General features: G+C 73.2%; 54 protein-coding genes, 3 pseudogenes and 1 riboswitch. Of the genes and pseudogenes, 24 read left to right on the plus strand and 33 right to left on the minus strand.

Annotated features, from left to right (window positions below; genetic code table 11):
• Positions 1–256 (minus strand): annotated as a pseudogene (locus tag ABD946_RS02795) (hypothetical protein); the annotation flags it as partial.
• 453 nt (positions 257–709) lie between these two features.
• Here ABD946_RS02795 and ABD946_RS02800 point away from each other — a divergent pair.
• The 5 genes from ABD946_RS02800 (at position 710) to ABD946_RS02820 (ending at position 4,919) form a co-directional block, all read left to right on the plus strand.
• A complete protein-coding gene (locus ABD946_RS02800; RefSeq protein ID WP_345279708.1) occupies positions 710–2,221 on the plus strand; it encodes an amino acid adenylation domain-containing protein in 1,512 nt (503 codons plus the stop codon).
• Positions 2,218–2,487 carry an acyl carrier protein gene (locus ABD946_RS02805; protein ID WP_345279710.1) on the plus strand — a complete coding sequence of 90 codons (270 nt, stop codon included), beginning with the start codon at positions 2,218–2,220 and terminating at the stop codon, positions 2,485–2,487. Before ABD946_RS02800 ends, ABD946_RS02805 begins: the two co-directional genes overlap by 4 nt.
• Before the next feature lie 5 nt (positions 2,488–2,492).
• A complete protein-coding gene (locus ABD946_RS02810) occupies positions 2,493–3,449 on the plus strand; it encodes a chlorinating enzyme (protein WP_345279712.1) in 957 nt (318 codons plus the stop codon).
• A gap of 97 nt (positions 3,450–3,546) precedes the next feature.
• On the plus strand, positions 3,547–4,269 hold the full coding sequence (locus tag ABD946_RS02815) for a thioesterase II family protein (protein WP_345279714.1): 723 nt from the start codon (positions 3,547–3,549) through the stop codon (positions 4,267–4,269).
• Positions 4,266–4,919: a hypothetical protein gene (locus ABD946_RS02820; protein ID WP_345279716.1), complete on the plus strand. Its 654-nt coding sequence runs from the start codon at positions 4,266–4,268 to the stop codon at positions 4,917–4,919. Before ABD946_RS02815 ends, ABD946_RS02820 begins: the two co-directional genes overlap by 4 nt.
• A 321-nt stretch (positions 4,920–5,240) precedes the next feature.
• Here ABD946_RS02820 and ABD946_RS02825 read toward each other — a convergent pair whose 3' ends face one another.
• From ABD946_RS02825 to rsmH, 15 genes are all read right to left on the minus strand, one after another.
• A complete protein-coding gene (locus tag ABD946_RS02825) occupies positions 5,241–6,512 on the minus strand; it encodes a DivIVA domain-containing protein (protein ID WP_345279718.1) in 1,272 nt (423 codons plus the stop codon).
• A 50-nt stretch (positions 6,513–6,562) separates the two neighbouring features.
• Positions 6,563–6,853 carry a YggT family protein gene (locus tag ABD946_RS02830; RefSeq protein WP_345279720.1) on the minus strand — a complete coding sequence of 97 codons (291 nt, stop codon included), beginning with the start codon at positions 6,851–6,853 and terminating at the stop codon, positions 6,563–6,565.
• Positions 6,854–6,952: 99 nt separating this feature from the next.
• Positions 6,953–7,561 (minus strand): cell division protein SepF, encoded by a 609-nt coding sequence (locus tag ABD946_RS02835; RefSeq protein WP_345279722.1) that lies wholly within the window; start codon positions 7,559–7,561, stop codon positions 6,953–6,955.
• Between the two features lie 188 nt (positions 7,562–7,749).
• Entirely contained in the window at positions 7,750–8,535 is a 786-nt protein-coding gene (locus ABD946_RS02840; RefSeq protein WP_380150213.1) for a YggS family pyridoxal phosphate-dependent enzyme, read from the minus strand.
• A gap of 118 nt (positions 8,536–8,653) precedes the next feature.
• Positions 8,654–9,847 carry a cell division protein FtsZ gene (gene ftsZ / locus ABD946_RS02845; protein ID WP_345279723.1) on the minus strand — a complete coding sequence of 398 codons (1,194 nt, stop codon included), beginning with the start codon at positions 9,845–9,847 and terminating at the stop codon, positions 8,654–8,656.
• A 387-nt stretch (positions 9,848–10,234) separates the two neighbouring features.
• Positions 10,235–11,014: a cell division protein FtsQ/DivIB gene (locus ABD946_RS02850; RefSeq protein WP_345279725.1), complete on the minus strand. Its 780-nt coding sequence runs from the start codon at positions 11,012–11,014 to the stop codon at positions 10,235–10,237.
• On the minus strand, positions 11,007–12,110 hold the full coding sequence (gene murG, locus ABD946_RS02855) for an undecaprenyldiphospho-muramoylpentapeptide beta-N-acetylglucosaminyltransferase (RefSeq protein ID WP_345279727.1): 1,104 nt from the start codon (positions 12,108–12,110) through the stop codon (positions 11,007–11,009). Before murG ends, ABD946_RS02850 begins: the two co-directional genes overlap by 8 nt.
• A 6-nt stretch (positions 12,111–12,116) precedes the next feature.
• Positions 12,117–13,463, minus strand: a complete 1,347-nt coding sequence (ftsW, locus tag ABD946_RS02860) for a putative lipid II flippase FtsW (protein WP_345279729.1) — start codon at positions 13,461–13,463, stop codon at positions 12,117–12,119.
• Between the two features lie 32 nt (positions 13,464–13,495).
• Positions 13,496–14,926: a UDP-N-acetylmuramoyl-L-alanine--D-glutamate ligase gene (gene murD, locus ABD946_RS02865; RefSeq protein WP_345279731.1), complete on the minus strand. Its 1,431-nt coding sequence runs from the start codon at positions 14,924–14,926 to the stop codon at positions 13,496–13,498.
• Positions 14,923–15,984 (minus strand): phospho-N-acetylmuramoyl-pentapeptide-transferase, encoded by a 1,062-nt coding sequence (mraY, locus tag ABD946_RS02870; protein WP_345279733.1) that lies wholly within the window; start codon positions 15,982–15,984, stop codon positions 14,923–14,925. The genes murD and mraY overlap by 4 nt, the downstream gene beginning before the upstream one ends.
• Positions 15,981–17,381, minus strand: a complete 1,401-nt coding sequence (locus tag ABD946_RS02875; protein WP_345279735.1) for a UDP-N-acetylmuramoyl-tripeptide--D-alanyl-D-alanine ligase — start codon at positions 17,379–17,381, stop codon at positions 15,981–15,983. Before ABD946_RS02875 ends, mraY begins: the two co-directional genes overlap by 4 nt.
• Complete coding sequence (locus tag ABD946_RS02880; RefSeq protein WP_345279737.1) at positions 17,378–18,931, minus strand: UDP-N-acetylmuramoyl-L-alanyl-D-glutamate--2,6-diaminopimelate ligase; 1,554 nt, start codon at positions 18,929–18,931, stop codon at positions 17,378–17,380. The genes ABD946_RS02875 and ABD946_RS02880 overlap by 4 nt, the downstream gene beginning before the upstream one ends.
• A gap of 113 nt (positions 18,932–19,044) precedes the next feature.
• A complete protein-coding gene (locus ABD946_RS02885) occupies positions 19,045–21,165 on the minus strand; it encodes a peptidoglycan D,D-transpeptidase FtsI family protein (RefSeq protein WP_345279739.1) in 2,121 nt (706 codons plus the stop codon).
• Complete coding sequence (ftsL, locus tag ABD946_RS02890; protein WP_345279741.1) at positions 21,162–21,659, minus strand: cell division protein FtsL; 498 nt, start codon at positions 21,657–21,659, stop codon at positions 21,162–21,164. The genes ABD946_RS02885 and ftsL overlap by 4 nt, the downstream gene beginning before the upstream one ends.
• Before the next feature lie 123 nt (positions 21,660–21,782).
• Positions 21,783–22,751 (minus strand): 16S rRNA (cytosine(1402)-N(4))-methyltransferase RsmH, encoded by a 969-nt coding sequence (gene rsmH / locus ABD946_RS02895; RefSeq protein WP_345279743.1) that lies wholly within the window; start codon positions 22,749–22,751, stop codon positions 21,783–21,785.
• Positions 22,752–23,409: 658 nt separating this feature from the next.
• Between rsmH and ABD946_RS02900 the strand changes: the two genes are divergently transcribed.
• The 4 genes from ABD946_RS02900 (at position 23,410) to ABD946_RS02915 (ending at position 29,030) form a co-directional block, all read left to right on the plus strand.
• The gene (locus tag ABD946_RS02900) at positions 23,410–23,949 is read left to right on the plus strand and encodes a beta-class carbonic anhydrase (protein ID WP_345279745.1); all 540 of its coding nucleotides are present in this window, start codon (positions 23,410–23,412) and stop codon (positions 23,947–23,949) included.
• Positions 23,950–24,183: 234 nt separating this feature from the next.
• The gene (locus ABD946_RS02905; protein WP_380150212.1) at positions 24,184–25,176 is read left to right on the plus strand and encodes an AAA family ATPase; all 993 of its coding nucleotides are present in this window, start codon (positions 24,184–24,186) and stop codon (positions 25,174–25,176) included.
• A gap of 1 nt (position 25,177) precedes the next feature.
• Positions 25,178–26,497, plus strand: coding sequence for a DUF58 domain-containing protein (locus ABD946_RS02910; RefSeq protein ID WP_345279748.1), 1,320 nt, complete (start codon positions 25,178–25,180; stop codon positions 26,495–26,497).
• A 118-nt stretch (positions 26,498–26,615) separates the two neighbouring features.
• Entirely contained in the window at positions 26,616–29,030 is a 2,415-nt protein-coding gene (locus ABD946_RS02915; RefSeq protein ID WP_345279750.1) for a transglutaminase TgpA family protein, read from the plus strand.
• A 142-nt stretch (positions 29,031–29,172) separates the two neighbouring features.
• Here ABD946_RS02915 and ABD946_RS02920 read toward each other — a convergent pair whose 3' ends face one another.
• From ABD946_RS02920 to ABD946_RS02930, 3 genes are all read right to left on the minus strand, one after another.
• Positions 29,173–29,556, minus strand: coding sequence for a DUF3040 domain-containing protein (locus ABD946_RS02920; RefSeq protein WP_345279751.1), 384 nt, complete (start codon positions 29,554–29,556; stop codon positions 29,173–29,175).
• Between the two features lie 297 nt (positions 29,557–29,853).
• Positions 29,854–30,606 carry a methyltransferase domain-containing protein gene (locus ABD946_RS02925; RefSeq protein ID WP_345279753.1) on the minus strand — a complete coding sequence of 251 codons (753 nt, stop codon included), beginning with the start codon at positions 30,604–30,606 and terminating at the stop codon, positions 29,854–29,856.
• A 251-nt stretch (positions 30,607–30,857) separates the two neighbouring features.
• Positions 30,858–31,397 (minus strand): SAV_6107 family HEPN domain-containing protein, encoded by a 540-nt coding sequence (locus tag ABD946_RS02930; RefSeq protein WP_345279755.1) that lies wholly within the window; start codon positions 31,395–31,397, stop codon positions 30,858–30,860.
• Positions 31,398–31,892: 495 nt separating this feature from the next.
• On the opposite strand from ABD946_RS02930, the gene ABD946_RS02935 reads away from it, so the two are divergent.
• Complete coding sequence (locus tag ABD946_RS02935; RefSeq protein WP_345279757.1) at positions 31,893–32,531, plus strand: DUF4126 domain-containing protein; 639 nt, start codon at positions 31,893–31,895, stop codon at positions 32,529–32,531.
• A gap of 7 nt (positions 32,532–32,538) precedes the next feature.
• Here ABD946_RS02935 and ABD946_RS02940 read toward each other — a convergent pair whose 3' ends face one another.
• Positions 32,539–33,411 (minus strand): sigma-70 family RNA polymerase sigma factor, encoded by an 873-nt coding sequence (locus ABD946_RS02940; RefSeq protein WP_345279759.1) that lies wholly within the window; start codon positions 33,409–33,411, stop codon positions 32,539–32,541.
• Positions 33,412–33,498: 87 nt separating this feature from the next.
• Between ABD946_RS02940 and ABD946_RS02945 the strand changes: the two genes are divergently transcribed.
• Positions 33,499–34,878 (plus strand): phytoene desaturase family protein, encoded by a 1,380-nt coding sequence (locus ABD946_RS02945; protein ID WP_345279761.1) that lies wholly within the window; start codon positions 33,499–33,501, stop codon positions 34,876–34,878.
• A 66-nt stretch (positions 34,879–34,944) separates the two neighbouring features.
• On the opposite strand, the gene ABD946_RS02950 is transcribed toward ABD946_RS02945, so the two are convergent.
• Positions 34,945–35,301: a tetratricopeptide repeat protein gene (locus tag ABD946_RS02950; protein WP_345279763.1), complete on the minus strand. Its 357-nt coding sequence runs from the start codon at positions 35,299–35,301 to the stop codon at positions 34,945–34,947.
• A gap of 142 nt (positions 35,302–35,443) precedes the next feature.
• Here ABD946_RS02950 and ABD946_RS02955 point away from each other — a divergent pair, with 142 nt between their 5' ends.
• Positions 35,444–35,698: a DUF2630 family protein gene (locus ABD946_RS02955; protein ID WP_345279765.1), complete on the plus strand. Its 255-nt coding sequence runs from the start codon at positions 35,444–35,446 to the stop codon at positions 35,696–35,698.
• 15 nt (positions 35,699–35,713) lie between these two features.
• Here ABD946_RS02955 and ABD946_RS02960 read toward each other — a convergent pair whose 3' ends face one another.
• Together ABD946_RS02960 and metF are read right to left on the minus strand one after the other, a co-directional pair.
• Positions 35,714–36,505, minus strand: coding sequence for a hypothetical protein (locus ABD946_RS02960; RefSeq protein ID WP_345279767.1), 792 nt, complete (start codon positions 36,503–36,505; stop codon positions 35,714–35,716).
• 291 nt (positions 36,506–36,796) lie between these two features.
• Complete coding sequence (gene metF / locus ABD946_RS02965; protein WP_345279769.1) at positions 36,797–37,711, minus strand: methylenetetrahydrofolate reductase [NAD(P)H]; 915 nt, start codon at positions 37,709–37,711, stop codon at positions 36,797–36,799.
• Positions 37,712–37,930: 219 nt separating this feature from the next.
• On the opposite strand from metF, the gene ABD946_RS02970 reads away from it, so the two are divergent.
• Positions 37,931–39,037 (plus strand): polyprenyl synthetase family protein, encoded by a 1,107-nt coding sequence (locus tag ABD946_RS02970; RefSeq protein ID WP_345279771.1) that lies wholly within the window; start codon positions 37,931–37,933, stop codon positions 39,035–39,037.
• 14 nt (positions 39,038–39,051) lie between these two features.
• Here the strand turns inward: ABD946_RS02970 and ABD946_RS02975 are convergent, their stop codons facing one another.
• The 5 genes from ABD946_RS02975 to ABD946_RS02995 form a co-directional block, all read right to left on the minus strand.
• On the minus strand, positions 39,052–39,819 hold the full coding sequence (locus ABD946_RS02975) for a polysaccharide deacetylase family protein (protein ID WP_345279773.1): 768 nt from the start codon (positions 39,817–39,819) through the stop codon (positions 39,052–39,054).
• A 167-nt stretch (positions 39,820–39,986) separates the two neighbouring features.
• Complete coding sequence (gene thiE, locus ABD946_RS02980) at positions 39,987–40,625, minus strand: thiamine phosphate synthase (RefSeq protein ID WP_345279774.1); 639 nt, start codon at positions 40,623–40,625, stop codon at positions 39,987–39,989.
• Positions 40,625–40,990 carry an Rv2175c family DNA-binding protein gene (locus ABD946_RS02985; protein ID WP_345279775.1) on the minus strand — a complete coding sequence of 122 codons (366 nt, stop codon included), beginning with the start codon at positions 40,988–40,990 and terminating at the stop codon, positions 40,625–40,627. Before ABD946_RS02985 ends, thiE begins: the two co-directional genes overlap by 1 nt.
• A gap of 33 nt (positions 40,991–41,023) precedes the next feature.
• A complete protein-coding gene (locus tag ABD946_RS02990) occupies positions 41,024–42,205 on the minus strand; it encodes an NAD(P)/FAD-dependent oxidoreductase (protein ID WP_380150211.1) in 1,182 nt (393 codons plus the stop codon).
• A 141-nt stretch (positions 42,206–42,346) separates the two neighbouring features.
• The gene (locus ABD946_RS02995; RefSeq protein ID WP_345279777.1) at positions 42,347–43,339 is read right to left on the minus strand and encodes a zinc-dependent alcohol dehydrogenase family protein; all 993 of its coding nucleotides are present in this window, start codon (positions 43,337–43,339) and stop codon (positions 42,347–42,349) included.
• 143 nt (positions 43,340–43,482) lie between these two features.
• Between ABD946_RS02995 and ABD946_RS03000 the strand changes: the two genes are divergently transcribed.
• From ABD946_RS03000 to ABD946_RS03025, 6 genes are all read left to right on the plus strand, one after another.
• Entirely contained in the window at positions 43,483–43,791 is a 309-nt protein-coding gene (locus tag ABD946_RS03000; protein WP_345279778.1) for an ArsR/SmtB family transcription factor, read from the plus strand.
• Positions 43,792–43,860: 69 nt separating this feature from the next.
• Positions 43,861–43,973, plus strand: a riboswitch (TPP riboswitch).
• Positions 43,967–45,118 (plus strand): glycine oxidase ThiO, encoded by a 1,152-nt coding sequence (thiO, locus tag ABD946_RS03005; RefSeq protein WP_345279779.1) that lies wholly within the window; start codon positions 43,967–43,969, stop codon positions 45,116–45,118. Its footprint overlaps the riboswitch before it by 7 nt.
• The gene (thiS, locus tag ABD946_RS03010) at positions 45,115–45,333 is read left to right on the plus strand and encodes a sulfur carrier protein ThiS (RefSeq protein ID WP_345279780.1); all 219 of its coding nucleotides are present in this window, start codon (positions 45,115–45,117) and stop codon (positions 45,331–45,333) included. The genes thiO and thiS overlap by 4 nt, the downstream gene beginning before the upstream one ends.
• 2 nt (positions 45,334–45,335) lie before the next feature.
• Positions 45,336–46,133, plus strand: a complete 798-nt coding sequence (locus ABD946_RS03015) for a thiazole synthase (RefSeq protein WP_345279781.1) — start codon at positions 45,336–45,338, stop codon at positions 46,131–46,133.
• A 79-nt stretch (positions 46,134–46,212) separates the two neighbouring features.
• The gene (locus tag ABD946_RS03020; protein WP_345279782.1) at positions 46,213–46,668 is read left to right on the plus strand and encodes a hypothetical protein; all 456 of its coding nucleotides are present in this window, start codon (positions 46,213–46,215) and stop codon (positions 46,666–46,668) included.
• Positions 46,669–46,678: 10 nt separating this feature from the next.
• Positions 46,679–47,449 (plus strand): endonuclease/exonuclease/phosphatase family protein, encoded by a 771-nt coding sequence (locus tag ABD946_RS03025; protein ID WP_345279783.1) that lies wholly within the window; start codon positions 46,679–46,681, stop codon positions 47,447–47,449.
• On the opposite strand, the gene ABD946_RS03030 is transcribed toward ABD946_RS03025, so the two are convergent.
• From ABD946_RS03030 to ABD946_RS03040, 3 genes are all read right to left on the minus strand, one after another.
• Positions 47,439–47,666: a hypothetical protein gene (locus ABD946_RS03030; protein ID WP_345279784.1), complete on the minus strand. Its 228-nt coding sequence runs from the start codon at positions 47,664–47,666 to the stop codon at positions 47,439–47,441. The two genes, ABD946_RS03025 and ABD946_RS03030, sit on opposite strands and share 11 nt — an antisense overlap.
• Before the next feature lie 65 nt (positions 47,667–47,731).
• A complete protein-coding gene (locus ABD946_RS03035; protein ID WP_345279785.1) occupies positions 47,732–48,328 on the minus strand; it encodes a hypothetical protein in 597 nt (198 codons plus the stop codon).
• A 16-nt stretch (positions 48,329–48,344) separates the two neighbouring features.
• Positions 48,345–49,145, minus strand: coding sequence for an alpha/beta hydrolase (locus tag ABD946_RS03040; protein WP_345279786.1), 801 nt, complete (start codon positions 49,143–49,145; stop codon positions 48,345–48,347).
• Positions 49,146–49,314: 169 nt separating this feature from the next.
• On the opposite strand from ABD946_RS03040, the gene ABD946_RS03045 reads away from it, so the two are divergent.
• Positions 49,315–50,130 carry a lysophospholipid acyltransferase family protein gene (locus ABD946_RS03045; protein ID WP_345279787.1) on the plus strand — a complete coding sequence of 272 codons (816 nt, stop codon included), beginning with the start codon at positions 49,315–49,317 and terminating at the stop codon, positions 50,128–50,130.
• 19 nt (positions 50,131–50,149) lie between these two features.
• Positions 50,150–51,301, plus strand: a complete 1,152-nt coding sequence (macS, locus tag ABD946_RS03050; protein WP_345279788.1) for a MacS family sensor histidine kinase — start codon at positions 50,150–50,152, stop codon at positions 51,299–51,301.
• Between the two features lie 7 nt (positions 51,302–51,308).
• Here macS and ABD946_RS03055 read toward each other — a convergent pair whose 3' ends face one another.
• Positions 51,309–51,692 carry a hypothetical protein gene (locus tag ABD946_RS03055; protein WP_345279790.1) on the minus strand — a complete coding sequence of 128 codons (384 nt, stop codon included), beginning with the start codon at positions 51,690–51,692 and terminating at the stop codon, positions 51,309–51,311.
• Positions 51,693–51,777: 85 nt separating this feature from the next.
• Here ABD946_RS03055 and ABD946_RS03060 point away from each other — a divergent pair, with 85 nt between their 5' ends.
• Positions 51,778–52,440: a response regulator gene (locus ABD946_RS03060; protein ID WP_345279792.1), complete on the plus strand. Its 663-nt coding sequence runs from the start codon at positions 51,778–51,780 to the stop codon at positions 52,438–52,440.
• Positions 52,441–52,470: 30 nt separating this feature from the next.
• Here ABD946_RS03060 and ABD946_RS03065 read toward each other — a convergent pair whose 3' ends face one another.
• Positions 52,471–54,408 carry an anthranilate synthase family protein gene (locus ABD946_RS03065; protein WP_345279794.1) on the minus strand — a complete coding sequence of 646 codons (1,938 nt, stop codon included), beginning with the start codon at positions 54,406–54,408 and terminating at the stop codon, positions 52,471–52,473.
• 182 nt (positions 54,409–54,590) lie between these two features.
• Here ABD946_RS03065 and ABD946_RS42390 point away from each other — a divergent pair.
• Both ABD946_RS42390 and ABD946_RS03070 read left to right on the plus strand, forming a co-directional pair.
• Positions 54,591–54,848 (plus strand): annotated as a pseudogene (locus ABD946_RS42390) (3-deoxy-7-phosphoheptulonate synthase); the annotation flags it as partial.
• Between the two features lie 182 nt (positions 54,849–55,030).
• Positions 55,031–55,087: pseudogene (locus ABD946_RS03070) on the plus strand (hypothetical protein); the annotation flags it as partial.
• Positions 55,088–55,171 lie beyond the last annotated feature (84 nt).

Raw genomic sequence — 55,171 nt, forward strand, 5'->3', positions numbered from 1 at the left:
GAAAGAGGAAGTGAGCGACCCCTGGTGCCACCGACCCCAGGAAGGAGGGGCCGAGAAGAAGTCCGCCTACGATCTCACCAGTCACTCGCGGCTGGCGCAAGAGAATGGCAACACGTCCCATGATGTGAGACACGGCCAGGACGGCGGAAACGCCCAGGAAGAAGTGTCCGACCGTATCCAGAATGGATGATTCCGCTCCGGTTGGGCTTTTCTCGACAACAGGCCCCGCCACCTGGAGTGATACGGCGATCACCACGAGCGCCGGCGCCAGGATCGTGAGCGCGATCGCGGTCCGAGTCCGCCGCCGAGGTCCTGCTTGTCCGGATTCGAGTAGTCGGATTTTCGCCAAGTCTCCCCCTTGGAAGCTGAGTTGGGCTCAGGGGCTGCGACTCGGATCACACTGACATCCCGTCAGGATCACGCCGCCCCCGGCGTCCGCCGCCTACTCGGAGTGAGCAGTGGGACGCAAGCTGCGAGCGAGTCAACCCCGAAAATTGCTCACTAGTCCATCAGGTGTGACGGATGTCACATGATCTTGACGATCTTGACCGTGGCGTGTCAGCGTCGATAGCGGCCCACCAGCCACCGGGGATTGCGTCTCGTAATGCGAGACGTGAATTGAGGTACAACAGAACAGAAATGGGGGGTTCAAATGGATCGATCTGTTTCCATCGAGGCTGAAATCGGCCTTTTGGCGATGTTCCGGGAAATGGCCTCCACCCATGCGGGGCGCACGGCACTGTCCGCCGAGGGCAGGCGCTACACGTACCGCGAGCTCGACGCCTGGTCGGACCGCATCGGACAGCTGCTCAAGGGCCGTGGTGTACGGCAGGGCGACCGGGTCGCCCTGCGGATGCTTCCCGGTGCCGAGGCGATCGCCGCCATGATCGGCGTCCTGAAGGCGGGGGCGGCCTACGTTCCGCTGGACGTCCGGCACCCGTCGGCCAGAAGGAGCTTCATCCTCACCGACAGCGAGTCGACCGTGCTGATCGGCGACCCGGGCGAGGGGCACGACACCGCGAGCGTCGCGGTGATCGCCGAGTCGGAGATCACCGCACTGGCCGAGGGCCCGACCGGCGAGCCGTTGACGGTCGTCGACGACGCCTCCGCCGAGGCGTACGTGATCTACACGTCGGGCACCACCGGTACCCCCAAGGGCGTCCCGGTCCAACACCGCCACGCGGGAGCGCTGTTCACCGCTGCCAGGGCGGCCTTCGAGTTCGACGAGCGGGACCGCTGGCTCCTCTTCCACTCCCTCGCCTTCGACTTCTCGGTCTGGGAGATCTGGGGCGCGCTCACCACGGGCGCGGAGCTGGTGGTGCTGCCGCACTGGGCCGCACGCTCGCCCGAGAAGTACCTCCAGGTCATCGTGGACGCGGGCGTCACGGTGCTCAGCCAGACGCCCACGGCCTTCACCGCGCTCGCCGCCGCGGCACTGCGCTCGGACCACGACCTGGCGGGCCTGCGCTACGTCGTCTTCGGCGGCGAGAAGCTGGTGCCCGCGACGCTCCACCCGTGGGCGAAGCGGTACGGTCTGGAGCAACCCCGCCTGGTCAACGGCTACGGGATCACCGAGACCACGGTCTTCACCACCTTCCACGAGGTCGGGACGGACGACCTGGCCTCGAACCGCTCCGTCATCGGTACCGCCCTGCCGGGCTTCCGGCTCCGGGTGGTCGACGAGAACGGCCGGGACGTCGAGGACGGAGAGGCCGGCGAGCTGTGGCTGGCCGGCCCGCAGGTCACCGACGGGTACCTCAAGCGTCCCGACCTGACCGCGGACAAGTACCCGCTGGTCACGGAGCAGGACACCGGCGAGGCGGTCCGCTACTACCGCTCCGGCGACCTGGTGACCCGGCTGCCCGACGGTGCGCTGGCGTACATCGGCCGCGCCGACCTCCAGGTGAAGCTCCGCGGCTACCGCATCGAACTCAGCGACATCGAGGCCGTGGTCCGCACCCATCCGGGGGTGCTCGACGCGGTGGTCCAGGTACGGGAGTTCAAGGCCGGCGACGACCGGCTGGTCTGCGCCTTCGTCGCCCGCGACGAGGACGGAGCCCCTGACGCCGCGGACCTGCGCCGACACGTCAGGGACCAACTGCCCGCCTACATGCAGCCGGCCCGCTACCTGCGGCTGCCGGAACTGCCGAGCACGGTCAACGGGAAAGTCGACCGGGCCGCTGTCGCCCGGTCATGGAACGAAACGGCTGTCAACGCATGACTGAACTGACACACGGCGGAGAGCAACTGGCTGAGGCTCAGGCGCTGATCCTGGCATGGGCCGAGGAGCTCCTCGAGGAGCCGGTCACCACCGAGGACAACTTCCTCGACCTGGGCGGCCACTCGGCCCTCGCACTCGAACTGGGCAACCGGATCAACGAGCGCTTCGGCGTCGAGCTGGACATCGAGGTGCTCTTCGAGGACAGCCTCGGCAAGGTCGCCGCCAGCGTCCTCCACCCCACCAACACCCCCGTACAGAGCGGATGACACTGATGACGACTTCCGAGCAGACGACGTTCACCCTGACCGCGGCCGAGCTGGAGCAGTTCGAGCGGGACGGCTTCCTCGGCCCCATCAAGATCTACGAGGTCGAGGAGATGGAGGAGCGCTGGAAGACCATCCAGCGCGAGCTGCGCGACCGCTCCCACGCCATCTACCCGGTGGGTGAGGGCAAGGCGAGCAGCATCTCCAACTACGACCGGCACCTGGACATCGACCTGCTGTCCGAGCACATCCTCAAGGGCGAGATCGTCGACCGGGTCGCCTCGATCCTCGGCCCGAACCTCCTGTGCTGGCGCAGCGAGTTCTTCCCCAAGTACCAGGGCGACGAGGGCACCGACTGGCACCAGGCCGCGACCTTCGCGCACGCCAGCGGCAGCCCTCAGATCCTCTGGCCCTCCGAGAACGGCCTGCCGGCCTTCGGCGGGACCATCACCGTGTGGACCGCCTTCACGCACTCCACCAAGGAGAACGGCTGCCTGCAGCTGATGCCCGGCACGCACAAGTTCATGAACTACGACGAGTCGAAGGGCATGGAGTACGAGGCCGAGGCGTTCAACGCCCGCGAGAAGGACGGCATCAAGCGCGGCTTCTTCGGCTACGACTACCGGCAGCTGCAGAAGGACCCCGACTGGAGCCCGGACGAGTCCCAGGCGTTCCCCCTGGTGATGAAGCCGGGCGAGTGCGTGATCTTCTGGTCCACGCTCATGCACGCCTCGCTGCCGCACACCGGCACCAAGAAGGACTACCGCATGGGCTACGCGGCCCGCTTCGTACCCACCCAGGTCCAGGTCTACCCGGGCACCGAAGAGGTGAGCGAGTACGGCGGCGGCATCGTGCTCGACAAGTACGGCACGGTCCTGGTCTCCGGTGAGGACACCTACGGCCACAACCGGGTGGCGAAGGAGAGCCAGCGCGGCTTCCAGTTCGTACCGCGCCAGCAGGCCTGACCCCGGATCCCTGCGGCGGAGGCGGCCCCCGGGCCGCCTCCGCCGGCTCGCTCGCTCGCCGGGCCTTCCACGGCCCGGCCCGGCCGACTGGAGATCGATGTCCACGCACCCCCTCCCCCTCCTGATGCTCCATCACGCGGGCGGATCCGCAAGCTACTTCGACGTGCTGGCCAAGGCCCTGCCGCCGGAGATCCGGCCCGTCGCGGTGGATCTGCCGGGGCGAGGCCGTCGGTGGCGGGAGGCGCCCGCCACCACGATGAACGAAGCCGTCGACGCGTTGCTGGACGGTGTCGCCGAGCTCGACGCCCCGTTCGCCGTCTTCGGGCACAGCCTGGGGGCCTACGTCGGCCTGTCACTGGCGGCCCGGTTGGAGGAGACCGGCGCCGCGAACCGGTGCGTCACCCTGTTCGCCTCCGCGAACTCCGGCCCGCGGGGGGCGGTCCTGCCCTTCGACGGCTCGCCCCTGACGACCAGTGACGAGGAGATCTTCCGCATCGCGGCGGAGTCCGGCGGCGGAGTCCCCCGGACGATCCTCGACCACCCGCAGCTCCGGCGCCGGACCGCCGATCTGCTCCGTGCGGACTTCTCGATCTCCGAGTCCTTCCTGGCCAAGGACCGGCAGACCGTCACCGAGGCGGACATCGTGGTCTGCTACGGCGCCGACGACATCTTCACGGCCGACCAGCTCGACCTGTGGCGTCTCAACACCACGCAGTCCTCGCAGATCCACCTCTTCCCCGGCGGTCACTTCTACGTCGAGGAGAACGCCACCGCCCTGGCCGAGCTCATCGCGCGGCGATTGCTCGCTCCGGTGGCGTGAGCGGGGACGAGCTCGGCCGGCTGCTGGTCTCGTTGGCGCACCGGGCCGGGCTGGCGAGCGGCTTCGCGATCGGAGTACGGCGGATCGCCGACCTCGACGTACCGGAGCGGGTCCCGGAACTCGAGCGGGGATTCCGCGTCTCCGAGCGCCGGCGCCGGGAGTTCACGGCCGGCCGGGCAGCGGCCGCCGAGGGCCTCGCCCGGCTGGGCGGGCCACGGCGGACCGTGGCCAGATCGGCCCGCGGGGTGCCGGTCTGGCCGTCGGGGTCGGTCGGCAGCATCTCCCACACGAAGGCCTGGGCCGTCGCGCTCGTCGCCGACTCCGCCTTCGCCCGCCGTTGCGGGGTGGACATCGAGGAGGCGGCCGCGGCGGATACGTCGGCTCAGCGGCTCTGCGCCCGGGAGGCGGCGTACAAGACGCTCTCACCCGGCACCGGACTGCCCTTCCGTCCCGACGACTGGCCGCTCCTGGAGGCCGGCCCGGCCACCGACAGCTGGACCGTCGGAGTCCCCGGGCCCTTTCGAACAGGTGACCCCGCTCTGGACGTGGTCACCGGCTGGGTCTCGGGCGTCCACGCGGCGCTGACCGTGACCCTCCGTCCGGATCCCGGCCCCCCGCTGAAGCACGAAGACGGCCTCCACAAGGCCTGACCCACCCCGAAGGGGCGCCCGGAGCACACCAGCTCCGAGCGCCCCTTCGGCGTTCGCGCGAGGAGCTGATGCCGGGGGCGCGAGGCGGTGATGCCAGGGGCGCGAGGCGGTGATGCCAGGGGCGCGAGGAACTGCGCGAGGCGGAAGGCCCCTCACGTGCAACCGACCCACTGCCGGCCAGGTGCAGGTGCTGCCGTTCCCCTTCGCGCAGTTCCTCGCGCCCCCGGCATCACCAGGTACGTCCTCGCGCCCCGGAGAACGCGAGGGGGCCCCCGTGGTGACGGTTCGTCACTACGGGGGCGCCCTCGTGGGTGGTGCTGTTTAGTTGTCGCCGTCCTCGTCGATGAGGAAGCCGCGCATCGGGGCCGGAGCCTGCTGCATCGGCTGCGGCGGCTGCGGGCGGACCGCGGCCATCGGCTGGGTCATCCCGGCGGGAGCCATCTGCGCGGCGCCGGTGGGGGCACCGGTCGGCTGACCGCCGAAGGAGGGCTGGCCGTTGCCGCCGAAGGAGTTCTGACCGCCGAAGGACGGCTGGGCGCCGCCGCCGAAGGAGTTCTGACCGCCGAAGGACGGCTGGCTGCTCATCGCGGAGGAGCCGGCCGGCGGAAGCGAGGCGGTGGCCGGGATCCGCGGCGGGGCCAGCGAGTCGTCCGCCTGCGACTCCAGCTGGCGCAGCTGGGTCTCCAGGTAGGACTTCAGGCGGGTGCGGTACTCGCGCTCGAAGGCGCGCAGGTCCTCGACCTTGCGCTCCAGGGTGGCGCGGGCGGACTCCAGGGAGCCCATCGCGACGCGGTGCTTCTCCTGCGCGTCCCGCTCCAGGGCGTCGGCCTTGGCGCGGGCGTCCCGCTCCAGGCCCTCGGCGCGGCTGCGGGCCTCGCCGACGATCTTGTTGGCCTCGGAGCGCGCCTCGGAGATCGCCTGGTCGGCGGTCTGCTGGGCGAGGGCGAGCACGCGGGCGGCGCTGTCGCCACCGGGCTGCTGCTGCGGCTGGGGCTGCATCGGACCGCCGAGCGGGCCGCCGAGCTGCTGCTGCATCGGACCGCCCATGGGCTGGAGCTGCTGCCCGCCCATGGTCTGGCCCATCTGCGGCTGACCCATCGGCTGGAGCATCTGGCCGCCCATCGGCTGGACCAGCTGCTGCTGGCCGCCCATGGTCTGGCCCATCTGCTGCGGCTGACCCATCTGCTGCATGGGCTGCATCTGCTGCGGCTGGCCCATCGGACCGCCCTGGCCGGCCGGCAGCTGCGGGGCGCCCGAGGGCAGGCCGAGCGGCTGGTGGCCCTGCTGCTGCGGGGGCTGCTGCATCTGCGGCTGGCCCGGCACCGGCGGGCCGGATATGGCGGCCGGGACGGGGGCGCCCTGCTGGCGTCCGTCCTGCGGCTGCTGCTCCTTGCGCATGTTCGCCTGGTTCTGCGCGGCGGCACGGGTCGCGGCGGCCAGCTTGGCACGCAGGTCCTCGTTCTCGCGGAGCAGGCGGGTCAGTTCGGCTTCGACCTCGTCGAGGAAGGCATCGACCTCGTCCTCGTCATAGCCTTCACGCAGGCGGACGGTCGTGAACTGCTTGTTCCGAACGTCCTCGGGGGTCAACGGCATCTCTTCACCTCAACGTGATCGTCGGCATCAGCGGCATCCTGTGGCAGCGCTCAAGACGGCAGAGTCAGCACGAGCGATCTCAGGACAAACACAATGATCATCAGTACGAAGAAGGACAGGTCGAGCGCCACGCCCCCGAAACGCAACGGCGGGATGAAACGCCGAAGAAGCTTGAGCGGCGGATCGGTGACAGTGTACGTGGCCTCCAGGACGACGACCATGGTCTTCCCGGGACGCCACGAGCGGGCGAACTGGAAGACCCAGTCCATCACCAGACGGAAGAGGAGGACGAGCAGGAAGGCGCTCAGTGCGTAGTAGAGCACTGCCCGCACGATCCCCATCGAGTCTCCCTCTCCCTGGTCCTTCTGTCCCGCTCTTAACGGACGGTCCGTCAGCCGCGTTCCACTGCCATCAGATCCACACATGAAGTCGTGGCCGGGTCAGCTCTGGTTGAAGAACCCACCCTCGGCGATCCGAGCCTTGTCCTCCGCCGTTACGTCGACGTTAGCAGGAGACAGCAGGAACACCTTCTGTGTCACTCGCTCGATACTGCCGTGCAGACCGAAGACGAGTCCAGCGGCGAAGTCTACGAGCCGCTTGGCGTCCGTGTCGTCCATCTCGGTCAGATTCATGATCACGGGGGTGCCGCCGCGGAACTGTTCCCCGATGGTACGGGCCTCGTTGTAGGTCCTGGGGTGCAGCGTGGTGATGCGGTAGGGCTCGCGTTCGTTGACGACCTTGGGCATGATCACCGGGCTGCTCTTCTCCAGGTTGTGGCGGCGTTCGGGTGTGATGGACGACACTGGCGCCATCCGCGGCGGCTCCTGCCGGATCGGCACCGCGGCCGGGACGGGCTGGGGCGCGATGTGCGCGACCGGCGCCGGGGCGGGCGCCGCGGGGGCGGGCCGGTCCAGGCCCTCGGTCCGTCCGGTCCGGATCGGCTCGGGGTCCGCGTCGTAGTCGTCGTCGGGGTCGTACCCCTGGCCGTCGTACGTCTCGTCCTCCACGAGGCCGAGGTAGACCGCCATCTTGCGCATCGCGCCGGCCATGCTCCCGTCTCCTCCGCTCGGTGGTGGATCGATCCGGCCTTCGCCTGCGGTCCCCGCGCGCGCCCGACACCCCGTCAGGGGGCTTGGGCGGGGGCGGACTTCCGTCGATCCACGGTTGCCAGCGCTGTAGGCAGCTGCTGGGTTCTGTCCTGTTTTGTCCTGCAGTCTGATCTACTTACCCGCTGACGTTACCGGAGCGTCGGGCGCACTCCGAGCACCGCCGTCCCGACACGCACGTGCGTCGCCCCGGCGGCCACCGCCTGCTCCAAGTCCCCGCTCATCCCTGCCGAGACCATCGTGGCAGCCGGGTGGCTCCCGCGTACGGCGCTTGCGATTTCCGCCAGCCGCTCGAAGGCCTTGGCCGGGTCGCCCGCCAGCGGCCCGGCCAGCGGAGCGACGGTCATCACACCGTCCAGGCGCAGCCCGGGCGTGTCGGCGATGGCACCGGCCAGCGCGAGCACCTCGTCGGGGGCGGCCCCGGCGCGGCCCTCGCCCTCGCCGCTCTCCTTGTCCAGGGCGACCTGGACCAGGCAACCGAGCGGCGGGCGTTCGGCGTTGCGCACCGCGGCGGCCAGCGACTCGACCAGCCGCGGGCGGTCGACGGAGTGCACGTGGTTGGCGTAGCGGACCACCGAGCGCACCTTGTTGGTCTGCAGCTGGCCCACGAAGTGCCAGTCCAGCGGCAGTTCACGGCAGGTCTCGGCCTTGGGGGCGGCGTCCTGGTCACGGTTCTCGGCGACGTCGGTGACGCCGAGCGCGGCCAACAGGGCGGTGTCCTCGGCGGGGTAGGTCTTGGTGACCACCACCAGCCGCACCTCCTCGCGGGCCCGCCCGGCGGCGGCGCAGGCGTCGGCGATCCGGCGCTCCACGACCTCCAGGTTGGTGCCGAGCTCCTCGTACCGGGCGCGCTGACGGTCGGTCAGCGCGGCCAGGAAGTCCGGGCCGCCCGGGAAGGGTCCGTACAGATCAGTCATGGTCGCCTCGGTGGGGTTCGCCGGGAGGAGCGATCAGATGATCGCACCCCGGACCGCACGATGCCCACCGTGTTCCCGCCCTGGGACGGGGACGCGGTGGGCATCGGCGCGTGGTCTGTTACTTGAGGAAGTCCGGCACGTCGAGCTCCTCGGCGGGGCTCTCCACGAAGGGCTGGCGGGCCGGCTGGACCTGCGGCGGCACCGGCGGGGCAGTGGTGGTCGCCGTCTCGGCCGGGGCCTCCTTCGGACGCTCCGTCACCGATCCGAGGCCGCCGCCGTAGGTGGCCGGCCGGGTGGTGGGGCGCTCCGGCGTGGTGGAGGCCGGGGTGGACTTCACCACCGGGTCGCGGACGATGGCCGGCGGCTGGCCGCCGTCGAAGCCGGCCGCGATCACGGTGACCCGGACCTCGTCGCCGAGGGCGTCGTCGATGACCGCACCGAAGATGATGTTGGCCTCGGGGTGGGCGGCCTCGCTGACCAGCTGGGCCGACTCGTTGATCTCGAACAGGCCGAGGTCGGAGCCGCCGGAGATGGAGAGCAGCACGCCGCGGGCGCCGTCGATGGACGCCTCCAGCAGCGGGGAGGAGATGGCCATCACCGCGGCGGCCTTGGCACGGTCCTCGCCGCGGGCCGAGCCGATGCCCATCAGGGCCGAACCGGCGTCGGACATGACCGACTTGACGTCGGCGAAGTCGAGGTTGATCAGGCCCGGGGTGGTGATCAGATCGGTGATGCCCTGGACGCCCGAGAGGAGCACCTGGTCGGCCGAGCGGAACGCGTCGAGCACCGAGACCTGGCGGTCCGAGATGGAGAGCAGCCGGTCGTTGGGGATGACGATCAGGGTGTCGACCTCTTCGCGCAGCTGCGCGATGCCGTCCTCGGCCTGGTTGGCCCGGCGGCGGCCCTCGAAGGTGAAGGGGCGGGTGACCACGCCGATGGTGAGCGCGCCGAGCGAGCGGGCGATGTTCGCCACCACGGGGGCGCCACCGGTGCCGGTGCCGCCGCCCTCGCCGGCCGTCACGAAGACCATGTCGGCCCCCTTGAGGACCTCCTCGATCTCCTCGCGGTGGTCCTCGGCGGCCTTGCGGCCGACCTCGGGGTTGGCCCCGGCGCCGAGGCCCCGGGTGAGTTCACGGCCCACGTCGAGCTTGACGTCGGCGTCGCTCATCAGGAGGGCCTGCGCATCGGTGTTGATCGCGATGAACTCGACGCCCTTGAGACCGACCTCGATCATCCGGTTGATGGCGTTGACACCACCGCCGCCGATACCGACGACCTTGATGACTGCGAGGTAGTTCTGCGGTGCTGCCACGTCGAAGGCCTCTCGCCTCGAGATTCCGGGTCGCCCGCACCGGTTGGCGCGGTCCGACGGATGTCGATGGGTGGGGAGCCCGAGTGATTCCTGACTGTATGTCCGAAATTCCGACCACCGACCCGAACCCTAAACTTGACCTTTAGGGTTGCAGCTGTGCCTGCGTCACATCACCGTGGGACACAGCCTGGTGACACAGGACACTATGGCGGCGAGCGGGCCGTGTTCAACGAACACGCCGAGCTTCCCGTTTTTCTTTTGAGCCTATGTGATCATCCATTGCCGGGTGAAACCGGGGTGACCACCAAGAGTCGGGCCGGAGCTGCTGCTCCGTCAACACCTCCTCCGGGAGGAGAACTTACCGGATCTTCCGGGCCCGACGGGCCGTCAACCCCCGATACCGGGCGCTTCCGGGGCACTCACGTCGTAGATCCGGGCCTTCCTGACCAGCAGCGCGGTGAGCACCTGCGCCTTGCGCGCGGTCCGCTCCGCGCTCCCCCAGCGCACCACGGCACCGTCGGCCGGCTGGAGTTGGATGTCGTCGAAGGACTGCACCTTCACGCTGCCGGCCTGCTTGCGGACCGCCTCCGGCAGGCCCGCCGCGACGGTGATCGCCGAGCGCAGCAGCTCCTCCCGGGGGAACACCGCCGCGGCGTCGTTCGCCTGCTGACTGAGCGCCAGCTCCACCACCGGCACCCCCTCGGGGGCGGCGTCCTCGGTGGCGAAGGTGAAGCCGGCCGCGTCGACCTGGCCGTACCTGCCCTCCGGGGTCCTGACGGCGGCCACCGCCCGGCGCTCGGTCACCTTGATCCGCAGGGTGTGCGGCCAGCCGCGCCAGACCTCGGCCTTGGCCACCCGGGGCAGCGCCTCCACCCGGCGTTCGGCCTCGTCCAGGTCGATCCTGGCCAGCGGCCCCTGCTCGCCGTCGCCGAGCGCCTCGCGCACCTGGTGGGCCGTCAGCTTGTCGCCCACCAGGCCCTGGACGGCGACCACCCGGACGTCCAGCACCGAGGAGAAGAACACCAGCCAGCCGAGCACGCCCAGGACCAGTGCCCCGAACGCGCTCAGCACCACGATCCCCCGCCGGGAGAGCCGGAGCCGGGGCGGGTACTCGCCGTCGGCCTCCTCGTCCTCCTCGACGGGGTCGAGGACCGGCGTCTCAGCCACGGCGGCCCCGCCGGGAGGCCTCGATCGCCTCGTACACCATCCCGACCAGCAGGTCGTCGGCGTCCCGGCGGCCGAACTCGGCGGCGGCCCGGCTCATCTCCCAGAGCTTCTGAGGGGCGGTCAGCACCGGGAGGACGTTCTGCAGCACCCACTCCGGGGTCAGCTCGGCGTCGTCCACCAGCAGGCCGCCGCCCGCCTTGACCATCGGCTGGGCGTTCAGCCGCTGCTCGCCGTTGCCGATCGGCAGCGGCACGAAGGCGGCGGGCAGGCCGACGGCGGCCAGCTCGGCCACGGTCATCGCGCCGGCCCGGCAGAGCATCAGGTCGGCGGCGGCGTAGGCGAGGTCCATCCGGTCCACGTAGGGGACGGCCCGGTACGGCGGCATCCCGGGGATGTCGTCGATCACCGGCAGCTCGTTCTTCGGTCCGACCGCGTGCAGCACCTGGACCCCGTACTGCTGGAGCCGGGGGGCGATGGTCTCGATGGTCTGGTTCAGCCGGCGGGCGCCCTGCGAACCGCCGGAGACCAGCAGGGTGGGCAGCCGCTGGTCGAGGCCGAAGTACGCCCGGGCCTCCGGGCGGACGGCGTTGCGGTCCAGGGTGGCGATGGTGCGGCGCAGCGGGATGCCGATGTACCGGGAGTCGCGCAGCTTGGAGTCCGGGGTGGAGACCGCGACGAAGTCGGAGTACCGGGCGCCGATCTTGTTGGCCAGACCCGGCCGGGCGTTGGCCTCGTGCACCACGATCGGGACCCCGGCGCGCTTGGCGGCGAGGTAGGCGGGCATCGCCACGTAGCCGCCGAAGCCGACCACCGCGTCGGCCTTCACCCGCTCGATGATCGCCTGGGCGGCCCGGACGGTGGAGCGCAGCCGGCCCGGGACGGTGATCAGCTCGGGGGTGGGCTTGCGCGGCAGCGGCACGGCCGGGATCAGCTCCAGCTGGTAGCCGCGTTCCGGCACCAGCCGGGTCTCCAGGCCGCGTTCGGTGCCCAGGGCGGTGATCCCGATGGACGGGTCGTGCCGGCGGAGGGCGTCCGCGAGGGCCATGGCCGGCTCGATGTGACCGGCGGTCCCGCCGCCTGCGAGTACGACATGCACCGAAATTCACCGCTCCCTGCGCTTCGGCCTCGCGGCCCCGCGCCCCGTGGTTCGTCCTGGCAGCACCCGGTTCAGGACCGACCTGAACCGGCTGTTCTTGCTCCGCGCGGCCAGCGCCGCCCTGGCCTCCGGCGAGCTGCGCGCGAAGCAGAGCAGCACCCCGACGGCGCACAGGGCCGACAGCATCGCAGACCCGCCGTAGGAGAACAGCGGGAGGGGCACGCCCGCGATGGGCAGCAGTCCCAGCGCCGACCCCAGGTTGACCATGGCCTGGGCCATGATCCAGGTGGTGACGGCTCCCGCGGCGTACCTGACGAAGGGGTCCTTCGTGCCGCTGGCCACTCGGATACCCGCGTAGCCTAGTGCCGCGAAGAGCCCGAGGACCGACAGCGTCCCCACCAGTCCGAGCTCCTCGCCGGTCGCGGCGAAGATGAAGTCGGTGTGGGCCTCCGGGAGTTGGCCCCACTTCTCGACCCCGGCGCCGATGCCGGAGCCGAACGGGCCGCCGGCCGCGAAGGCGTAGAGGCCGTGCAGGGCCTGGAAGCAGTTGACGTTCGGGTCCGGCTTGGTGACGCCGATGCAGGCCAGCCGGTCCATCCGGTGCGGCACGGTGATGACCAGGGCGGTGCAGGCCACCACGGCGATGCCGAGCACCGCGGCGAACAGCCGCAGCGGGGCACCGACCGTCCAGAGCAGGCCGAACAGCATGGCGATCAGGATCATCGTGGTGCCCATGTCGCCGCCGAGCATGATCAGCAGCATCAGCAGCAGGGTGCCGGGCACCAGCGGGACCAGCAGGTGCTTCCACTGGTCGAGCATGTGGGTCCTCTGCTTGCGGGCCAGCAGGTCGGCCGCCCACAGGGCGAGCGCGAGCTTGGCGAACTCGGAGGGCTGGAGCTGGAGCAGGCCGAGGTCCAGCCAGTTGCGGTTGCCGCCGACCTCCTTGCCGATGCCGGGGATCGCGACCAGCACCAGGGCGGCCGTCACCCCGAGCACCACCGGGTAGACCAGCATCCGCAGCAGCTTGACCGGCATCAGGGCGAACAGCACCAGGCCGACCAGGCCCATCAGCACCGCGATGAACTGCTTGCCCACGAAGAAGGTGGCCGGCAGGCCCCAGCGGACGGCCAGGATCTGCGAGGAGGAGAAGACCATGCTGAGCCCGAGCACCAGCAGCAGCAGGGCCGAACCGACGATCAGCAGGTACGGGGTGAGCGGACGGGAGAGCAGGTAGGCCACCCGGCCGCGGAACTGCCGCAGCCGGGTGACCGGGTCGGCCGCCTTGAAGGTGGCACTGCTGGCCGAGATGACCGGCGCCTGCCACGGGCCTCGCTCCGGGGCCTGACCCGCCATCACACCGCTCCCCCGTCTTGGTACTCGACTCGTTACAGCGCCCGGACCGCCTCGGCGAAGAGGTCGCCGCGCTCGCCGTAGTTGGTGAACATGTCCATCGAGGCACAGGCCGGGGCCAGCAGGACGGTGTCGCCCTCCCGGGCCAGTCCTGCGGCAACGCGGACCACCTCGGTCATCGCCACGGCGCCAGTCTGACCGGCCGCCGCCTCGATCACCGGGACATCCGGGGCGTGTCGGGCCAGGGCCTCCGCGATCAGCGCCCGGTCCTCGCCGATCAGCACCGCGGCCCGCAGCCGGCCCGCGGCGCCCCCCACCAGCTCGTCGAAGGTCGCCCCCTTGGCCAGCCCGCCGGCGATCCAGACCACCGGCTCGTAGGCGGCCAACGAGGCCGCCGCCGCATGGGTGTTGGTGGCCTTGGAGTCGTCCACGTAGGTGACCCCGCCGACCACCGCGACCTCGGCGATCCGGTGCGCGTCGGGGCGGAAGGCCCGCAGGCCGTCCCGGACGGCGGAGGTGTCCACCCCGTAGGCCCGGGCCAGCGCCGCCGCCGCCAGGGCGTTGGTGACGTTGTGCGGCGCGGGCGGGTGCACGTCGGAGACGGCGCCGATCTCGGCCGCGTTCTTGTGCCGGTCGGGCACGAAGGCGCGGTCCACCAGCAGGCCGTCCACCACGCCGAAGTCGGACGGGCCGGGCGAGCCGAGGCCGAAGCCGACGGCCCGGCAGCCCTCCTCGACGTCGGCCTCCTCGACCAGCGCGCGGGTGGCCGGGTCGGCCAGGTTGTAGACGCAGGCCACCCGGTTGCCCTGGTAGATCCGGCCCTTGTCGGCCGCGTAGGCCTCCATCGAGCCGTGCCAGTCCAGGTGGTCGGGGGCCAGGTTGAGCACCGCGGCCGAGTGCGGGCGCAGGCTGGGCGCCCAGTGCAGCTGGTAGCTGGAGAGCTCGACCGCGAGCACCTCGTACGGCTCCTCGGCCAGCACCGCGTCCAGCACCGAGACGCCGACGTTGCCGACCGCGGCGGTGCGCTTGCCGGCCGCCGTCAGGATCGAGGCGAGCATCTGCACCGTGGTGGTCTTGCCGTTGGTGCCGGTGACGGCCAGCCAGGGGGCCGGCTCGTCGGTGCCCGGCAGCGGCCTGCGCAGCCGCCAGGCCAGCTCGACGTCGCCCCAGACCTCCACCCCGGCCGCCTCGGCGGCCAGGAAGAGCGGGCTGTTCGGCGGCCAGCCGGGCGAGGTGACGACCAGTCGGGTCCCCTCGGGGAGGGTGGCACCGTCGCCGAGCCGCACCGCGATGCCCTCGCCGAGCTGCTCGGCGCGCACGCGCAGGCCCTCGCCGTCTCCGCCGTCCACCACGGTGACCTCGGCGCCGAGGTCGCGCAGCACCCGGGCGGCGGAGACGCCGGAGATGCCGAGGCCGGCCACGACGACGGGCAGGCCCTTGAAGTCGGGGTTGTGAGGGGTCGTCATCCGGTCACCCAGCCCGCGTAGAAGAGGCCGAGGCCGACCGCGACGCAGAGGCCCTGGATGATCCAGAACCGGACCACGATCAGCACCTCGCTCCACCCCTTGAGTTCGAAGTGGTGCTGGAGCGGGGCCATCTTGAAGACGCGCTTGCCGGTCATCCGGAAGGAGCCGACCTGGATGATCACCGACAGGGTGATGATCACGAACAGGCCGCCCAGCAGGGCCAGCAGCATCTCGGTGCGCGAGCAGATCGCCAGACCGGCCAGCGCGCCGCCCAGGGCCAGCGAGCCGGTGTCGCCCATGAAGATCTTGGCGGGCGAGGTGTTCCACCACAGGAAGCCGAAGCAGGAGCCCATCAGCGCGGAGGCGATGACGGCCAGGTCCAGCGGGTCGCGGACGTCGTAGCAGCTGCTGGTCGCGGTGGCCATCACCGCGCAGGTCTGGCCGTACTGCCAGACGCCGATGAAGACGTAGGCGCCGAAGACCATCACCGAGGCGCCGGTGGCCAGGCCGTCGAGGCCGTCGGTGAGGTTCACGCCGTTCGACATCGCGGCGATCATGAAGTACGCCCAGATCACGAACAGCACCGGGCCGATCGACCAGCTGAAGTCCTGGACGAAGGACAGGCTGGTGGAGGCCGGGGTCAGCCCGCGGTCGTCCTTGAACTGCAGCGCCAGGATGGCGAAGGTCAGGCCGACGAACGACTGGCCGAGCAGCTTGGCCTTGGCCCGCAGGCCCAGCGAGCGCTGCTTCACGACCTTGATGTAGTCGTCCAGGAAGCCGACCAGGCCGAGCCCGGCGGTCAGGAAGAGCACCAACAGCCCTGAGGCTGTGGGCCTCTCACCCGTTATCACCTTGGTCGCGGCGTACGCGATCAGGGTGGCCAGGATGAACGCGATGCCGCCCATGGTGGGCGTGCCGCGCTTGCTCAGGTGGGCCTGCGGGCCGTCGTCCCGGATCATCTGGCCGTAGCCGTGCCGGGCCAGCAGCCGGATCAGCGCCGGGGTGCCCAGCAGCGAGAGGACAAGGCCGATCAGGCCGGAGAACAGGATCTGCTTCACTGCGCGGCTCCATCGGCCAGCAGGGCCTCGGCGACCCGCTCCAGACCCACCGAACGGGAGGCCTTCACCAGGACCACGTCCCCGGGCCGCAGTTGACCCCGCAGCAGCTCCACCGCCGCGTCCGCGTCGGACACCAGCACCGACTCCTCACCCCACGAACCTTCGTTCCTCGCGCCCAGTTCCATACAGGCCGCGTCCCGTCCGCCGACCGCCACCAGCTTGGTGACGTCCAGTCGGACCGCGAGCCGCCCGATGGCGTCGTGCTCGTCGAGGCTGTCCTCGCCGAGCTCCCGCATCTCTCCGAGCACCGCGAAGGTACGGCGGCGCTCCGGGCCGCGTCCAGCCATGTTCGCCAGCGCCCGCAGCGCGGCCCGCATGGACTCGGGGTTCGCGTTGTAGGCGTCGTTGACCACGGTGACACCGTCGGCCCGTTCGACGACCTCCATGCGCCAGCGGGACAGCGCTTCCGCCTCGCCGAGGGCGGCGGCGGTGTCGTCGACGGACATCCCGAGCGCCACCGCCACCGCTGCGGCGGCGAGGGCGTTCGAAACGTGGTGCTCACCGTACAGCCGCAGGCTCACGGGTGCGGAACCGGCCGGGGTGCTCAACGTGAAGCGTGGCCGTCCGGCGTCGTCCAGGTGAACCCCGGTGGCCCGGACGTCGGCGTTCGGGCTCTCCCCGAAGTAGAGGACCTTCGCCTGCGTACGGGCCGCCATGGCCTTGACCAGCGGGTCGTCGGCGTTCAGGATCGCGGTGCCGTCGGCGGGCAGCGCCTCCACCAACTCGCCCTTGGCCTCGGCGATCCCGGCCTTGGAGCCGAACTCGCCCAGGTGCGCGGTGCCGATGTTCAGCACGGCGCCGACCACGGGCGGGGTGATGCCGCAGAGGTAGGCGATGTCGCCCTTGTGCCGGGCGCCCATCTCCATCACCAGGTGCTCGGTGGCCGGCTCGACCCGCAGCGCGGTCATCGGGTGGCCGATCTCGTTGTTCATCGAGCCGGGCGGGAAGACCGTCACGCCCTTGCGGGCCAGCACCTGGGCGATCAGGTCCTTGGTGGAGGTCTTGCCGGCCGAGCCGGTCAGCGCCACCACGGCGGCCGTGGAGCGGTCCACCACGGCCCGGGCCAGCTTGCCCAGCGCCGTCTGCACGTCGTCCACCAGCACGGTGGGGACGTCCAGCTGACGGGTCGCCAGCACGGCGACCGCCCCGGCCCCGACCACCTGCGCGGCGAAGTCGTGCCCGTCCACCCGCTCGCCGACGATGGCGACGAACAGGCTGCCCGGCGTGACCTTGCGGGAATCGTGCTCCACGGTCCCGGTCACCACGGCGGCCGGGTCCGCGTTGTGCAGGGTGCCGCCGACGGCCTCGGCCACCTCGGCGAGGGTCAGTGCGATCACAGGTGCTCAACTCCCTTGGAACCACGGTGCTCGATGGCCGTGCGCAGGACCTCGCGGTCGTCGAAGGGGCGGACCTCGCCCCGGACGTACTGGCCGAGTTCGTGGCCCTTGCCCGCGACCAGGACGGTGTCCCCCGCGTGCGCGTGGGCCACCGCGTCGGCGATCGCCTCGGCGCGGTCCGGGACCACCAGGACCTCGCCGCGCTCCGTCTCCGGCACCTCGGTGGCGCCGTTCAGCATGGTGGCGAGGATCGCCAGGGCGTCCTCGGAGCGCGGGTTGTCGCTGGTGAGCACCGCCGTGTCGGCGAGCCGGGCGGCGATCGCGCCCATCGGCCCGCGCTTGAACGGGTCCCGGTCGCCGCCGCAGCCGACCACCACGTGCAGGCGGCCCTTGGTGACCTCGCGCAGCGACTCCAGGACAGCCTGCAGGGCGTCCGGCTTGTGCGCGTAGTCCACCACCGCGACGAACGGCTGCCCGGCGTCCACCCGCTCCAGCCGCCCGGGCACCCCGGGGACGGCGGCCACACCGGCGACCGCCTCGGCCAGCGGCACCCCGGCGGTCACCAGCGCGGTGATCGCGCCGAGCGCGTTGGAGACGTTGAACGGGCCCGGCAGCGGCACGCTCGCCTCGGCCGACGCGCCGTCAGGACCGGTCACCGTGAAGGTGGAGCCCAGCGGGCCCAGCTGGACGTCCAGCGCCCGCCAGTCGGCCGCCGGGTCACCCTTGGCGGAGAAGGTGGTGACCGGGATCGGCGCCTCGGCGGCGATCCGCCGGCCGTACGCGTCGTCCTGGTTGGCCACCCCGAGGCGGGCCTTGTCGGCCTGGAACAGCTTGGCCTTGGCCCGGTAGTAGTCCTCCATGTCCGGGTGGAAGTCCAGGTGCTCCGGCGTCAGGTTGTTGAACAGCGCGACGTCGTAGACCACGCCGTCCACCCGGCCGTAGCTGAGCGCGTGGCTGGAGACCTCCATGACCACGGCCCCGGCACCCCGCTCGCCCATCACGGCGAGGATCGCGTGCAGGTCGGTGGACTCCGGGGTGGTGCGCTCGCTCTTGATCCGCTCGCTGCCGACCCGCATCTCCACCGTGCCGATGACGCCCGGGTTCAGGCCGGCCGCCTTGAGGCCGCCCTCCACCAGGTAGGCGGTGGTGGTCTTGCCGTTGGTGCCGGTCAGCCCGATCATCCGCAGGCCCTCGCTCGGGCGGCCGTACACGGCGGCGGCCAGCTCGCCCATCCGGGCCCGCGGGCTCTCCACCACCAGCAGCGGCGCCCCGCAGCCGGCCGCCTGCTCGGCGCCCTCACGGTCCGTCAGCACCGCCACCGCGCCCTGCCCGACCGCCTGGGCGGCGAACCGGGCCCCGTGGTGGTTGGCGCCGGGGAAGGCCACGTAGACGTCGCCGGGCCGGACGGCCCGGGAGTCGTGGGTGACGCCGGTGACCGCCGCGCCCTCGACGGCCGGCACCCCCAGCAGTCGGGCGGCCTCGGCCAGCGGCAGGGCGGCCACGGAGGTCGGTCGGGGCGGGCTCGCGGAGATTTGATCGGGTTTCGGCACGGCCGGAAGGCTATCCGCCCCACCCCCGTGAGGGCCAAACGCGCCCCCCGGCGCGGCCGGGGACGGCTTCGGCTGAGCTTCCGTCAGGCGGGGCGAGGGCTGGGGGTCGTTCATCAGGGCTTCCGCTCGACGGGGAGGTTCGGGGCCTGGCTGCCGCTGGGGGCGACGTGCAGGGACTTCAGGGTGAACTCCATCACCTGCTTGAACACCGGCCCGCAGAGCTGGCCGCCGAAGTGGCCGTTCTTCGGGTCCTGGATCACGCAGGAGACGGTGACGCGCGGGGCGTCGGCCGGCGCGAAGCCGATGAAGGAGGCGGTGTAGCCGTTGTACTTGCCGGTCTTGGGGTCCACCCGGTTGGCCGTGCCGGTCTTCCCGGCCACCCGGTAGCCCTCCACCGCCGCCTTGGTGCCGGTGCCCTGCTCGTCCGAGACCACCGACTCCAGCATCTCGGTCAGGGTCTTCGCGGTCTCCGGCTTGACCACCCGGGTCTCCTTGCCCGGCGGTGCGGCCACGTACCGCCCGTCCGCCCCGGTGGTCCCGGCCAGCAGGTTGGGCGTCACCCGCACGCCGCCGTTGGCGATCGTGGAGAACACCGAGGTGGCCTGGAGCGCGTTGACCGACAGGCCCTGGCCGAACGGGATGGTGTACTGCTGCGAGCCGTTCCAGGCCTCCGGCTTGGCCAGGATGCCCTTGGTCTCGCCGGGGAAGCCCAGCCCGGTGGACTGCCCGATCCCGAACCGGGTCAGGTAGTCGTGCAGCACCTTGTTGGAGGCCGCCTGGTCGGCGCCGAGCCGCTCGGCGGCCAAAATGGTGCCGATGTTGGAGGACTTGGCCAGCACGCCCGCCAGGGTCAGGTGCCAGGTCGGGTGGTCGATGTCGTCGTGGAAGATCCGGTCCGAGCGCTGGAGCGTGTTCGGCACCTCGACGTAGGTGTCCCAGGCCGCCGTGCCGGTGTCCAGCACCGCCGCCATCGTCATCAGCTTGGCGGTGGAGCCCGGCTCGAAGGCGTCGCCGACCGCCGCGTTGCCCAGCTGGTCCGCCTTCGCCTTGGAGAGCTCGTTCGGGTTGAAGCCCGGGGAGCCGGCCATCGCCAGGATCTGACCGGTCTTCACGTCCTGGACGACGACGTAGCCCTTCTCCGCCCCGGCGTTGGCCACCTGGTCGGTGATGGCCCGCTGGGCCGCCCACTGGATGTCCCGGTCGACGGTCAGCCGCAGGTCCGAGCCCTCCACCGGGGACTGCTGGCTGCCGCCGGCCGTCGGCACCATCCGCCCGTTCACCTGGGCGTAGGTGCTGTGGCCGTCCTTGCCCGCCAACTCGCCCTGGTACTGGAGCTCCAGGCCACCGGTGCCGATGCCGTCCGCGTTCACGTAGCCGAGCAGGTTGGCGGCCAGGCCCCCGGCCGGGTAGACCCGGCGCTTGGAGTCCTGGAAGACGATCCCGGCCAGCGGGTTGGCGCAGGCGGCGTCCACCGTCTGCCGGCCCCCCTGCTCGGCGGGCTTGCCGACCAGCTTGCGCTGGGCCCGGCAGGCGGCGGTGTCGGCCTGCTTGGCCAGGGTCGACTTGAGGTCGGTGATCTGCTTCTTGGTCTCCGGGCTCTGACGGGGCGCCAGCATCACCCACTGGGTCTTCGGGGTGTGCAGCAGGGCGGCCAGCTGCTCCTTGCTCCGGTTCAGGATCGGCGCCAGCAGCGCGGCGGCCTGCTCCGGGGCGTCCGGCACCAGCGACTTGTCCGGCGGGTAGAGCGAGGGGTCGGCGGTGACGTCGTACGCGTCCACCGTGGTGGCCAGCGCCACGCCGTCGGAGGACGTTATCGAACCGCGGTCGGCGGAGAGCTTGGCCTGCACGTACTTGTTCGCCTGGGCCGCGGCGGCCAGCTCGTCCGAGTCCAGCAGCTGCAGCTGGACCAGCCGGCCGGCGAAGACCGAGAAGACCGCCACCATCGCCACGCTCACCAGCCGCAGCCGCTTCTTCGGATCGCCCAGCTTGATCAGCCGCGGCTGCGGCGGGGCCGGGCGGCGGGGCGGCTGACGGCGCGACGGCTCGCCGCTGCGCGGGCGCGGGGTGCGGGGGCGCTGCGCTCCGGCCGCCGCCCGGGCGGCTCCTGACGCACCGGCGGCGGGGCGGCGGGCGGGCTGCGGGCGGGCCGCTCCGGCCGCCCCGGCCGGGCGGGGCCGGGGCTTGCCGCTCCCCCTGCCGTTCCCGCTTCCACCGGGCTGACGGGGGGTGCTCATCGCGCGGTACCTCCGGACGGGGCGGCCGCCGACGGGGTGCCGAGCGGCGGGGCCGGGTTGATCTGCACCCCGGTGTCGGCGGGCGGCGGCGCCGCGGGGGTGGGGCTCGGCGAGGCGCCGGTGCGGCTCCACAGCTCCTGGTCGGTGCGCTTGACCGGCGGGCTGTCCTCGGCCTTCTCGGGCTTGCCGTTGACCGAGCCGTCGTCCTGCAGGAAGGCCAGGTCCCCGCCGGGCACCATGCCCAGCTCACGGGCCCTGCGCTCCAGCGCGTCCGGTGCGGACTGCTGGTCGATCTCCTGCTGGAGGGTCTGCTGGCGGTCCGTCAGCTCGGTGGTCTGGCGCTCCAGCCGGCTCTGCTCGAAGGAGCCCTCGTTGAGCGCGGTGTTCAGCATCAGCAGCCCGAGCAGCCCGGCCGAGAGCAGCGCCACCACCAACACCGCGAAGGGCGTGCGCCCCCGCACCTGCCGCCGGGCCGGGCGCACCGAGATCCGCACCCCGCCCCCCTGACCCGGTACCGACCCGCGCTCCCGCCGCGTCCGACCACCCGTCAGGCCTCCACCGGCCACCGGCACCGCTCTTCTCCCTCGCCGCTCACGTCCCCCCGTCCGGCGTCCGTTCTAGCCGCGGGTCTCCCTGATCCTCTCCGCCACGCGCAGCCGCACGGGCGCGGCACGCCGGTTCTCCTCGATCTCCTCCTCCGTGGCCAGCTCGGCACCGCGGGTGAGCAGCTTCAGCCAGGGCTGGTGCTCCTCCGGGATGATCGGCAGCCCCGGCGGGGCGGTGTTGGTGGCCCCCTGGGCGAAGTACTGCTTCACCAGGCGGTCCTCCAGCGACTGGTACGACATCACGGCGATCCGGCCGCCGAGCGCGAGCACGTCCAGCGCGCCCGGGATGGCCCGGTCCAGCACCTCCAGCTCGCCGTTGACCTCGATCCGCAGCGCCTGGAAGGTGCGCTTGGCCGGGTTGCCGCCGGTGCGGCGGGTGGCCGCCGGGATGGCGTTGCGCACCAACTCGACCAGACGCGCGGAGTTGGTGAACGGTTCCTTCTCGCGCTCGCGCAGGATCACCGAGGCGATCTTCCCGGCGAACCGCTCCTCGCCGTAGACCTTGAGGATCCGGGCCAGCTGACCGTGGGTGTAGGTGTTCAGCACCTCGGCCGCGCTCAGGCCGCGGGTCTGGTCCATCCGCATGTCCAGCGGGGCGTCCTGGGCGTACGCGAAGCCGCGGTCCGCCTCGTCCAGCTGCATCGAGGAGACGCCGAGGTCGAACAGGATGCCGTGCGCCTCCGGGATGCCGAGGCGGTCCAGCACCTCGGGGATCTCGTCGTACACCGCGTGCACCAGCGTCGCCCGCTCGCCGAAGCGGGCCAGCCGCTCCCCCGACAGCTTCAGCGCCGCCGGGTCGCGGTCCACGGCCACCAGCCGCACCTCGGGGAACTGCGTCAGCAGCGCCTCGCTGTGGCCGCCGAGGCCGAGGGTGGCGTCCACCACCACGGCGCCGGGGGCGGAGATCGCCGGGGCCAGCGCGTCTACGCAGCGCTGCAGCATCACCGGGACATGCTTGGGGGCCGGACTGTCGGTGCTCATGACGACCATTCTGGTCCATCCCGCCCACCCCGCCGCCCACCCGGGGCCCGGCGGCACGCCACGGTGGCCGGCGAAAGTGGTCACCCCGGGGGCGCGAGGAACTGCGCGGGTCCGGAAGGCGGCCCGGTGTGAGATCGGGGCAGACGAGCCAGTTGCAGGCGCTGCCGTTCCCCTGCGCGCAGTTCCTCGCGCCCCCGGTGTGACCACCTTCGCCGGGAGCGTGCCTGCGGGACGCAGGCCGGGGTCCCCGCCCGCTCGTCCGGGGAAGGAGTGGCCGCCCGGCACCGGGGAAGGTGCGCCAGGTGGACACGGAGCGGGTGGAGGCCTCGGACTGCGTACCGGCCCGGCCCCGGGCGGCGGTTGACGGGCCGTCAGGGGTGGGGCTCCACTGGCCGGAACTCTACCGTCCCCACCTGCCGAGTCAATCGACCGCGACCGCGCGCCACCCGGGCGGCGGCATGGATTCCCGCAGGTGGGAGCAGGGACGGCCATCCGCTCCCCCGCACGGCCGCACCGCGCACGGCCCCCACCGCGCGCCGGACGGACCGGCACGAACCGGACGTGCGGCACCGCTCAGCAGCTATGCCCTCCGTCACACCCCACCCGTTCACCACCGGCCCCCCTCCGCAACGGCCGGAAGGCCACTACCGTCATCGGCATGACAGTGACCCCCGACCGGCCCGTGCCGACCGCCGCTGCCGACTCCACCCCGTCCATCACCGACCGGTTCGTCGCCGCGAACCGCGAGTACGCCAAGACCTTCCGGGACGGCGGGATGGACGCCCGCCCGGTGCGGAACGTCACCGTGGTGGCCTGCATGGACGCCCGCCTCGACCTGTTCGCCGCCCTCGGCCTCGAACTCGGCGACGCCCACCTGATCCGCAACGCCGGCGGCGTCGTCACCGACGACACCATCCGCTCCCTGACGATCAGCCAGCGCGCCCTGGGCACCCGCTCGATCGTCCTCATCCACCACACCGGCTGCGGCCTCCTCGGCCTCACCGAGGACTTCCGCCGCGACCTGGAGCTCGAGGTCGGCCAGCGCCCCACCTGGGCCGTCGAGTCCTTCGTCGACCTGGACGGCGACGTCCGACAGTCCATGCAGCGGGTCCGCACCTCCCCCTTCATCCCCCACCGCGACGACGTCCGCGGCTTCGTCTTCGACGTCCACACCGGCCTCCTCCGCGAGATCCACTGAACCCTCGCGCCCCTGGGAGGACGACGAAGTCGTCACCCCGGGGGCGCGAGGAACTGCGCGAAGCGGAGGAAACGAACGGTCAGATCACGGCACACGGCTCAGCCCCGCCTCGGAGCGCAAAACGGACACTCCCCCCGTGTCGCCCACTCGGGTGACGTTCCGCCCCCCGACAAGGAAGAATGCGCCTTCAGGCCGACCGGCCAGCTTGCATTTTCGGGGCATGGGAGCAATCGAGTGACGACCTTCAACGGACAGAGCGGCACGGGCGGTTCAGGACTGCACGAGCTCGGCGCAGTGGTCGAACGGGTCCGGGCCTCGGTGGAGAGCGTCATCGAGGGCAAGCCCGAGGCCGTCCGGATCGCCCTCACCGTCCTCCTCGCCGAGGGCCACCTCCTCCTCGAGGACGTCCCCGGCGTCGGCAAGACCATGCTCGCCAAGGCCCTCGCCCGCTCCGTCGACTGCACGGTCCGCCGGATCCAGTTCACGCCGGACCTGCTGCCCTCCGACGTGACCGGCACCAACGTCTTCGACCAGCAGCGGATGGACTTCGAGTTCCGCCCGGGCGCGATCTTCGCGCAGATCGTGGTCGGCGACGAGATCAACCGCGCCTCGCCGAAGACCCAGTCCGCGCTGCTGGAGTCGATGGAGGAGCGCCAGGTCACCATCGACGGCACCAGCTACGAGCTGCCGTCCCCGTTCATGGTGATCGCCACCCAGAACCCGGTGGAGATGGAGGGCACCTATCCCCTCCCCGAGGCGCAGCGCGACCGCTTCATGGCCCGGGTGTCGATCGGCTACCCCAGCGCCGAGGCCGAGTTCGCGATGCTGGACGTGCACGGCGGCGCCAGCCCGCTGGACCACCTGACCCCGGTCGCGCACGCGCACGACATCCTCAAGCTGGTCGAGGTGGTCCGCTCGGTGCACGTCTCCGAGGCGGTCCGCCGCTACGCGGTCGAGCTGGTCGGCGCCACCCGCTACCACCAGGAGCTGCGCCTGGGCGCCTCGCCGCGCGCGACCCTGCACCTGATCCGGGCCGCCCGCGCCCACGCCGCGCTGGACGGCCGCGACTACGTGCTGCCGGACGACGTCCAGGCGCTGGCCGTGCCGGTGCTGGCGCACCGTCTGCTGCCCACCGCGGAGACCCAGCTCAGCCGCCGTTCGACCGAACAGATCGTCACCGACCTGGTGGCGAGCCTGCCCATCCCGCGTCCGCAGGGCCGGGGCTGAGGTGGCCAAGGGGGACAGCGCGACCGGACTGCGCACCGGACTGCGCGGCCTGACCACCCGGGGGCGGTCCTTCCTGGCCGCCGGGATCACCGCCGCGCTCTGCGCCTACGTCTTCGGCCAGGACACCCTGCTCCAGGTCTCGGTGCTGCTGGCCGCCCTGCCGCTGGCCGCCGCCGTGCTGCTGCTGCGCACCCGCTACCGGGTGGCCGGCGGGCGGCGCCTCAGCCCGTACCGGGTGGCGGCGGGCCAGGAGGCCCGGGTGCACCTGCGCCTGGACAACGTCTCCCGGGTGCCCACCGGCCTGCTGCTGCTGGAGGACCAGGTCCCGTACGTGCTGGGGCCGCGGCCGCGGTTCGTGCTGGACCGGGTGGAGCCGCGCGGCTTCCGCGAGGTCTCCTACCGGGTCCGCTCGGACCTGCGCGGGCGCTACCCGCTGGGGCCGTTGCAGCTGCGGGTGGCCGACCCGTTCGGGATGTGCGAGCTGAACCGTTCGTTCGCCGCCTCGGACGTGCTGACCGTGGTGCCCCAGGTGGTGGCCCTGCCGACCGTGAAGCTGCCCGGGGAGTCCACCGGCCACGGCGAGTCCAACGTCCACACCCTGGCGCTGGCCGGGGACGACGACGTGATCCCGCGCGAGTACCGGCACGGCGACGACCTGCGCCGGGTGCACTGGAAGTCCACCGCCCGCTACGGCGAGCTGATGGTCCGTCGGGAGGAGCAGCCGCTGCGGGCCAAGGCCACCGTGCTGCTGGACACCCGGGACGTGGCGCACCGGGGCTCCGGCCCGGCCTCCTCCTTCGAATGGGCCGTCAGCTGCGCCGCCTCGGTCGGCGTGCACCTGCTGGAGCGCGGCTACCAGACCCGGCTGCTGACCGACACCGGTCTGGCCGTGCCCGGCCCCGAGGCCGGGGCGATCGCCACCGTGGCGGAGGCGGCCGGCCTGCTGCTGGACTCCCTCGCCGTGGTCGAGCTCTCCGACGGCGGCACCCTGGCCCGGGCCGAGCAGGTGCTGCGCCAGGGCGGCGACGGCGTGCTGGTCGCGGTGCTCGGCTCGCTGGACGAGGAGCAGGTGGCCCGGCTCGGGCGGCTGCGGCGGCGGGCGGCCGGAGCGGTCGCCTTCCTGCTGGACACCGCCACCTGGGCCGGCCTGCGCCACCTGGCGCCGGACACCCCGGACCAGGACGCCACCGACCAGGTGACCCGCCTGCGCGAGGCCGGCTGGACGGTGCTCTCCGCCCGGGCCGGCGACTCGGTGGCCACCCTGTGGCGGCACGCCGAGCGCGCCGCCGCGGTCCCCTACCGCAACGGGGCGGGGTCATGACCGCCGCATCCTCCCGGGCCCGCCGCGCCCGCCGGAGCACGCCGCGGGACCGTTCCCTCCCGGCCGCAGGCGCCGCGCGCCCGGCCGTCCGTACCGACCGAAGCGGGGAGGCCGCCGGATGACCACCCGGGCCAAGCTCACGCTCTACTCGGCGCTGGCCACCGTGCTGGTGACGCTCTGTCTGACCCCGCTGGTGGAGCCGGCCTCCTGGGTCCTGCGCGCCGTGCTGGTGACCGCCGCCGCCGGAGGCGCCGGGGCCGGGCTGCGCCGGCTGGCGTTCTCCCGCGCGCTCCAGGTGCCGCTCCAACTGCTGGCCGTGCTCTACCTGTTGATGCTGCTGTTCGTGCAGCGTTCGATGGACTACCTGGTGCTGCCCGGCCCGAGCGCGCTGGACGCGGTCGGCAGCCTGCTGGCGGAGGGCCAGAAGACCGTCCAGGAGTACACCGCCCCGGCCCCGGCGACCGAGGGCGTGCAGCTGATCCTGGTCGGTGCGGTGGCGCTGATCGCGGTGCTGGTCGACGCCCTCGCGGTGACCTTCCGCCGGGCCGCGCTGGCCGGGCTGCCGCTGCTCGCGCTGTACTCCGTCGGCACCGGCCTGAACGGCGCCGACAACGCCTGGCTGTGGTTCCTGCTCTCCGCCGCTGGCTACCTGCTGCTGCTCTTCGCCGAGGGCCAGGACCGGCTCTCCCGCTGGGGCCGGGTCTTCCACGGCACCTCGCAGGACGGCAGCGGCACCATCTCGCACAGCGGCCACCGGGTCGGCCTGCTCGCCCTGGCCTGCGCGGTGGTGATCCCGCTGATCGTCCCGCAGACCGGCCTCGGCCTGTTCGGGGACGGCAACGGGAGCGGCGCGGGCCTCGGCAAGGGATCGGGGCGGCCGGTCACCTCGCTGAACCCGGTGGTGGCCCTGACGGCCAATCTGACCCGTCAGGACGTCAACACCGAGATGTTCACCTTCCGCACCGACTCCAACGCCACCGACCTCTACATGCGGATCGGCGCGCTGGACAGCTTCGACGGCGTCTCCTGGAAGTTCTCCGAGCAGCGCCTCCAGCAGATCCCCAGCCCGATGCCCTACCCGCAGGGGCTCGGCCAGGACGTCCAGGCCGAGAGCTTCCGCACCGACATCAAGATCTCCAAGAACCTCTCCACCGAGTGGTTGCCGATGCCCTACCCGGCCGACACGGTCACCGTGCGGGGCGACTGGAAGTACGAGCCCGACACCCGCTCGGTGGTCGGCGACGGCGGGCAGAAGACCGACGGCATCACGTACTCCGTGGTCAGCAAGGACGTCCGCCCGACCCCCGAGCAGCTCCGCTCGGCCGGCCCCGTCCCGAACGAGATCGCCCGCCGCTTCACCTCCCTGCCGGACACCCTGCCGCCGGTGGTCGCCCAGACCGCCCGCAAGGTGGTGGCCGGCAAGAACAACCCGTACGACCAGGCCGTGGCGTTGCAGGCCTGGTTCAACGGCCCCGAGTTCCGCTACAGCCTCCAGGTCGCCGCGGCCACCGGGAACGAGGCCATCGAGCGCTTCCTGCGCGAGAAGACCGGCTTCTGCGTGCACTACGCGGCCACCATGGCCGCGATGGCCCGCTCGCTCGGCATCCCGGCCCGGGTGGCCATCGGCTTCGCGCCCGGCACCGACATGGGCCGGGGCAGCTTCCTGGTGCGCAGCCAGGACTACCACGCCTGGCCGGAGCTGTACTTCCCCGGCTCGGGCTGGCTGCGCTTCGAGCCGACCCCGAGCCGCGGCAGCGCCCCCGAGTACACCTCGGAGAAGGCCGCGCCGGCTCCGAGCGCCCAGCCGACCGAGGCGACCACCGCGCCGAGCACCGCGCCCTCCGCGGCGCCCAGCTCCAGCAGCAGCTGCACCGCGCAGCAGCAGCGCCAGGACGGCTGCGCCGACGAGCAGGCGGTCACCCCGCTCACCGTCGAGGAACGGCCCTGGTGGCTGGAGTGGCCGGTGCTGGTCTCCGTGCCGGCCGCACTGCTGCTGCTGGCCCTGCTGGCCACCCCGATGCTCTGGCGGATCCGCCAACGGCGCCGACGGCTCGGCACCGGCCGACGGGCACCGGGTGGCGACGGCGGCGGCGAGTTGACGGACCGCCAGGTGCTGGCCGCCTGGGAGGAGCTGATCGACACCGCCTGGGACCTCGGCATCCCGCCGGACGACTCGCGCACCCCGCGCACCGCCGTCCGCCGGATCGCCGAGGTCGGGCAGCTGGATCCGGAGGCGACGGCTGCGGCCGGCCGGGTGGCGCTGGCCACCGAACGGGTGCTCTACGCCCGCAGCGCCGACACCGAGCTGCCGCTCGGCCCGGACGTGCGGACCGCCGCCGAGGGCCTGCGGGCCTCGGCCGGCCGCCGCGGCCGGACCAGGGCCGTGCTGCTGCCGCCGTCCTCGGCGCGGCTGCGCCGGCGGATCGGCGACCGGGCGGCGGCGGTCGGTGACGCGGTCCGCTCCCGCCTGGACCGGCTCTCCGCGGCGGTGCGCCGTCTGCCGGGCCTGCGGGGGCGCGGCGAACGGGACTGACGGACGGCGGGAGGGCAGGGGGCTCGGCCCCCTCCCCTCCCGCCGCGCGGTTCACCTCCGCACGGACGCACGACGAGGGCGGGCAGTCGAATCGACTGCCCGCCCTCGTGCGAACCCAGGTCTTCCGGTCTTCCGGTGCCGGTCACATGCCGTCGTGCTCGTCCCGACGGCGTTGCCAGCGCTGCTCCATCCGGTCCATCACACCGGCCTTGCGGCGGGGAGGCGGGGAAGCCTTGGCTCCCGCTCCCTGCCCGGCCGGACCACGCCTCCAGCCCTTCACGGCGAAGACCGCGCAGCCCAGCATCACCACGAAACCGACCACGCCCACCACGATCACGTTGGCGACGAGGCCCCCCATCAGGAGGGCGATGCCCACCACGAACCCTGCGGCGGCCAGGTAGACCCGCCGACGGGTGTAGGTGCGCAGCCCGGTTCCCTCAAGCGCTGACGCGAATTTGGGATCTTCGGCGTACAGCGCTCGCTCCATCTGCTCGAGCAGTCGCTGCTCGTGCTCCGAGAGCGGCACGGAGTCCTCCTACTCGTCGGTCGCGGGGCGACCGGTCCGCCACCCCTGGCTCGGGTCGTTGTGTGGACCATATGCCCCACGGGCCAGGCCGTCATGCTTTCCGGCTTTACCCAGATCATACGGTCCGGGCCGCCGGTTCGGGACGGTCAGGAGCACGTGGCTCGGGCCACGTCGCGTTCCCCGTCCCCAGCCACCCAACGCCGCGGTGCACCGACAAGTGCCCGAGGCGGTGGAATCATCCCGACGGAGTCGCGACGAGCCGGGTTTCGGGGCGGGAAACGGCGGGCGAAGGAGGGGTCAGGCGAGGGCGGCCAGCAGGTGGAGCTGGGTCGCCACGGCGTGGAAGGCGGGCTGCTCGGCGGCGGCCTGCTCCAGCTTGAGCAGGGCCTCCACCGCCCCCGGCTCGGTGTCCACCAGAACGCCGGGCACCAGGTCGGAGAAGACCCGGACGCCGTGCACCGAGGAGACCCGGAGCCCGGCGGCGGCGGCCAGTCCGTTCAGCTCCTCGGCGGTGAAGCGGCGGGGCATCGGGTCCTGGGCGCCCCAGCGGCCGTCCGGGGCGTCGAGCACCGCGCGGGCGTCGTCGAAGTGGCCGGCCAGGGCGCGGGCCAGCACGGCGCCGTTCCGGTTGGCGGCCAGCAGGCTGACCAGACCGCCCTCCGCCAGGGTGGCGGTCAGGTTCTTCAGCGCCTCGGCCGGGTCGTCCACGACCTCCAGGACACCGTGGCAGAGCACCGCGTCCACCGACCCCGGGGTGACCACCTCGGGCAGGGTCTGGGTGTCGCCCTGGACGGCCCGGACCAGCTCCGTGACGCCGGCCTCGGCGGCCCGGCGCTCCAGCGCGAACAGCGCGTCCGGGCTCGGGTCCACCACCGTCACCCGGTGGCCCAGCTTCGCCACGGGCACGGCGAAGTTGCCCGTGCCGCCGCCGGTGTCGAGCACCTCCAGCACGGGCTTGCCCAGCTCGGCCGCCCGGGTCTCCAGGGCGGCTCGCACCACCTCCCACACCACGGCGGTACGCAGGGCACTGCGGGGACGGGTCGGGTACAAGGCGGAGGCTCCTCGGCTAGGGCGAAGCGGGACGCTGGACGCCACCACCTTAGACGCCCCGGACACCACTCCCGGTTCACCGCCGCCCACGGCCCCACCGAACGGCCTGACGGCCCGTCACCCACCCCTTCCCGAACGCCGACGGCCAGGCCGGACGCTTCAGTCCGCGTCCCCCACCTCATCCCCCGGCGGGAGCGATCAGGTCCGACCCCCTACACCGACCCCCTCACCCCACGCCCCGACCCTCCCCCTCACTCCACGTCCCCCACCCTGTCCCCCAGCGGGAGCGGCTGGTCCGGGTGGAGGTCCAGCAGGCGCTGCACCAGGCGGAGGTAGAGGGCCGTGTTCCTGATCAGGTCGTCCGCGTCGCGGGCCGAGGCCGCGTTCGGGATCCCCGCCTCGGCGGCCGCGCGGCGCCGCGCTCCGGCGGCGAAGTACGCGGCCCACTCGACCAGCTCGGGGGCCACCTCGGGCAGCACGTCCCAGGCGCTGCGGATGGCCTGGCGCCGCCTGCCCCGTTTCTCCGGGCGCCCCCGGACGGCCAGCACGGCGGCGGTGGTGCGGAGTGCGGCGAGGTGGGCGGTGGAGTAGCGCTGCAGCGGGTCCTCGTACTGGCGGGCCTGCAGCAAGGTCAGCTCGGCATGCCGGAGCAGGTCGAGCGCGGCCGGCGGGGCGGCCGCGCGACGTGGCACCGGGTGGATGTCGGCGCCCCTCAGGCGGCCGGCCGGGACGGACGGCGGGCCTGCGGGCGCGGGCAGCAGTGGGGCGGTCTCGGGCTGACTGATGGTCATACTCTCCCCCGGTCCACGGCGGGTGCACGGACCGGACGGCCCGTACGTCTCCATGGTGGACGGCGGCACTGACAATCTGGTAGTGGGCGCTGACGCACGGACACCCCGCACCGGTCGGTGCGGGGTGTCCGGACGCGTCCCCCCGTGGTTCCCCCGTAGGCCCCCCGGTGGGTCCCCCCGGACCCGGCGTTCCCCCGTACCGCGTTCCGCCGCCCCGTGTCGGCGGTCCGCGGCCGCACCCGGCCCGTTGTCGCGGCCCGAGTGGTTGCCCACCGGTCCCCCACAGTCCGTGGACGTCGGGCCGCTGCCCGGAGGAGACCTGACGGTCCGTCGCTCCGGGATGCCCCCACTCTGCCGTTCCCGCAGGTGGGACGGGTATCCGTCGCCGTACTCAAGTGCGCGGCTGAGTATCCGTACTCATCTTCGGCACCCGCGGAACCGGCACCGGTACGGTGGCGTCCTGACAGCGCCTGGAGTGTTCACGAGGGGGAGCGGATGAGCGTCATCCCGTTGGTCTTCACCAGCGGTTGGGCCAGTGGCATCAACGCCTACGCGGTGGTCCTGCTGCTCGGCCTGCTGGGCCGGTTCGGCGGGGCCGATTCGGTGCCGCCCGCACTGGAACGGACGGACGTGCTGATCGCGGCCACCGTGCTGTTCCTCTGCGAGGCGGTGGCGGACAAGATCCCGTACGTGGACTCGGTCTGGGACGCGGTGCACACCGTGATCCGCCCGATCGCGGGCGCCACCGTCGGCGCGCTGCTGGCCGGTCAGGACCCGGGCTCGCTGGGCGAGGTGGCGGCCGGAGCGGTGGGCGGCACCACGGCGCTGGTCAGCCACGGCATCAAGGCCTCGCTCCGGATGGCGATCAACACCTCGCCGGAGCCCGCCAGCAACGTCATCGCCAGCATCCTGGAGGACCTCTCGGTGGCCGGGCTGATCACCCTGGCGATCTTCCACCCCTGGCTGGCCGCCTCGGCCGCCGCCGTCCTGCTGGTGCTGGGCGCGCTGCTGGTCTGGTTCGCGGTCTCCCGGATCCGCCGCTTCCTGGCCCGCCGCCGGGAGAAGAAGGCCGACCGGCGGTCGGGTGGCGCCGCCCCGGTGGGACAGGGCGGCGCCACCCGGCTGCCGTACTGACGGGCGGTCAGACCGCGGGCGGCAGGTCCAGCCGGGCCAGCCGCTCGCGGTCGGCGAGGATGGCGATCTCGGTGATCCGTCCGTCCCGGACGGTGAAGGCCATCAGCGAGTACGGGCGGCCGTTCGGCTCCACCAGACTGCCGACGCTGCCGTTGACCAGCACCAGCCGCCCGAACGGGGCCAGCCCGGCGAACCGCGCCGCCTGCGCGGCGACCAGCCGGGCACCCCGCAGCAGCTGGGAGACGCCGGGGCCGGAGTCCACCCGGAGCAGCACCTCCGGGTCGAGCACCTCCAGCAGCGCGTCGAAGTCGCCGTCCCGGGCGGCGTTGCGGAAGGCCTCCACCACCACGCGCTGCAGCCCCCGGTCCGGCTCCTCCGGCGGGGTCGCGCCCTGCACCCGGCGGCGCGCCCGGCTGGCGAGCTGACGGGCGGCGGCCGGCTCGCGGTCGACGATCCGGGCGACGGTGTCGAAGTCCACCTGGAACATGTCGTGCAGCACGAAGGCCACCCGCTCGGCGGGCGGCAGGGTGTCCAGCACCACCAGCATGGCCAGGCCGACCGAGTCGCCGAGCAGCGCCTCCCCCTCCGGGTCCGTCCGCGCCAGGTCGGAGACCACCGGGTCCGGCAGCTGGAAGTCGGTGGCGTCCTCCGGCCGGGCCTTGCGCGAGCGCAGCTGGTCCAGGCAGACCCGGCCGACCACGGTGGTCAGCCATGCCCCGAGGTTGCGCACCTCGCGCACGTCCGCGCGGCTCAGGCGCAGCCAGGCCTCCTGCACCGCGTCCTCCGCCTCGGCCAGCGACCCCAGCATCCGGTACGCCACCGCCCGGAGCGCGGGCCGCTCGGCCTCGAACCGCTCCGCCAGCACGATCTCCTCGTTCACCCGGCCCACCCTAGGCGCCGGGCTGACGGGGCGTCAGGCCAGGGCGCCGTTCGGAGCGGGCGGGCGACGCTGTCTAGGATCGTCCGCATGGCACGGATCGTGATCGTCGGCGCGGGGATGAGCGGACTGGCCGCGGCGGCGCGGCTGGGCACGCTGGGGCATCGGGTGACGGTCTGTGAGGCCGGGCCGACGTACGGCGGGGAGCTCGGCCGGTACGAGCACGACGGCTTCGCCTTCGACACCGGGCCGACCCTGCTCGCGCTGCCCGCCGTCTACCGCGACCTCGCGCTGAAGAGCGGCCGGGAGCCGCTGGAGCAGCTGGTGCGGCTGGCCCCGGTCGACCCGGAGAGCCGGCACCTGTTCCCCGACGGCACCGAGCTGGTGCTCTCCAACGCCTCCCGCGGCCGGGTGGCCGAGGCCCTCGACACCGCCTTCGGCCCCGGCACCGGAGCCCGCTGGGGCGAGGTCACCAACCGCGCCCGCACCGTCTGGGAGGCCACCCGCCGCCCCCTGCTCGAGGAGCCGCTGCCCGCCGACCCCACCCCGCTGCACACCGACCCCTACCCCGCACCGCCCCGCCGCGGCCTGGCCCGGCTGCGCCGCGAGCGCCCGCACACCCTGGCCGCCGTGGCCGCCGAGGAGCTCGGCGGCGGGGCCGGGCCGACGGCGCTGCTGTACGAGTACGCGCTCCGGTACGGCCTGGACCCGCGCACCGCTCCGGCCGGGGCGGCGGTGCTGGCGTACATGGAGCAGTCCTTCGGGGTCTGGTCGGTGGGCGGCGGGATGCGGGAGCTGGCCACGGCGGTGTACCGGCGGTGCGAGCAGCGCAAGGTGGAGTTCCACTTCGACACCGAGGTCGACGAGGTGCTGCACCGGGACGGCCGGGTGACCGGGGTGGCCGCCGGGGCACGCCGCTTCGAGGCCGACGTGGTGCTCACCTCGGCCGACCGCACCGGGGCCCGCCTCGGACGGTCCCGGCTGTCGGTGCTGCTGTCGCTGCGCGGCGAGCGCCCGGCCGGCACGGTCGTCCGCACCGTGGTGCACGCCCGGGACACCGCCGCCGAGCTGGCCGCGCTGTTCGACCGGGACGAGTACCCGCGCTTCCCCACCGTCCAGGTGCACCGCCCGGGCGACGGCGCCCCCGAGGGCCACGAGGCCGTCACCCTCACCGTCACCGTGCCGCCGGGCACCGCCGTCCCCGCGGACTACGCCGACCACCTGCTGGAGCACCTCGCCTCGGCCGGTCTCGACCTCCGGGAGCGGCTGGCACACCTGCACGTCCCGGCGCCCTCGGCCGCGCAGCCGCTGCCCTCGCTGGCCGGGACGGGCGGAGCCCTCCTCAGCCCGCCGAACGCGACCGGGTACCCCAACCTGTACCGGATCGGCTCCGCCTCCCACCCGGGCGGCGGACTGGCGCGCACCGGGATGTCGGCCTCGATCGTGGCCGGGCTGGTCGGCCCGGCCTGACGGAACGCCAGTGGCCCGTCGCACCCCACGGAGTGCGACGGGCCACCTGACGGCTCACCCACCGGCTCAGTCGGCCAGGTTGGCGGCCCTCACCTCGTAGACGGCGCTCGTCTCCTGGTCCGTCCCCATCGCCTCGGCGAGACGGCGGAACCCGGCCGCCTCCTCCGGGCGGCCCTGCCGGTGCAGGGTGCGGCCGAGCGCCTCGTAGGCCCAGCCGTTCGCCGGGTCGAGCTCGACCAGACGGCGGAACGCGGCCTCGGCGCGGCCCAGTTGGGCGCTGTGGAAGTAGGACCGGCCGAGCAGCTCGACGGCCGCCCGGTTGGCCGGGTCCGCCTCGACGATCGGGGCGAGGATCGCGGCCGCGCCGCTGTAGTCCTTCGAGTCGAAGAACAGGTTGGCGCGCTGGTACTCCTGGTAGCTCACTGCGGGGGCTCCTTCCTCGGTCAGGCCCTCGTTCCGCCCCCTCCAACCAGCGCCGCCCTCCGGGTGTTCCCGGCTTGTGGGCGCGGCCCGGTGGGGCAGGATGGAGCGGGTCCGGAACCCCACTCGTTCACAGGAGACACCCATGAGCGGCAAGGAGAACGCCGAGATCCTCGGCTCGATCGGCTCGATGGTGGAGGCCGAGAAGCAGCTCCGCGCGCGGATCGCCTCCGGCGGCGCGGACCAGGAGGCGGCCCGGGCCGAGCTGGCCGCCCTGGAGGTCAAGCTCGACCAGTGCTGGGACCTGCTGCGGCAGCGGCGGGCCCGGGCCGAGTTCGGCGAGGACCCGGGCGGGGCGAAGCTGCGGCCGGCCGCCGAGGTGGAGGGCTACCAGTCCTGAGCCGCTGACGGTGCGTCAGGACTGCTGCTGGTAGTTCCAGTTCTGCTGCTGGTCGTGGCCGGCCGGGCCGGACTGCTGCGGGATCACCGGCTGCTGCTGCCAGTCCTGCTGCTGCCAGCCCTGCTCGTAGTAGCCGGTCTGGGCGTACGGGTCCTGGTACTGCTGCTGGTACTGCTGCTCGTAGCCCGGCACCGGCTGCTGCTGTTGCTGCTGGTAGCCGAACTCGTCGGTGGCGGCGTAGTACTGCGGCTCGGGCTGCGGCTGGTAGTACGCACCGGCGTAGACGCTGTCCTCGGTGAGCGGCTCCGGCTGGTACACGGCCTGCTCGTAGGCGGCGGCCTCGTAGGCAGGGGCCTCGAAGGCGGCCGGCTCGAAGGCCACCTGCTCGAACTCGTACGGCGCGGCGGCGGGTACGGCGGCGGGCTCCTCGATCGGGCCGACCTCGCCGACCTGCACCACGGCGGCGGCCTCGGCGGCCGGGTCCTCGCCCCCGGTGGCGGCGCTCAGCAGCGGCACCTTGGCGAGGGCACCGGGCAGCTCGCCGTCGGCCTTGCGCAGCGACCAGCCCGAGGTGTAGCCGCGCTTCACCGAGAGGGTGACCATCACCTGACCGGCCGCGAAGCCGGCCGCACCGGCGCCGATCACCGGGACGGAGGAGAGCACCATCCCGACGGCGACCAGCAGGAAGCCGCCCAGCGCGACGGCGCGCCAGTGCAGCGGGGAACGGCTCTGCAGCAGCAGCTCGGCGACCAGCCAGAGCGCGACCGCCGCGAGCGCGGCGTACAGCACGAGGTACCCGACGCCCATACCGCGTTCCTCCAAGTCACCGGCCCAGCCACCGCCCCCGCGTCCCGGCGACTGTACAGGCTCGCCCCACCCCCGGACGACCCTCCGGACCGCCTACCGGCGCAACGCCCACGGGACCGAGAGCCCGGCCCACCGCCGAATGACCCGCTGGACCGCTCGCCGGCACTACGACACGGACCGAGAGCCCGGCCCACCGCCGAATGACCCTCGTGCCCGGCAGCCGCCTGTCTGCCTTCCGCTGCGCGCAGTTCCTCGCGCCCCTGGTGAAACCGCCTGCCGGCGGGCGACACCTCAGCGCTGGTGCAGCCCGAGGTTCTGGTAGATCTCCAGCGTCGAGGTCGAGTGGTTCAGCGTGATGAAGTGCAGCCCCGGCGCCCCCTCGGCGAGGAGCCGCTCGGCCATCGCGGTGGCGTGGTCGAGGCCGACCGCCCGCACGGCCTCCGGGTCGTCGGCGACGGCCAGGAAGCGGTCCTTGAGGCCCGGCGGGAAGTCCGACCCGGAGAGCTGCGGGAAGCGGGTGAGCTGGCGGATGTTGGTGACCGGCATGATCTCCGGGATGATCGGCGTCGTGCAGCCCGCCGCCTCGACCCGGTCGCGCAGCCGCAGGTAGTCCTCCACCTCGAAGAACATCTGGGTGATCGCGTAGTCGGCACCCGCGCGGCACTTGGCCACGAAGTGACGGATGTCCTCGTCCCAGTTCTCCGAGCGCGGGTGCATGTTGGGGAAGGCGGCCACGCCGACGCAGAAGTCCCCGATGCCCTTGATCAGCTCGACCAGCTGGTAGGCGTACTCGACGCCCTGCGGGTGGCGGACCCACTCGCCCTCGGGGTCGCCGGGCGGGTCGCCCCGGACCGCGAGCACGTTGCGGACGCCCTGGTCGGCGTACTGGCCGATGATGTTGCGCAGCTCGGCGATCGAGTGGTCCACCGCGGTCAGGTGGGCGACGGGCGTCAGGGTGGTCTCGGTGGCGATCCGGCCGACCAGGTTGACGGTCCGTCCGCGGGAGGAGCCTCCGGCGCCGTACGTCATGCAGACGAAGTTGGGGTCGAGGGCCTCGACACGGCGGATCGCGTCCCACAACTTGGACTCGCCGGCCTCGGTGCGGGGCGGCATGAACTCGAAGGAGAAGGACCGGTCGCCGGCCGCCAAGAGGTCGCGGACGGTCTCTGCCCGGTCGGTACGGGTGGACGGGATGCCGAGAGCCATGCTGGCAGATTAGCCCTCCGCGCGAACGGCCCCGCAAACGTCGTCCACCTGCTGAGACGCGCTTCATCCGCCCGGTGGACGGGTCGTCCGGCCGTTCGACGGCGGCTCCGAGCACGGGTTCGAGGGGTGCCGCGCGCACGTTCGGCGGACGGGCCCGGCACGGCTGCCGACGGCCGCCCGGTTAGGCTGATCGTCAACCGAGTGATCCGGAGTTCCATCGTGCCCACGCCCACCGCCCGGCCGGTCAGCCCCCTGGAGACCGAGTCCGTCCGCGAGCGAGTCAACGCGGCGCTCGCGGTCTTCATGACCGAGCAGGCCGAGCTGCTCGGCACCGTCTCGGCCCAGCTGGGCCCGGTCGCCGACGCACTGCGGGAGTTCCTGCTGGACGGCGGCAAGCGGCTGCGCCCGGCGTTCTGCTACTGGGGCTGGCGCGGGGCCGGCGGCGCGGCGGAGGGCGAGGCGATCGCCCGGGCGGCGGCGGCGCTGGAGCTGCTCCAGGCGAGTGCCCTGGTGCACGACGACCTGATGGACCGCAGCGACACCCGGCGCGGCCTGCCCTCGATCCACCGGCGCTTCGAGGCGCTGCACCGGGCCAGCGGCTGGCGCGGGGACCGGGAGCAGTACGGGGCCTCGGCGGCGGTGCTGCTCGGCGACCTGCTGCTGATCTGGTGCGACGAGCTCTTCCTGCGCTCCGGCCTGCCGGCCGAGCGGGTGCTGGCGGCCAAGCCCGCCTTCGACCTGATGCGCACCGAGGTGATGGTCGGCCAGTACCTGGACGTGCTGGAGCCGGTGGCCGGGGACTCCGCCGACGAGCAGGCGCTGGAGCGCGCGCAGACGGTGCTGCACTACAAATCGGCGAAGTACACCATCGAGCGGCCGCTCCAGGTCGGCGCGCTGCTGGCCGGGGCCGGGCCCGAACTGGTCTCCGCCTACTCGGACTTCGGGCTGCCGCTGGGCGAGGCCTTCCAACTCCGGGACGACCTGCTCGGGGTCTTCGGCGATCCCGCGGTCACCGGCAAGCCGGCCGGGGACGACCTGCGCGAGGGCAAGCGGACCCTGCTGGTCGCGCACGCGATGCGCGGCCTCTCCTCCGCCGACGCCCGGCACCTGGACGAGCGGCTCGGCGCCCCGGACCTGACGGCCGAGGAGGTCCCGGTGCTGCGCGGCCTGGTGGAGCGCAGTGGTGCCGCCGACCTGGTGGAGCACCGGATCGACGAGCTGATGGCCCAGTCACTGGCCGCCCTGGACGCGGCCCCGCTGGCGGCCGGCCCGGCCCGCGCGGTGCTGCTCGCGCTGGCCGAGGCGGCCACCGTCCGCAAGTACTGACGGGCCGCCGGCCCCTAGCGCTGCGGGTAGCTGTACGTGTAGCCCTGCTGCTCGAACCAGGGCAGCAGCTTCTCCAGCGCCTGGTAGGTCTGCGAGCGGTCGCCGCCGCCGTCGTGGAAGAGCACGGTCGGGCCGGTGCCCTTGGCCAGGCCGTTCTGGACGGCGGTGACGATGGCGTCCACGCCGGGGCGCTTCCAGTCGTCCGGGTCGACGTTCCAGCCGAGCGGCCGCATGCCGTGCTCGGCGGCGATCTTGCGGCTCTCGGGGGTGAAGGCGCCGCCCGGGGCGCGGTAGTACTCGACCTTGGTGCCGTCCCCGGCGGCCTGCTCGATCATCCGCTGGGCGTCCAGGATCTCGCTCTCCTGGTAGGCGACGGGCTTCTTGTCCATCGTGGTGTCGTGGTGCACCGAGTGGTCGCAGAGCCGGTACCCGGCCGCCGCCACCTGCTTGACCACCTCGGGGTGGGCCTTGGCGTTGGGGCCGACCATGCAGAAGACGGCCTTGGCGTGGTGCTCCTGGAGCAGGCCGAGGATCTTCGGGGTCCAGACCGGGTCGGGGCCGTCGTCGATGGTGAGGTTGACGGTCTTCCCCTGGTCCTCGGAGGCGTGCACGATCGACTGGTCCACCGTCGCCACCGGGCTCGCCGACGGGCTCGGAGCGGCCTTGGGCTCGCCCTTGCTGCCGAGCGCCTGGTCGGCGACCACACCGGTGACCACCACCAGGGCGGCGGCGACCGCCGTCGCCGCCGCGGTCCGTATGCCACGCCCGCCCGTACCCGTCATCGTCACGCTCCCCTTGCCACCGTTCCGTTCGTCTACGGTGACAAATACGCACAAAGAACACCAGCGGTTCCGGCACTCCCGAACTGCCGCGTGCGTCACACCCGTTCACGCACGCGACCGGCCGCCCGCAGCGGACTGCGGACGGCCGGTCGTGGGTGTCGCAGGGGCTACTGCCGGACGCGGCGGGCCAGTTCGGCCGCCGCGGCGCCCGGGTCCTCGGCCGCGGTGATGGCGCGCACCACCACGATCCGGGTGGCCCCGGCCTCCAGCACCTGGTCCAGGTTGGATAGGTCGATGCCGCCGATGGCGAACCACGGACGGTCCGTCACCGCCTTGGCGGCGTACGAGACCAGGCCCAGGCCGGGGGCGTACCGGCCGGGCTTGGTCGGGGTCGGCCAGACCGGGCCGGTGCAGAAGTAGTCCACCCCGGGCTCGGCGATCGCCGCGTCCACCTCGGACTCGGCGTGGCAGGAGCGGCCGAAGAGCACGTCCTCGCCGAGGATCGCCCGGGCGGCCGGCACGGGCAGGTCGTCCTGGCCCAGGTGCAGCACGTCCGGGCGGGCGGCGTGCGCGACGTCGGCCCGGTCGTTCACCGCGAACAGCTTGCCGTGGCGGCGGGCGGCGTCGGCGAAGACCTCCAGGAACTCGAGCTCCTGCTTCGCCTCCAGCCCCTTGTCCCGCAGCTGCACGATGTCCACGCCGTTGGCCAGCACCGCGTCGAGGAACTCCGGAAGGTCCCCCTGCTCGCGGCGGGCGTCCGTGCACAGGTAGAGCCGCGCGTCGGCCAGCTGCTGACGGCGGTCCATCAGATCAGCTCCGCCTGGGCGCGGCGCTTGACCTCGGTGCCGCGGTTCTCCACCAGGGCCTCGATCGGGCTGCCCGGCAGCGAGGGCTGCTCGGTGAACAGCCACTCGAGGATCTCCTCGTCGGTGAACTTGGCGTCCCGCAGCAGCGTCAGCGTGCCGGACAGGTGCTTCACCAGACCGTCGTCCACGATGAACGCGGCGGGCACCTGGAGCGACCGGTTCGGGCCGCGGCGCACCGCGATCAGCTTGCCGGACCGCACCATGTCGCGGACCTCGGTGACCTGCACGCCCCAGCGCTCGCTGATGTCGGGCAGGTAGGTCCACTCGCGGACCAGGGATTCGATCTTGGACTCGTTCTCACTCACGGCACCAAGACTGCCACCTCGGGCCCGCGCGCCCTAACCCAGTGCGGCCTTCAGCTGGACGGCCGGGTCGGCGGCCGGTGCCGGGTCCAGCACCGCCCCGCGCTCGATCAGCTTCTTCGCCTGCCCGGTGTCCCGCGGCCGGTCCACCGCGAGCAGCCCGGTCAACCGCCCCGCCGCGTCCAGCCAGAGCACCGTCCAGCCGGCCTCCTCCGGCGAGCCCCGCCACAGCAGCTGGTCCCCCGCGCCGTGCCGGCCGGCGTACTGCACCATCCGGCCGAACTGCTCCGACCAGAAGTACGGCACCGGGTCGTACGGCGCGTCCGCCCCCAGCAGCGCGGCGGCCACCGCCCGGCCGGACTGCAGGGCGTGGTCCCAGTGCTGGGTGTTCAGCCGGGCGCCGAGCCGGGCCGAGGGGTAGGAGACGCAGTCCCCCGCCGCCCACACCCCGGGCAGCGAGGTGCGCAGCCGATCGTCCGTCAGGACGGCCCCGCTGCGGTCGAGTTCGACCCCCGTCCCGGCCAGCCAGCCGGTGGCCGGGCGGGCGCCGATGCCCACCACCACCTCGTCGGCGGCCAGTTCGGTGCCGTCCGCGAGCAGCACCGCGCCCGGCTCCACCGCCGCGACGCCCACCCCGCAGCGCAGCTCCACCCCCGCCTCCGCGTACCAACGGGCCATCAGCGCGCCGATCTCCGCGGGCAGCGCCCCCGCCACCGGGGCGGCGGCGGCCTCCACCACCGTCACCTCGCAGCCGAGCTGCCGCGCCACCGTCGCCGTCTCGGCACCGATCCAGCCCGCGCCGACCAGCACCAGGCGCAGGCCCGGGCGCAGACGCTCGCGCAGCGCGTGGGCGTCCTCGACGGTGCGCAGCGTCCGGGCCCCGGGGAGGGTCACCGGCTTGGCGCCGGTGGCCAGCACCAGGGCGTCGTAGCCGAGTTCACCCCGGTCGGTGTGCAGCGTGCCGGGGGTGAGGCCGGTGGCCCGGTGGCCGGGGAGCAGCTCCACGCCGGACCAGTCGACGTCCAGGGTGGTCGAGTCGGTCCGGCCGAGCAGCACGTCCTTGGAGAGCGGCGGGCGGTCGTACGGCGCGTGCGGCTCCGCCCCGAGCAGCGTCACCGGCCCGTCCCAGCCCCCGGCCCGCAACGCGAGCGCGCACTGCGCCCCCGCCATGCCGCTCCCGACCACGACCGCCCGCCCACTACCCGTCAGCTCTGCCACACCGGTCACCCTATGGTCACCCCGGGGGCGCGGGGAACTGCGCGCGGGAACGGCACCACGTGCGACTGGCCCGCCTGCCCCGATCTCACGGTGGGCCGCCTTCCGGACTCGCGCAGTTCCTCGCGCCCCTGCGGGGCGCCGCTATGCCTCCACGGTGACGACGATCTTGCCGATGTGGGTGTTGGCCTCCATGTACCGGTGCGCCTCCGCGATGTCCGCCAGGTCGAAGGTGCGGTCCACCACCGGTGCGAGCGAGCCGCTGCGCAGGCCCGCCGTGACGAAGGCGACGCCGCGCCGCAGCCGCTCCGGGTCGGAGGTGACCTCGAAGAGGGTGTAGGTGCGGGTGCTGAGGGCCGGGTACTCGTCGGCGTTGGGCAGCGGGGTGGGCCGCGGGTCGAGCCGGCCGTAGACCACCAGCCGCCCGCCGGGGGCGATGGCCCGGGCGAGGGTGTTCACTCCGGGGCCGGCGACGGGGTCGAAGGCCAGCCGGACGCCCCGGCCGCCGGTGATCTCGGCGACCCGGGCGGGGAGGTCCTCCTCGTCGGTGACGATCACCTGCTCCGCACCGGCGTCCAGCAGGGCCTTGCGCTTGGCCTCGCCCCGGGTGGTGGCGATCGGCACCGCGCCGAGGTGACGGGCCGTCTGGATCGCGGCCAACCCGACGCTGCTGGAGGCGGCGGTGATCAGCACGTGGTCGCCGGGCCGGACCGGGGAGTCCTCCGCCAGGGCGCCGTACGCCGTCAGGTACGCCATCCAGACCGCCGCACCGCTCACCGGGTCGAGGCCCGCCGGAGCGGGCACCAGCGCGTGGGCCGGGACGATCACGCGGTCGCCGTAGGTGCCGTACACGTTCTGCGGGAAGGCCGGGACGACGCCGACCCGGTCGCCCGGGGCGAAGCCGGTGACGTCCGGGCCGAGCTCCTCGACCACGCCGGCCGCCTCGGCCCCGAGGCCGGAGGGGAAGGCCGGCTGCAGGAAGTACCCGCCCGAACGGAACATCACCTCGGCCCGGTTGAGCCCGATCGCCTCCACCCGGATCAGCGCCTCACCGGGCCCGGGGGCGCGGACCTCCACCTGACGCACCGTCAGGACCTCGGGACCGCCGATCTCGTCGAACTGGACGTGTCGTGCCATGGGGTGGCCTCTCCTTCTGCCGGATCCACTGACCGGGACGACCTCACCACGAACTTCGACGCGCGTCAAACTTTGACAGGCATCGAACTTCATCGGCGGCGGCCGTACGATGGGACCTACCCGCCCACCCCCGAGGAGTCACCGTGGTCCGCACCCTGGAGCACCCCGATCCGGCCGACCTGACGCTGCAGCAGGTCCTGGACGCCCTGGTCGACCCGGTCAGGCGGCGGATCGTCACCCAGCTGTCCGAGGCGGCCGACGGCATGAGCTGCGGCACCTTCGACGCCACGGTCTCCCGCTCCACCCTCACCCACCACTTCAACGTCCTGCGCGAGGCCGGCCTGATCCGGCAGACCTACGCGGGCACCACCAAGCTCAACGTGCTGCGCACCGAGGATCTGGAGTCCCGCTTCCCCGGCCTCCTCCCGGCCCTCCTCGCCGCCGAGGCCTGACGCCCGCCGCACGCGCTCTCACTCCGTGAACTCGCCCTTCGGCGGGTGCCCCGGGCGGGGATATGGTGGGGCGGTATCCACGGGAGCCCGGTGCACCGGGCTGAGAGGCGGGCTGAGGCGGCCCGCGACCGTCCGAACCTGATCCGGGTCATTCCGGCGAAGGGAGTGCACGGCTTTGACACGCACCGAGACCGACGTCCTGGTGATCGGCGGCGGCATCATCGGCCTCGCGGTCGCCTGGCGGACCGCCCAGCGCGGGCTCGCCGTCACCGTGGTGGACCCCGAGCCCGGCCGGGGCGCGGCCCAGGTCGCGGCGGGCATGCTGGCCCCCGTCACCGAGCTGCAGTACGGCGAGGAGCCGCTGCTGCGCCTCGGGATGGCGTCCAACGACCGCTACGCGGACTTCGTCGCCGAGCTCACCGACCTCACCGACCTGGAGACCGGCTACCGCCGCACCGGCACCCTCGCGGTGGCGCTCGACTCCGACGACCGGGAGGAGCTGCGCGAGCTGCACGCCTTCCAGCAGCGCCTCGGCCTGGAGTCGCACTGGCTGACCGGCCGGGAGGCCCGCAAGCTCGAACCGATGCTGGCCCCCGGGGTCCGCGGCGGCCTGCACGTGACCGGCGACCACCAGGTGGACGGCCGACGGCTGGCCGCCGCCCTGGTGCTGGCCTGCGAGCGCTCCAACGTCACCCTCACCCGCTCCGCCGCCGTGGAGCTGGTCGTCGCGGACGGCCGGGCCACCGGCGCCCGCCTCAGCTCCGGCGAGGAGGTGGCGGCGGCCCAGGTGGTGATCGCCGCCGGGCCGCAGAGCCACCGCCTGCCCGGCCTGCCGGAGGGCGTGCTGCCGCCGGTGCGGCCGGTGAAGGGGCAGGTGCTGCGCCTGCGGGTGCCCTCCGCGTACGCGCCGTTCCTGTCCCGCAACGTCCGGGCCGTGGTGCGCGGTCAGCACATCTACCTGGTGCCGCGCGCGGACGGCGAGCTGGTGATCGGCGCGACCAGCGAGGAGCAGGGCTACGACACCACCGTCACCGCCGGCGGGGTCTACGAACTGCTGCGCGACGCCCACGAGTTGGTGCCCGGTCTGACCGAGCTCCCGTTGGTGGAGACCGGCGCGGGGCTGCGCCCCGGCTCGCCGGACAACGCCCCGCTGCTCGGCCCGACCGCCCTGCCGGGCCTGGTCGCCGCCACCGGCCACTACCGCAACGGGGTGCTGCTCACCCCGGTCACCGCCGACCTGACCGCCGACTACCTGGCCACCGGCGCGGTGCCCGCGCTGGCCGCCCCCTTCTCCCCCAGCCGCTTCGCCCCGAAGGCCGCCGCATGAACCAGCCGAGCCCGATCCCCCTCACCGTCAACGGCACCCCGCGCGAGGTGCCCGCCGCCACCACCCTGGACACCGTGGTCGGCCAGCTCAGCGCCTCCCCCAGCGGGGTGGCCGCCGCCGTCAACGAGGCCGTGGTGCCGCGCAGTTCGTGGAACGTGACCGTGCTCAGCCCGGGTGACCGGGTGGAGATCCTCACCGCAGTGCAGGGAGGCTGACCATGGCCGACGACCAACTCGTCATCGCCGGAACGGCGTTCGACTCCCGCCTGATCATGGGCACCGGCGGCGCCCCCAGCCTGGAGGTGCTGGAGCAGGCCCTGCTGGCCTCCGGCACCCAGCTGACCACCGTGGCGATGCGCCGGGTCGACCCGGGCACCCAGGGCTCGGTGCTGGACGTGCTGACCCGCAACAACATCCAGGTGCTGCCGAACACGGCCGGCTGCTACACCGCCGGGGAGGCCGTGCTCACCGCCCGGCTGGCCCGCGAGGCGCTCGGCACCGACTGGGTGAAGCTGGAGGTGATCGCCGACGAGCGCACCCTGCTGCCCGACCCGGTCGAACTCCTGGACGCGGCCGAGACCCTGGTGGACGACGGCTTCACCGTGCTGCCCTACACCAACGACGACCCGGTGCTGGCCCGCAAGCTGGAGGACGTCGGCTGCGCGGCCGTGATGCCGCTCGGCTCCCCGATCGGTTCGGGCCTGGGCATCCGCAACCCGCACAACTTCCAGCTGATCGTGGAGAGCGCCGGCGTCCCGGTGATCCTGGACGCGGGCGCGGGCACCGCCTCCGACGTGGCACTGGCGATGGAGCTCGGCTGCGCCGCCGTGATGCTGGCCTCCGCCGTCACCCGGGCCCAGCAGCCGGTGCTGATGGCCGAGGCCATGCGGCACGCCGCCGAGGCCGGCCGCCTGGCCCACCGGGCCGGCCGGATCCCGCGCCGCTTCCACGCGGAGGCCTCCTCCGCGATGGCCGGCCGGGCCGACCTGGACACCCGGGAGCGCCCGGCCTTCTGACCGGCACTCCGCCCGGCACCGAGCGTGCGCGGCGGCTCCTATGCTGGCGGAGCCACGTGACGCCGGGACGGGAGCGCCGATGCACCGAGCACTGACGGTCGCCGCCGTGCTGGCGCTCGCCCTGGCGGGCGCCGTCGCGGTGCCGCTGCCCGGCGGCGGCTGCACCGGCGTCTGCTCGGAGACCGTCAACGCCGCGGACCGCCCGCTCACCGCCGGGCGCAACTACTGCGCGGGCGGCCAGTCCACCGGCGACCTGACGCTCCGTCGGCCCGGCTGCGCCTCGGCCGAGTCCGAGCAGCGCTGGGCGACCGTCCCGCCGGGCCGGCAGACCCCGGCGGGACAGGACTGGGACACCCTCCGGGTGGACCCGGGCTGGTGCTACCGGGTCTCCTTCGAGGGGTTCTTCCCGTGGACCGCCGACTTCGCCCGGGACTACGCGGCCGGGGAGGCCGCCCTCTACGTCAAGGTGGGCAACGACTACACGGCGCGCGTCGAGAGTCAGGAGTACGGCCCCTGCGGGGGCTCGTCTCGGTAGCATCGGCCGGGTGAGCCGACCGAACCAGCTGCCTCCGCTGCCGGAGTCCGGGACCGGGGCCGACGGGTCCCGCACGGTCCGGGTGTTGAGCTACAACGTGCGCTCCCTGCGCGACGACCGGGACGCGCTGGTGCGGGTGGTCCGGGCCTGCGCGCCGGACGTGGTCTGCGTCCAGGAGTCACCGCGGTACTGGCGCCCCGAGGGGCAGGCGGCCTGGCTGGCCGCCCGCAGCGGGCTGGTGATCCTCTCCGGCGGCGGCCGGATCGCCGCCGGACCGCTGCTGCTCGGGCGGCTCTCGGTGGACGTGCTGGAGGTCCGGGACCGGCTGCTGCCCAAGACCAGGGGCCTGCACGCGCGCGGCTTCGCCACCGCCCGGGTGCGGATCGGCGGCTCGGCCCCGTTCACCGTGACCAGCTGCCACCTGAGCCTGGACCCGGACGAGCGGCTGCGGCAGTTCGCCCTGCTGCCCGAGCAGTTCGGGCCGGGCGAGGAGGGCTTCGTGGCCGGGGACTTCAACGAGCACCCGGACGGGCCCGGCTGGCGCCGGATGGCCGAGCGCTACCAGGACGGCCACGCCACGGCTCCGTGGGGCGGCACCAACACCTCCGTCCCCTCCGACCCGCACCAGCGGATCGACGCGCTCTTCGCGACTCCGGGCGTGGAGGTACTGGCCTGCGGCGTGCCGCACGGCCTGCCGGGCGTCACCCGGGCCGACCTGGTGGCCGCCACCGACCACCTGCCACTGCTCGCCGCCGTACGGGTGCCCGCCGTCAGAGGTTGAACAGACGGGTGTACGGGGCGCAGACCCGCACGCGCTGCGAGCCGCAGTCGACCAGGACGGCACGGTCGGGGCCGTCCTCCAGGGCGATCACCCGGCCCAGGCCGTACTGGTCGTGCGACACCCGCTCCCCCACCGTGAACTCCTTGGCTTCGGGCTGCGGTTGCGCCTTGAAGGGACTGGTGGGCAGTGCGCGGCGTCCTGCTCCTGATTTCGTCATCTTCGCCAGTATGCGCCCCCGCGCGGCGTTCCGACCCCCACCTTCGATTCCGATGCCGTCACGGCTCAGACCACCGCACCGCCGTGCGGGTCCTCCGGCTCGTCCTCGTCGCGGTCCTTCATCCGGATCACCAGGGTGGCGAAGCCGCCCAGGAAGGCGCTGACGCCCACCCAGGCCGGCCAGCCGGAGACCTCGCGCCAGACCAGCACGTCGAACAGGAGCAGCGCCGGCCCGCCGAGCACCGCGAGCCAGGCGAACCGGGCGGTGGTGTCCAGGGAGGGCAGCGGCGGCGGCTCCGGCGGCACGAAGTGGCCCTCGTCCGGGTCCTCCGCGGCCACGTAGTCGCGGGGGCCGGGCGCCTCCGGGCGGCGGCGCGGCTGCGGGGCGAACTCGTCCAGCCCGTCGGCGCCGCCGGGCAGGTCCTGCCGGGCCTCGCGGGCCTTGGTCTCCTTGGCCCGGACGTTCTCGATCTCGGGCCAGTCCGGGTCGGTCAGGTCGACCGGATCGTCGAACTGGGCCACCAGTGCCGCGAAGATCGCGTCCTGCTCGGCCTGGCTGCCGCCGAGCGGACGGCGCGCGGGCACGTCGGACCCGCCCGACGGCTCGGGCTTCGCCTTGCCGTCCAGGGGCAGTTCCTCGTCGTCGCCCGCGGTGTTGTTCATCTGCACTGCCGGCCCTTCAGCCCAGGTGGTCCTCGGCACTCACGTCCACGCCACGCGCCTCCACGACGGCGGCCGGGGTCAGCCGCCGGACGAAGTCGAGGCTCGACTCGACGATCAGTCCGGCGTCGTGGTCCAGCGTGGCCACGTGGTAGCTGCGCTCGCAGAGCAGCTCGGTCACATCGGTCGAGGATATCCGGGCCAGCACCAACTCGGAGTTGGCCGGGGAGACCACGTGGTCCTGCGGACTGTGCAGCAGCAGCACCGGCTGGCGGACGTCCGGCAGCTCCGCCTGCACCGTCCTCCAGAGCCGGGCCAGTGACCAGGCCGCGTGCAACGGCGTCCGGTCGTAACCGAGTTCGTGCACACCCGGCTTGGCGATGTCGTCGGCCACCCCCGGCAGGCTGGGCACCAGGTGGCGGACCACCGGCAACAACACACTTGCGGGGTTGTCGGAACGCACGGACGGGTTGACGAGCACCAGACCGGCCAGCGCCGAACCGTGCCGGGCAGCCAGCCGCAGGGCCAGCGCACCGCCCATCGAGAGCGCGCAGACGAAGACCCGCTCGCAGGTCTCCGACAGCTCCCGGAAGGCCCGGTCCACCTCGGCGTACCAGTCCTCCCAGCGCGTCACCTGCATGTCCTGCCAGCGGGTGCCGTGGCCGGGGAGCAGCGGGAGCGAGACGGTGTACCCGGCGGCGGCGAACTCCTCGGCCCAGGGCCGCATCGACTGCGGCGAGCCGGTGAAGCCGTGCACGAACAGCACTCCGACCGGCCCGCCCTCCCGGTGGAACGGTTCGGCACCGGGCATCAGCGGCATCGGCGGGCTCCTCGGCGAGTCGGGCGGGCCACGAGCTTCGGGCGGCCGCACCAGGGAACTGACGCTCGAATCGTCCCACGCTGGGACACGGCTCGTACAGACCCGCCGGTGCGTACCGGACCGGCCGGAAGCATTAGGATCGTGCGGTCCGCACTCCAGGAGGCCCCGGTTGTTCTACCGACTGATGAAGATGATCGTCGCACCGCTGCTGCGGATCTTCTTCCGGCCCTGGATCGAGGGTGCCGAGAACATCCCCGAGGACGGCCCGGCGATCATCGCCAGCAACCACCTCTCCTTCTCGGACTCGTTCTTCCTCCCCGCCCTGATGAAGCGTCGGGTGACCTTCATCGCCAAGGCGGAGTACTTCAACACCCCCGGCCTCAAGGGCAAGCTGACCGCCGCGTTCTTCAAGGGCGTCGGCCAGCTCCCGGTGGACCGCTCGGGCGTGCGCGGCGCGGGTGAGGCCGCGATCCGCAGCGCCATCGCGGTGATCGAGAGCGGCGAGCTGTTCGGGGTCTACCCCGAGGGCACCCGCTCCCCCGACGGCAAGCTCTACCGCGGCAAGGTCGGCGGCCTGGCCCGCGTCGCGCTGGCCACCGGCGCCCCGGTGATCCCGGTCGCGATGATCGACACCGAGAAGGTGCAGCCGCCCGGCCAGGTCAAGCCCAACTTCGGCATCCGCCCCGGCATCCGGATCGGCCGCCCGCTCGACTTCTCCCGCTACCACGGCATGGAGAACGACCGCTTCATCCTGCGCTCGGTCACCGACGAGGTGATGTACGAGATCATGCGCCTGTCCGGCCAGGAGTACGTGGACATCTACGCGACCGCCGCCAAGCGGCAGATCGCCGAGGACAAGAAGCGCGCCGACTCCGAGCGCAAGGCCGAGCAGAAGGCCGTCAAGGCGCAGCAGGAGGCGGAGAAGAAGGCCGCCGCCGAGCTGGCCGCCGCCGAGGCCGCCGAGAAGGACGAGAAGCCCGAGTAGTCGGGGCCCGGGGGGTCTGATGGACGTTCAACGACCGGGCTGGGGCGGGCCCCTGGGGGCCGGCGGGATGTCGGTGGAGATGCCGCTCTGGCGCGCCATCTCCACCTTCCGGGTGCTCGCGCTCGCCTACGCGGTGCTCCGGTTCTTCGGCTCCTACCTGGACTTCCTGCACCCCGTCTCCGGCTGGATCTACCTCGGCGCGCTCACCCTCTGGACGCTCGCCTCCACCCGGGCCTTCGCCGGGCCGCAGCGCTGCACCTGGTACGTGCTCGCCACCGACATGGCGTTCGCCGTGACCGGCATCGTGATGAGCGGCATCATCGACAAGCCGGAGCGGATCACCGCCGGGGCGCCCACCCTGCCCACCATCTGGGCGGCCGGCACCGTGCTCGGCTTCGCCGGCAAGGGCGGCTGGCGCTGGGCCGCGTTCGCGGGGGCGGTCATCGGGATCGCCAACATCGCCGGGCACGGCGGCGTCACCCCCGACAACCTGCACAACATCGTGCTGCTGATGGTCGCCGGCTGCGCCATCGGCTACGTCATCGAGATCGCCCGGGCCGGCGAGAGCGCCCTCACCCGGGCGCTCCAGGTCGAGGCCGCCACCCGCGAGCGCGAGCGGCTCTCCCGGGACATCCACGACGGCGTCCTCCAGGTGCTGGCGCTGGTCCAGCGGCGGGAGGGCGACGCCGACGAGCTCGGCCGCCTGGCGGGGGAACAGGAACGTGCCCTGCGCGCCCTGATGACGGGCCACCAGCCGGTCGCCTCCTCCACCGAGGAGGAGGACCTCAGCGCCCTGCTGGCCCGCTACGCCGACGACCGCGTCACCCTCTCCGCGCCCGCCACCCCCGTGCTGCTCCCCGCCCCGGCCGCCGCCGAGCTCACCGCCGCGGTCGGCGCCGCCGTCGACAACGTCCGCCGCCACGCCGGCCCCGCCGCCCGCGCCTGGATCCTGGTCGAGGACGAACCCGCGGCCGTCACCGTCTCCATCCGCGACGACGGCCCCGGCTACGCCCCCGAGCGGCTCGGCGAGGCCGAGGCCGCCGGACGCCTCGGCGTCTCCCAGTCCATCCGGGGCCGCCTCCTCGACCTGGGCGGCACCGCCGACCTCTACTCCGCCCCGGGCGAGGGCGTCGAGGTCGAGCTCCGCGTCCCCCGCCAGCCGCGCGGCTGACGCCGCGTCACCACACGTTCCCGTAGCAGTCGTCGCTCGGCAGCGGGCCCGAGGCCAGCACGGCGAGGTACAGCGGCACCGTCAGCAGGGCCAGTGCCACCGGGGTCCACCAGGGCACCCGCCGGCGCCGCAGGCCCCGGACGGCCGGCCCGCCGGCCAGGACCAGCCAGAACAGGCCGGAGATCACCAGCCACGGGGCCTCCGTGCCGCCGAAGCAGGTGAGGGGGAGGACCAGCGCGCCGCACAGCACGGAGACCACCGCGGCCAGCGGCACCGTGAGCACCAGCCACCCGGCGACGCCGGCCCACGACCGCCCGCCGCCCCGGCCGGCGTCCCGGCCCCACCCGGCGGCCCCGTCGCCGTCCCGTCCGTCCGTTCCGAGCTCGCTCATGCCCGGGGGACGCCGGACCGGGGCGGGGCGGTTGCTAACCTCCCCGGGAACGTACGAGCACCTGCACACCCCGAGGAGCCCCCTGATGGACGCTCAGGTCCGCGTCATGGTCGTCGACGACCACCCGATGTGGCGGGAGGCGGTGTCGCGGGACCTCGCGGAGGCCGGGTTCGACGTGGTGGCGACGGCCGGGGACGGCGAGGAGGCGGTCCGGCGGGCGCGGGCGAGCCTGCCGCAGGTGGTGGTGCTGGACCTGAACCTGCCGACGCTGCCCGGGGTGGCGGTCTGCCGGCAGGTCGTCACCCAGGACCCGACCGTCCGGGTCCTGGTGCTCTCCGCCAGCGGCGAGCACGCGGACGTGCTGGAGGCGGTGAAGTCGGGTGCCACCGGGTACCTCGTCAAGTCCGCGCACCGGGACGAGCTGATCGACGCCGTGCGCCGCACCGCCCAGGGCGACCCGGTCTTCACCCCGGGCCTGGCCGGTCTGGTGCTCGGCGAGTTCCGCCGCCTCGCCACCGAACCGGCCGCGCCCGCCTCCCCCGCCGCGCCGCAGCTGACCGCGCGCGAGACCGAGGTGCTCCGCCTGGTCGCCAAGGGCCTGTCGTACCGTCAGATCGCCGACCGCCTGGTGCTCTCCCACCGCACGGTGCAGAACCACGTCCAGAACACCCTCGGCAAGCTCCAGCTCCACAACCGCGTGGAGCTGGTGCGCTACGCCATCGAGCAGGGCCTGGACGACACCCTCTGACCGCCCCCGGCCGGCCCCTCGGCCGGCCCCTCAGACCGCGACCGCCGCCCGCAGCAGCTCGGCGACCAGCGAGACGCCGTCCCGGGTGAGCACCGACTCCGGGTGGAACTGGAGCGTGGCGAAGCCCGGCCCGCGCAGCGCGACGACGTCCTCGGAGTCGTCCGCCCGGGCCACCTCGACGCACTCGGCGGCCAGCCGGGCCGCGTCGGCGTCGGTGCAGCGGGCGGTGAAGGTGTTGTAGAAGCCGACGGTGTGCCGGGTGCCGAACAGGTCCACGCCCTCCTGGGCGCCCTGGTACGGAACGTCCTTGCGGGCCAGCGGCAGGCCGAACTCCGCGCTGACCAGCTGGTGGCTGAGGCAGACGGCGAGCAGCGGGGCCGTCCGGGCACCGGAGCGCGCGGCGGCCAGCGCGTCCGCGACGATCGGCCGCAGCACCGCCATCTTGGCGTCGGCGGGGTCGGCCGGGTCGCCCGGGCCGGGGCCGAGCACCAGCGGGCCCTGATGGGCCGTCAGCAGTCCGCGCAGGCCGGGGGTGTCGTAGCGCAGCACCCGCACCCGGTGGCCGAGCGAGCGGAGCAGGTGGGCCAGCATCGAGGTGAAGGTGTCCTCGCCGTCGACCACCAGGGTCTCGTGCTCGGCCGTGACGACCGCCGGCTGCTGCATCCGCAGCCAGAACGGCGCCAGCTTGGCCCGCCGGGAGTCCAGCGAGGTCTGCACCCGGTGGTCGTCCGCCAGCACCGGCCCGCCCCGGCGGGCGGTGCGCCCGGCCGGCGCCGGCCGGGCCCCGATCGCGGTGAGCACCCCGGCCGCCTTGGCGTGCGTCTCGGCCACCTCGGAGTCCGGGTCGGAGTGGCGCACCAGGGTCGCCCCGGCGCGCACCACCAGGGCGCCGTCGGGGGCGATGTCGACGGTGCGGATGCAGATCGGCGAGTCCAGCTGCTGGCCGCCGCCGGCCGAGCGGCCGATCAGGGCCAGCGCGCCGGAGTAGTAGCCGCGCCCGGTGCGCTCGTAGCGCTTGATCACCCGGGTGGCGTTCTGCACCGGGCTGCCCGTCACGGTGGCGGCGAACATGGTCTCCTTCAGCACCTCCCGGACGTCCAGCGAGGTGCGCCCGCGCAGCTCGTACTCGGTGTGCGCGAGGTGGGCCATCTCCTTGAGCCGGGGGCCGAGCACCTGACCGCCGAGGTCGCCGACGGTGCACATCATCTTGAGCTCCTCGTCGACCACCATGGTGAGCTCCTCCAGCTCCTTGGGGTCGTGCAGGAAGTCCAGCAGCGAGTCGATGTCAGGGCCCCCGGCCGGATAGCGGTAGGTGCCCGAGATCGGGTTCATCACCACCGTGCCGCCGCTCTGCCGGACGTGGACCTCGGGCGAGGCCCCGACCAGGTACCTCTCGCCGGTGTACACCAGGAAGGTCCAGTACGCCCCGCGCTCCTGCTCCAGCAGCCGGCCGAACAGCCCCAGCGGGGTGGCCGGGCCGAACTCGCCGAGGCGGGCCGTGAAGTCACGCCGGATCACGAAGTTGGCGCCCTCGCCGCGGCCGATCTCGTCCGCGATCACCCGCCGGACGATCCCGGCGTACTCCTCGTCCGGGATGTCGAACCCGCCGCCCTCCAGCGCGATCACCGGCTCCGGCAGCGCGGCCAGCACCTCGGCCAGCGGGAAGGCGTACTGCTCCTCGATCCGCAGCGCCTGCAGCGGGGTGCCGTCGTCGTGGGCGTCGAAGCCCCGCTCGCGGATCTGCCGGTACGGCACCAGGGCGAGCAGGTCGTGCCGGGCCCCGCCCTGCGGCGCGCCGTCCGGGACGGGCAGCTCGGCCAGCGTGTCGTACGCGCCGACCGTGCCGACCAGGACCTCGACGGTGTCCACGGCGTGCCGCGGGGTGCGGCGGTGCAGCAGGGCGTGGGCCGGGGCGCCGGGCGCGGCGAGGCGGGCGAGCAGGTCGGTCAGCGAGGTGAGGCTGGTCACGGTGGATCGGTCCTTCCGGAGCGTTCGCGGGTCTGGGTTTTCCGCTTCCGGGAGGCCGTCCTGCTCTCCGATACGCCGACGGCCGCCCCGTGGGGCGGCCGTCTCAAGCGTCTAGGAACGCGCGATCCGTGGGCCCACCCATGGGGTTGGCCCACCACCAGGAGAAGGTGTGCGGCGCGTTCATGGGGCAGAGCCTAGCGGGCCCGCCCGGCGGAGTGAAGCCGGGTCACCCGTTTGTCCGCGCGGTGTCTCACCCATCGGGCGGTGGTCACGATTCGGACGTCACACCCCGTAGCCTTGACCTCGTGACCGTGACGAATCATCACTCCTGGCAGTCCCTGCCCGCGGCGCAGCAGCCTGAATGGCCGGACCAAGAGGCTCTGCGCAAGGTGCTTGCGGACCTCGCGTCCTATCCGCCCCTCGTCTTCGCCGGCCGAGTGCGACCAGCTGCGTTTCCCGGCTCGCTGCCGTCGCACGTGGTGAGGCGTTTCCTGCTCCAGGGCGGCGGACTGCGCCGAGGCCTTCGACGGCGTCTCGGCGGACCACATCCGCAACAAGCTCAAGACCCTGCTCCAGATGGCCGCCGTGCTCACGGTACGCGGCCTCGGTGCCGGTCGTGAAGGTGGGCCGGATCGCCGGCCAGTACTCCAAGCCGCGCTCCAAGTCGACCGAGACCCGCGACGGTGTGACCCTCCCGGTCTACCGCGGCGACTCGGTGAACGGCTTCGAGTTCACCCCGGAGTCCCCGGATCCCGGACCCGGA

It is taken from the genome of Kitasatospora albolonga, assembly GCF_039535905.1.
GTDB classification, from domain to species: Bacteria; Actinomycetota; Actinomycetes; order Streptomycetales; family Streptomycetaceae; genus Kitasatospora; species Kitasatospora albolonga.

Excerpts from the sequence above, each read along its gene's own strand:
- ABD946_RS03030 (WP_345279784.1), bottom strand. The coding sequence starts at position 47,666 with ATGACGAAATCAGGAGCAGGACGCCGCGCACTGCCCACCAGTCCCTTC.
- ABD946_RS03040 (WP_345279786.1), bottom strand. The coding sequence starts at position 49,145 with ATGCCGCTGATGCCCGGTGCCGAACCGTTCCACCGGGAGGGCGGGCCG.
- ABD946_RS02935 (WP_345279757.1), top strand. The coding sequence starts at position 31,893 with ATGAGCGTCATCCCGTTGGTCTTCACCAGCGGTTGGGCCAGTGGCATC.
- rsmH (WP_345279743.1), bottom strand. The coding sequence starts at position 22,751 with ATGAGCACCGACAGTCCGGCCCCCAAGCATGTCCCGGTGATGCTGCAG.
- ABD946_RS02830 (WP_345279720.1), bottom strand. The coding sequence starts at position 6,853 with ATGGGGATCGTGCGGGCAGTGCTCTACTACGCACTGAGCGCCTTCCTG.
- thiE (WP_345279774.1), bottom strand. The coding sequence starts at position 40,625 with ATGGACCGCCGTCAGCAGCTGGCCGACGCGCGGCTCTACCTGTGCACG.
- ABD946_RS02945 (WP_345279761.1), top strand. The coding sequence starts at position 33,499 with ATGGCACGGATCGTGATCGTCGGCGCGGGGATGAGCGGACTGGCCGCG.
- ABD946_RS02960 (WP_345279767.1), bottom strand. The coding sequence starts at position 36,505 with ATGGGCGTCGGGTACCTCGTGCTGTACGCCGCGCTCGCGGCGGTCGCG.
- ABD946_RS02815 (WP_345279714.1), top strand. The coding sequence starts at position 3,547 with ATGTCCACGCACCCCCTCCCCCTCCTGATGCTCCATCACGCGGGCGGA.
- thiS (WP_345279780.1), top strand. The coding sequence starts at position 45,115 with ATGAACCAGCCGAGCCCGATCCCCCTCACCGTCAACGGCACCCCGCGC.
- ABD946_RS03055 (WP_345279790.1), bottom strand. The coding sequence starts at position 51,692 with ATGAGCGAGCTCGGAACGGACGGACGGGACGGCGACGGGGCCGCCGGG.
- ABD946_RS02825 (WP_345279718.1), bottom strand. The coding sequence starts at position 6,512 with ATGCCGTTGACCCCCGAGGACGTTCGGAACAAGCAGTTCACGACCGTC.
- ABD946_RS02885 (WP_345279739.1), bottom strand. The coding sequence starts at position 21,165 with ATGAGCACCCCCCGTCAGCCCGGTGGAAGCGGGAACGGCAGGGGGAGC.
- ABD946_RS03015 (WP_345279781.1), top strand. The coding sequence starts at position 45,336 with ATGGCCGACGACCAACTCGTCATCGCCGGAACGGCGTTCGACTCCCGC.
- ABD946_RS03020 (WP_345279782.1), top strand. The coding sequence starts at position 46,213 with ATGCACCGAGCACTGACGGTCGCCGCCGTGCTGGCGCTCGCCCTGGCG.
- ABD946_RS02915 (WP_345279750.1), top strand. The coding sequence starts at position 26,616 with ATGACCACCCGGGCCAAGCTCACGCTCTACTCGGCGCTGGCCACCGTG.
- ftsW (WP_345279729.1), bottom strand. The coding sequence starts at position 13,463 with ATGGCGGGTCAGGCCCCGGAGCGAGGCCCGTGGCAGGCGCCGGTCATC.
- ABD946_RS03035 (WP_345279785.1), bottom strand. The coding sequence starts at position 48,328 with ATGAACAACACCGCGGGCGACGACGAGGAACTGCCCCTGGACGGCAAG.
- ABD946_RS02930 (WP_345279755.1), bottom strand. The coding sequence starts at position 31,397 with ATGACCATCAGTCAGCCCGAGACCGCCCCACTGCTGCCCGCGCCCGCA.
- ABD946_RS02955 (WP_345279765.1), top strand. The coding sequence starts at position 35,444 with ATGAGCGGCAAGGAGAACGCCGAGATCCTCGGCTCGATCGGCTCGATG.
- ABD946_RS02840 (WP_380150213.1), bottom strand. The coding sequence starts at position 8,535 with ATGACTGATCTGTACGGACCCTTCCCGGGCGGCCCGGACTTCCTGGCC.
- metF (WP_345279769.1), bottom strand. The coding sequence starts at position 37,711 with ATGGCTCTCGGCATCCCGTCCACCCGTACCGACCGGGCAGAGACCGTC.
- murD (WP_345279731.1), bottom strand. The coding sequence starts at position 14,926 with ATGACGACCCCTCACAACCCCGACTTCAAGGGCCTGCCCGTCGTCGTG.
- ABD946_RS02900 (WP_345279745.1), top strand. The coding sequence starts at position 23,410 with ATGACAGTGACCCCCGACCGGCCCGTGCCGACCGCCGCTGCCGACTCC.
- ABD946_RS02810 (WP_345279712.1), top strand. The coding sequence starts at position 2,493 with ATGACGACTTCCGAGCAGACGACGTTCACCCTGACCGCGGCCGAGCTG.
- ABD946_RS02800 (WP_345279708.1), top strand. The coding sequence starts at position 710 with ATGGCCTCCACCCATGCGGGGCGCACGGCACTGTCCGCCGAGGGCAGG.
- ABD946_RS03060 (WP_345279792.1), top strand. The coding sequence starts at position 51,778 with ATGGACGCTCAGGTCCGCGTCATGGTCGTCGACGACCACCCGATGTGG.
- ABD946_RS02975 (WP_345279773.1), bottom strand. The coding sequence starts at position 39,819 with ATGACGGGTACGGGCGGGCGTGGCATACGGACCGCGGCGGCGACGGCG.
- ABD946_RS02995 (WP_345279777.1), bottom strand. The coding sequence starts at position 43,339 with ATGGCACGACACGTCCAGTTCGACGAGATCGGCGGTCCCGAGGTCCTG.
- ABD946_RS02835 (WP_345279722.1), bottom strand. The coding sequence starts at position 7,561 with ATGGCCGGCGCGATGCGCAAGATGGCGGTCTACCTCGGCCTCGTGGAG.
- ABD946_RS02805 (WP_345279710.1), top strand. The coding sequence starts at position 2,218 with ATGACTGAACTGACACACGGCGGAGAGCAACTGGCTGAGGCTCAGGCG.
- macS (WP_345279788.1), top strand. The coding sequence starts at position 50,150 with ATGGACGTTCAACGACCGGGCTGGGGCGGGCCCCTGGGGGCCGGCGGG.